The 55,653-nt window shown below is 71.5% G+C and carries 52 protein-coding genes and 1 pseudogene (1 of these 53 running past the window's edge); 23 read left to right on the forward strand and 30 right to left on the reverse strand.

Annotated elements, in window-relative coordinates:
- A partial coding sequence (locus tag AQI94_RS20470; protein WP_159050641.1) for a PQQ-binding-like beta-propeller repeat protein occupies positions 1–1,169 on the forward strand: 1,169 nt, incomplete at its 5' end.
- A gap of 52 nt (positions 1,170–1,221) precedes the next feature.
- Here the strand turns inward: AQI94_RS20470 and ilvD are convergent.
- From ilvD to AQI94_RS20490, 4 genes are all read right to left on the reverse strand, one after another.
- Positions 1,222–3,075, reverse strand: a complete 1,854-nt coding sequence (gene ilvD / locus AQI94_RS20475) for a dihydroxy-acid dehydratase (RefSeq protein ID WP_031047556.1) — start codon at positions 3,073–3,075, stop codon at positions 1,222–1,224.
- 136 nt (positions 3,076–3,211) lie between these two features.
- Positions 3,212–3,823, reverse strand: a complete 612-nt coding sequence (locus AQI94_RS20480) for a TetR/AcrR family transcriptional regulator (RefSeq protein ID WP_031047559.1) — start codon at positions 3,821–3,823, stop codon at positions 3,212–3,214.
- A 23-nt stretch (positions 3,824–3,846) separates the two neighbouring features.
- Positions 3,847–4,671 carry a sugar phosphate isomerase/epimerase family protein gene (locus AQI94_RS20485; RefSeq protein ID WP_031047562.1) on the reverse strand — a complete coding sequence of 275 codons (825 nt, stop codon included), beginning with the start codon at positions 4,669–4,671 and terminating at the stop codon, positions 3,847–3,849.
- 117 nt (positions 4,672–4,788) lie between these two features.
- Positions 4,789–5,730, reverse strand: a complete 942-nt coding sequence (locus AQI94_RS20490) for a Ppx/GppA phosphatase family protein (RefSeq protein ID WP_031047563.1) — start codon at positions 5,728–5,730, stop codon at positions 4,789–4,791.
- A 71-nt stretch (positions 5,731–5,801) separates the two neighbouring features.
- On the opposite strand from AQI94_RS20490, the gene AQI94_RS20495 reads away from it, so the two are divergent.
- Entirely contained in the window at positions 5,802–6,659 is an 858-nt protein-coding gene (locus AQI94_RS20495) for a hypothetical protein (RefSeq protein ID WP_031047566.1), read from the forward strand.
- Between the two features lie 117 nt (positions 6,660–6,776).
- Here the strand turns inward: AQI94_RS20495 and AQI94_RS20500 are convergent, their stop codons facing one another.
- The gene (locus AQI94_RS20500) at positions 6,777–8,456 is read right to left on the reverse strand and encodes a BACON domain-containing protein (RefSeq protein ID WP_062229866.1); all 1,680 of its coding nucleotides are present in this window, start codon (positions 8,454–8,456) and stop codon (positions 6,777–6,779) included.
- 230 nt (positions 8,457–8,686) lie between these two features.
- Between AQI94_RS20500 and radA the strand changes: the two genes are divergently transcribed.
- Both radA and disA read left to right on the forward strand, forming a co-directional pair.
- On the forward strand, positions 8,687–10,096 hold the full coding sequence (gene radA / locus AQI94_RS20505; protein ID WP_031044407.1) for a DNA repair protein RadA: 1,410 nt from the start codon (positions 8,687–8,689) through the stop codon (positions 10,094–10,096).
- An 81-nt stretch (positions 10,097–10,177) separates the two neighbouring features.
- Positions 10,178–11,302, forward strand: coding sequence for a DNA integrity scanning diadenylate cyclase DisA (disA, locus tag AQI94_RS20510; protein WP_031044408.1), 1,125 nt, complete (start codon positions 10,178–10,180; stop codon positions 11,300–11,302).
- Positions 11,303–11,389: 87 nt separating this feature from the next.
- On the opposite strand, the gene AQI94_RS20515 is transcribed toward disA, so the two are convergent.
- Positions 11,390–12,241 carry a hypothetical protein gene (locus AQI94_RS20515; protein WP_078902710.1) on the reverse strand — a complete coding sequence of 284 codons (852 nt, stop codon included), beginning with the start codon at positions 12,239–12,241 and terminating at the stop codon, positions 11,390–11,392.
- Between the two features lie 520 nt (positions 12,242–12,761).
- On the opposite strand from AQI94_RS20515, the gene AQI94_RS20520 reads away from it, so the two are divergent.
- The 5 genes from AQI94_RS20520 (at position 12,762) to cseC (ending at position 17,291) form a co-directional block, all read left to right on the forward strand.
- A complete protein-coding gene (locus AQI94_RS20520; RefSeq protein ID WP_031044425.1) occupies positions 12,762–13,727 on the forward strand; it encodes an HhH-GPD family protein in 966 nt (321 codons plus the stop codon).
- 237 nt (positions 13,728–13,964) lie between these two features.
- Positions 13,965–14,507, forward strand: coding sequence for a SigE family RNA polymerase sigma factor (locus tag AQI94_RS20525; protein WP_020122536.1), 543 nt, complete (start codon positions 13,965–13,967; stop codon positions 14,505–14,507).
- The gene (locus AQI94_RS20530; RefSeq protein ID WP_031044441.1) at positions 14,492–15,169 is read left to right on the forward strand and encodes a hypothetical protein; all 678 of its coding nucleotides are present in this window, start codon (positions 14,492–14,494) and stop codon (positions 15,167–15,169) included. Before AQI94_RS20525 ends, AQI94_RS20530 begins: the two co-directional genes overlap by 16 nt.
- Before the next feature lie 65 nt (positions 15,170–15,234).
- Positions 15,235–15,939, forward strand: a complete 705-nt coding sequence (cseB, locus tag AQI94_RS20535) for a two-component system response regulator CseB (RefSeq protein ID WP_031044443.1) — start codon at positions 15,235–15,237, stop codon at positions 15,937–15,939.
- A 17-nt stretch (positions 15,940–15,956) separates the two neighbouring features.
- Positions 15,957–17,291: a two-component system sensor histidine kinase CseC gene (gene cseC, locus AQI94_RS20540; RefSeq protein WP_031044446.1), complete on the forward strand. Its 1,335-nt coding sequence runs from the start codon at positions 15,957–15,959 to the stop codon at positions 17,289–17,291.
- 217 nt (positions 17,292–17,508) lie between these two features.
- On the opposite strand, the pseudogene AQI94_RS45310 reads toward cseC, so the two are convergent.
- Both AQI94_RS45310 and AQI94_RS20550 read right to left on the reverse strand, forming a co-directional pair.
- Positions 17,509–17,647 (reverse strand): annotated as a pseudogene (locus AQI94_RS45310) (AraC family transcriptional regulator); the annotation flags it as partial.
- A 104-nt stretch (positions 17,648–17,751) separates the two neighbouring features.
- On the reverse strand, positions 17,752–19,317 hold the full coding sequence (locus AQI94_RS20550) for an MDR family MFS transporter (protein WP_031044454.1): 1,566 nt from the start codon (positions 19,315–19,317) through the stop codon (positions 17,752–17,754).
- A gap of 143 nt (positions 19,318–19,460) precedes the next feature.
- Between AQI94_RS20550 and AQI94_RS20555 the strand changes: the two genes are divergently transcribed.
- Positions 19,461–20,057 (forward strand): TetR/AcrR family transcriptional regulator, encoded by a 597-nt coding sequence (locus tag AQI94_RS20555; RefSeq protein ID WP_031044459.1) that lies wholly within the window; start codon positions 19,461–19,463, stop codon positions 20,055–20,057.
- A gap of 774 nt (positions 20,058–20,831) precedes the next feature.
- Here AQI94_RS20555 and AQI94_RS20560 read toward each other — a convergent pair.
- The gene (locus AQI94_RS20560; RefSeq protein ID WP_031044462.1) at positions 20,832–21,380 is read right to left on the reverse strand and encodes a M23 family metallopeptidase; all 549 of its coding nucleotides are present in this window, start codon (positions 21,378–21,380) and stop codon (positions 20,832–20,834) included.
- Positions 21,381–21,765: 385 nt separating this feature from the next.
- Between AQI94_RS20560 and AQI94_RS20565 the strand changes: the two genes are divergently transcribed.
- On the forward strand, positions 21,766–22,398 hold the full coding sequence (locus AQI94_RS20565) for an HAD family acid phosphatase (RefSeq protein WP_031044467.1): 633 nt from the start codon (positions 21,766–21,768) through the stop codon (positions 22,396–22,398).
- 93 nt (positions 22,399–22,491) lie between these two features.
- Here the strand turns inward: AQI94_RS20565 and AQI94_RS20570 are convergent, their stop codons facing one another.
- Complete coding sequence (locus AQI94_RS20570) at positions 22,492–25,020, reverse strand: ATP-dependent Clp protease ATP-binding subunit (RefSeq protein WP_031044469.1); 2,529 nt, start codon at positions 25,018–25,020, stop codon at positions 22,492–22,494.
- A 430-nt stretch (positions 25,021–25,450) separates the two neighbouring features.
- Here AQI94_RS20570 and AQI94_RS20575 point away from each other — a divergent pair, with 430 nt between their 5' ends.
- The gene (locus AQI94_RS20575) at positions 25,451–26,236 is read left to right on the forward strand and encodes an SCO3374 family protein (protein WP_031044471.1); all 786 of its coding nucleotides are present in this window, start codon (positions 25,451–25,453) and stop codon (positions 26,234–26,236) included.
- A gap of 34 nt (positions 26,237–26,270) precedes the next feature.
- Here the strand turns inward: AQI94_RS20575 and AQI94_RS20580 are convergent, their stop codons facing one another.
- The 10 genes from AQI94_RS20580 to AQI94_RS20620 all read right to left on the reverse strand — a co-directional run bounded on the left by AQI94_RS20580 (position 26,271) and on the right by AQI94_RS20620 (position 34,393).
- The gene (locus tag AQI94_RS20580) at positions 26,271–26,606 is read right to left on the reverse strand and encodes a histone-like nucleoid-structuring protein Lsr2 (protein WP_031044473.1); all 336 of its coding nucleotides are present in this window, start codon (positions 26,604–26,606) and stop codon (positions 26,271–26,273) included.
- A gap of 222 nt (positions 26,607–26,828) precedes the next feature.
- Positions 26,829–27,377: an amino-acid N-acetyltransferase gene (locus AQI94_RS20585; protein WP_031044475.1), complete on the reverse strand. Its 549-nt coding sequence runs from the start codon at positions 27,375–27,377 to the stop codon at positions 26,829–26,831.
- Positions 27,378–27,386: 9 nt separating this feature from the next.
- Positions 27,387–27,779: a BlaI/MecI/CopY family transcriptional regulator gene (locus tag AQI94_RS20590; protein ID WP_078902712.1), complete on the reverse strand. Its 393-nt coding sequence runs from the start codon at positions 27,777–27,779 to the stop codon at positions 27,387–27,389.
- A gap of 147 nt (positions 27,780–27,926) precedes the next feature.
- A complete protein-coding gene (locus tag AQI94_RS45060; RefSeq protein WP_020122549.1) occupies positions 27,927–28,091 on the reverse strand; it encodes a hypothetical protein in 165 nt (54 codons plus the stop codon).
- 59 nt (positions 28,092–28,150) lie between these two features.
- Positions 28,151–28,831, reverse strand: coding sequence for a hypothetical protein (locus AQI94_RS20595; RefSeq protein ID WP_062229867.1), 681 nt, complete (start codon positions 28,829–28,831; stop codon positions 28,151–28,153).
- Between the two features lie 142 nt (positions 28,832–28,973).
- Positions 28,974–29,771: a type III pantothenate kinase gene (locus tag AQI94_RS20600; RefSeq protein WP_031052509.1), complete on the reverse strand. Its 798-nt coding sequence runs from the start codon at positions 29,769–29,771 to the stop codon at positions 28,974–28,976.
- Positions 29,772–29,776: 5 nt separating this feature from the next.
- Positions 29,777–30,763 (reverse strand): carboxylating nicotinate-nucleotide diphosphorylase, encoded by a 987-nt coding sequence (gene nadC / locus AQI94_RS20605; protein WP_031052506.1) that lies wholly within the window; start codon positions 30,761–30,763, stop codon positions 29,777–29,779.
- Positions 30,764–30,768: 5 nt separating this feature from the next.
- Entirely contained in the window at positions 30,769–32,478 is a 1,710-nt protein-coding gene (locus AQI94_RS20610) for an L-aspartate oxidase (RefSeq protein ID WP_031052503.1), read from the reverse strand.
- The gene (gene panC, locus AQI94_RS20615; RefSeq protein WP_062229868.1) at positions 32,475–33,467 is read right to left on the reverse strand and encodes a pantoate--beta-alanine ligase; all 993 of its coding nucleotides are present in this window, start codon (positions 33,465–33,467) and stop codon (positions 32,475–32,477) included. Before panC ends, AQI94_RS20610 begins: the two co-directional genes overlap by 4 nt.
- A complete protein-coding gene (locus tag AQI94_RS20620; protein ID WP_062229869.1) occupies positions 33,464–34,393 on the reverse strand; it encodes a Rossmann-like and DUF2520 domain-containing protein in 930 nt (309 codons plus the stop codon). The genes panC and AQI94_RS20620 overlap by 4 nt, the downstream gene beginning before the upstream one ends.
- A 171-nt stretch (positions 34,394–34,564) precedes the next feature.
- On the opposite strand from AQI94_RS20620, the gene AQI94_RS20625 reads away from it, so the two are divergent.
- The gene (locus tag AQI94_RS20625; RefSeq protein WP_062229870.1) at positions 34,565–35,872 is read left to right on the forward strand and encodes a threonine aldolase family protein; all 1,308 of its coding nucleotides are present in this window, start codon (positions 34,565–34,567) and stop codon (positions 35,870–35,872) included.
- Here AQI94_RS20625 and AQI94_RS20630 read toward each other — a convergent pair.
- Positions 35,819–36,034: a hypothetical protein gene (locus tag AQI94_RS20630; RefSeq protein ID WP_031061329.1), complete on the reverse strand. Its 216-nt coding sequence runs from the start codon at positions 36,032–36,034 to the stop codon at positions 35,819–35,821. The two genes, AQI94_RS20625 and AQI94_RS20630, sit on opposite strands and share 54 nt — an antisense overlap.
- Positions 36,035–36,133: 99 nt before the next feature.
- Between AQI94_RS20630 and AQI94_RS20635 the strand changes: the two genes are divergently transcribed.
- Positions 36,134–37,240 carry a DUF5937 family protein gene (locus tag AQI94_RS20635; RefSeq protein WP_031061332.1) on the forward strand — a complete coding sequence of 369 codons (1,107 nt, stop codon included), beginning with the start codon at positions 36,134–36,136 and terminating at the stop codon, positions 37,238–37,240.
- 34 nt (positions 37,241–37,274) lie between these two features.
- On the opposite strand, the gene AQI94_RS20640 is transcribed toward AQI94_RS20635, so the two are convergent.
- Positions 37,275–37,946, reverse strand: a complete 672-nt coding sequence (locus AQI94_RS20640; protein ID WP_031061336.1) for a response regulator transcription factor — start codon at positions 37,944–37,946, stop codon at positions 37,275–37,277.
- 81 nt (positions 37,947–38,027) lie between these two features.
- The gene (locus AQI94_RS20645) at positions 38,028–39,230 is read right to left on the reverse strand and encodes a sensor histidine kinase (RefSeq protein WP_031061339.1); all 1,203 of its coding nucleotides are present in this window, start codon (positions 39,228–39,230) and stop codon (positions 38,028–38,030) included.
- Positions 39,231–39,348: 118 nt separating this feature from the next.
- Here AQI94_RS20645 and AQI94_RS20650 point away from each other — a divergent pair, with 118 nt between their 5' ends.
- A complete protein-coding gene (locus AQI94_RS20650) occupies positions 39,349–40,362 on the forward strand; it encodes an SAM-dependent methyltransferase (protein ID WP_031061341.1) in 1,014 nt (337 codons plus the stop codon).
- On the opposite strand, the gene AQI94_RS20655 is transcribed toward AQI94_RS20650, so the two are convergent.
- On the reverse strand, positions 40,327–41,478 hold the full coding sequence (locus AQI94_RS20655; RefSeq protein WP_031061345.1) for an NADH-quinone oxidoreductase subunit D: 1,152 nt from the start codon (positions 41,476–41,478) through the stop codon (positions 40,327–40,329). The genes AQI94_RS20650 and AQI94_RS20655 overlap by 36 nt on opposite strands.
- Positions 41,479–41,509: 31 nt before the next feature.
- Here AQI94_RS20655 and AQI94_RS20660 point away from each other — a divergent pair, with 31 nt between their 5' ends.
- The gene (locus AQI94_RS20660; protein WP_031061349.1) at positions 41,510–42,013 is read left to right on the forward strand and encodes a PH domain-containing protein; all 504 of its coding nucleotides are present in this window, start codon (positions 41,510–41,512) and stop codon (positions 42,011–42,013) included.
- Entirely contained in the window at positions 42,010–43,353 is a 1,344-nt protein-coding gene (locus AQI94_RS20665) for a PH domain-containing protein (RefSeq protein WP_062229871.1), read from the forward strand. Before AQI94_RS20660 ends, AQI94_RS20665 begins: the two co-directional genes overlap by 4 nt.
- A gap of 40 nt (positions 43,354–43,393) precedes the next feature.
- Here AQI94_RS20665 and AQI94_RS20670 read toward each other — a convergent pair whose 3' ends face one another.
- Together AQI94_RS20670 and AQI94_RS20675 are read right to left on the reverse strand one after the other, a co-directional pair.
- Positions 43,394–44,740 (reverse strand): hypothetical protein, encoded by a 1,347-nt coding sequence (locus AQI94_RS20670; protein ID WP_167364514.1) that lies wholly within the window; start codon positions 44,738–44,740, stop codon positions 43,394–43,396.
- 129 nt (positions 44,741–44,869) lie between these two features.
- Positions 44,870–46,012 carry an alpha/beta hydrolase gene (locus AQI94_RS20675; protein ID WP_031052491.1) on the reverse strand — a complete coding sequence of 381 codons (1,143 nt, stop codon included), beginning with the start codon at positions 46,010–46,012 and terminating at the stop codon, positions 44,870–44,872.
- A 174-nt stretch (positions 46,013–46,186) separates the two neighbouring features.
- Between AQI94_RS20675 and AQI94_RS20680 the strand changes: the two genes are divergently transcribed.
- The 6 genes from AQI94_RS20680 to AQI94_RS20705 all read left to right on the forward strand — a co-directional run bounded on the left by AQI94_RS20680 (position 46,187) and on the right by AQI94_RS20705 (position 51,272).
- The gene (locus tag AQI94_RS20680; RefSeq protein WP_031052489.1) at positions 46,187–47,998 is read left to right on the forward strand and encodes a phosphatidylglycerol lysyltransferase domain-containing protein; all 1,812 of its coding nucleotides are present in this window, start codon (positions 46,187–46,189) and stop codon (positions 47,996–47,998) included.
- A 110-nt stretch (positions 47,999–48,108) separates the two neighbouring features.
- Complete coding sequence (gene folP / locus AQI94_RS20685; RefSeq protein WP_062229873.1) at positions 48,109–49,014, forward strand: dihydropteroate synthase; 906 nt, start codon at positions 48,109–48,111, stop codon at positions 49,012–49,014.
- On the forward strand, positions 49,011–49,514 hold the full coding sequence (locus AQI94_RS20690; protein ID WP_031042679.1) for a nuclear transport factor 2 family protein: 504 nt from the start codon (positions 49,011–49,013) through the stop codon (positions 49,512–49,514). Before folP ends, AQI94_RS20690 begins: the two co-directional genes overlap by 4 nt.
- Positions 49,515–49,750: 236 nt before the next feature.
- Positions 49,751–50,110, forward strand: coding sequence for a dihydroneopterin aldolase (folB, locus tag AQI94_RS20695; protein WP_031042682.1), 360 nt, complete (start codon positions 49,751–49,753; stop codon positions 50,108–50,110).
- A complete protein-coding gene (gene folK / locus AQI94_RS20700) occupies positions 50,107–50,718 on the forward strand; it encodes a 2-amino-4-hydroxy-6-hydroxymethyldihydropteridine diphosphokinase (RefSeq protein ID WP_031042685.1) in 612 nt (203 codons plus the stop codon). The genes folB and folK overlap by 4 nt, the downstream gene beginning before the upstream one ends.
- 68 nt (positions 50,719–50,786) lie before the next feature.
- Positions 50,787–51,272, forward strand: coding sequence for a DUF3180 domain-containing protein (locus tag AQI94_RS20705; protein WP_031042687.1), 486 nt, complete (start codon positions 50,787–50,789; stop codon positions 51,270–51,272).
- Between the two features lie 42 nt (positions 51,273–51,314).
- Here the strand turns inward: AQI94_RS20705 and folE are convergent, their stop codons facing one another.
- From folE to tilS, 4 genes are all read right to left on the reverse strand, one after another.
- Complete coding sequence (gene folE, locus AQI94_RS20710) at positions 51,315–51,920, reverse strand: GTP cyclohydrolase I FolE (RefSeq protein WP_031042690.1); 606 nt, start codon at positions 51,918–51,920, stop codon at positions 51,315–51,317.
- Between the two features lie 121 nt (positions 51,921–52,041).
- Entirely contained in the window at positions 52,042–54,075 is a 2,034-nt protein-coding gene (ftsH, locus tag AQI94_RS20715) for an ATP-dependent zinc metalloprotease FtsH (RefSeq protein WP_031042693.1), read from the reverse strand.
- Positions 54,076–54,281: 206 nt separating this feature from the next.
- Entirely contained in the window at positions 54,282–54,842 is a 561-nt protein-coding gene (gene hpt, locus AQI94_RS20720; protein WP_020122574.1) for a hypoxanthine phosphoribosyltransferase, read from the reverse strand.
- A 53-nt stretch (positions 54,843–54,895) separates the two neighbouring features.
- Positions 54,896–55,653: the 3' portion of a tRNA lysidine(34) synthetase TilS gene (gene tilS, locus AQI94_RS20725; protein ID WP_031042697.1), read on the reverse strand. Its footprint extends 286 nt past the window's final position; the window shows 758 of its 1,044 coding nt (coding positions 287–1,044); its start codon lies off the right edge, out of view — the gene reads right to left on this strand; it ends in the stop codon at positions 54,896–54,898.

Here is a 55,653-nt window from a genome sequence, read left to right on the forward strand (position 1 = left end):
GCCTGCGCAAAAGCGTGCTGCTCGCCGCCGGCGCGCTCGTCCTCGTCGCGGGCGGGGTGCTCGCCTCGATCCAGATGCTCGGCGACGGACAGCCCGCGCCGACGGACACGACACCTCGGGCGGGGGCGTCCGCGTCTCGCACGTGGCAGGCGAAGCCGGTGGCCGAGGGCACCGGCACACCCCAGTGCTCGTACGGGTCGGGGAAACTCCTCTGCGTCCGGGCGGGACTGGTCTTCGCGGTCGATCCGACCGACGGCAGCCTGCTGTGGCGGCACAGGGCCGACACGACCCGTTGGAGCGTTCCGCCTGCCCTGTCCGGTGGCGTGGTGCTGCCGCTGCCCGATTTCGGCAACCGTCTGGAGGCGCTCGATCCCGACACGGGCCGGACGCGCTGGCAGCGGAACGTGCCGACGTACGACGGCATGTGGTCGGCCGACGACATGCTGCTGGTCACGCGCGCAGACGGGACGGTGACCGGTGTGGACAGCGCGTCCGGCGACACCAAGTGGAGCAGGAAAGTACCTGGCCACGTCACGCCGGCGTTCTCCACGTTCGCCGGAGACCCGCTGCTGTACGTGACGAGCACGTCCGTCGACGAGTCGACCACCCGGGTCACCGCCATGGACCCCGCCACGGGTGATGTGCGATGGGACAAGCGCCTCGACGGCGCTCTGACTCCGGTCGGCTCCGAGAGCGGATCGCTCTTCTTCCTCTCCGTCGACCGGGTCTTCGACTATGCCAGGGCCGTCGTCCGCTTCACCCCCGCGTCCGGAGCAACCCGGAAGGTGGCCTTGCCCGTGCCCCGGCAGGGCGCTCAAGCCACTGTGCACGACGGTGTCGTCTATGTGCTGGCCACGTTCGGGGCCATGGAGGCCATCGACGTCGACACGGGTCGGCAGCTGTGGCACCTGGAGACATCCATGAGCCGAGGGTCCGCCCCGGTCTCCGACGGCCGCCACGTCTTCGTCACCACTTCGGACGGGCGGCTGCTCGCGGTGGACGCGCGCAAGGGGACGCTAGTCGGGCAGACACCGGCACGGCTCGGTCCCGACGCCGGCGATGTGGTCGCCACGCTGCCCCGTCCCACCCTCGCCGACCGTCACGTCTACGCCACCGCCCCCGACGGCACCGTATTCGCCGTCACCTCCCGCGAGCCCTCCGACTGGTGACCCGGGCAACGCGAAGGGCCGCCCCCGAGGAGGCGGCCCCCGCGTCAGGTGTTCAGCCCAGCTTCGACACGTCCCGCACCGCGCCCTTGTCGGCGCTGGTGGCCATCGCCGCGTAGGCCCGCAGCGCGGCCGAGACCTTGCGCTCGCGGTTCTTCGGGGCGTACGTGCCGTTCAGGGCCGCCTCGCGGCGGGCGAGCTCGGCGTCGTCGACCAGGAGCTCGATCGAGCGGCCGGGGATGTCGATGCGGATGCGGTCGCCGTCCTCGACGAGGGCGATGGTGCCGCCGGCCGCGGCCTCCGGGGAGGCGTGGCCGATGGACAGGCCGGAGGTGCCGCCGGAGAAGCGGCCGTCGGTGATCAGGGCGCAGGCCTTGCCGAGGCCGCGGCCCTTGAGGTACGAGGTCGGGTAGAGCATCTCCTGCATGCCCGGGCCGCCCTTGGGGCCCTCGTAGCGGATGACGACGACGTCGCCCTCCTTGACCTGCTGGGTGAGGATCTTCTGGACGGCCTCCTCCTGCGACTCGCAGACGACCGCAGGGCCCTCGAAGGTCCAGATCGACTCGTCGACGCCGGCCGTCTTCACGACACAGCCGTCGACCGCGAGGTTGCCCTTGAGGACGGCCAGGCCGCCGTCCTTGGAGTACGCGTGCTCGGCGCTGCGGATGCAGCCGCCGGCGGCGTCCTCGTCCAGGGACGCCCAGCGCTCCGACTGGGAGAAGGCCTCGGCGGAGCGGACGCAGCCGGGGGCCGCGTGCCACAGTTCCAGGGCCTTGGGGGACGGCGAGCCGCCGCGCACGTCCCAGGTCTTGAGCCAGTCCGCGAGGGACGGGCTGTGGACCGAGTGCACGTCCTCGTTCAGGAGGCCGGCGCGGTGCAGTTCGCCGAGGAGGGCGGGGATGCCGCCGGCGCGGTGCACGTCCTCCATGTAGTAGGTGCGGTCCTTCGCCACGTTCGGGGCGACCTTCGCGAGGCAGGGGACGCGGCGGGAGACCGCGTCGATCTCGGCGAGACCGAAGGGGACCTCCGCCTCCTGGGCCGCGGCCAGCAGGTGCAGGATCGTGTTGGTCGAGCCGCCCATGGCGATGTCGAGGGCCATGGCGTTCTCGAAGGCCGCGAAGGTGGCGACGTTGCGCGGCAGCACCGTCTCGTCGTCCTGCTCGTAGTAGCGGCGGGTGATGTCCATGACGGTGTCGGCCGCGTCGACGTACAGCTGCTTGCGGGCCGTGTGCGTGGCCAGGACCGAGCCGTTGCCGGGGAGCGAGAGGCCGATGGCCTCCGTCAGGCAGTTCATCGAGTTGGCGGTGAACATGCCGGAACAGGAGCCGCAGGTCGGACAGGCGTTCTCCTCGATACGGAGCATGTCCGCGTCCGAGATCTTCTCGTTCACCGCCTCGGACATCGCGTCGACCAGGTCGAGCGTGCGGACCGTGCCGTCCACGAGGGTCGCGCGGCCGGACTCCATCGGGCCGCCCGAGACGAAGACCGTGGGGATGTTGAGCCGCAGCGCGGCGTTCAGCATGCCCGGGGTGATCTTGTCGCAGTTGGAGATGCAGATCAGGGCGTCGGCGCAGTGCGCCTCGACCATGTACTCGACCGAGTCCGCGATCAGGTCGCGGGAGGGCAGGGAGTACAGCATGCCGCCGTGGCCCATCGCGATGCCGTCGTCGACGGCGATGGTGTTGAACTCGCGCGGGATGCCGCCGGCCGCGACGATCGCCTCGGACACGATCCGGCCGACCGGCTGCAGGTGGGTGTGGCCGGGCACGAACTCCGTGAAGGAGTTGGCGACCGCGATGATCGGCTTGCGGCCGATGTCCGCACCGGGTACACCGGAGGCGCGCATAAGGGCGCGTGCGCCCGCCATGTTGCGGCCGTGGGTGACTGTGCGGGACCTCAGCTCGGGCATCGTCGCTCGCTCCTTCAGAGACGGTCGTCAGAGACTTCGGAGACGGTCGTATCAGACTTCTGACTGCTGACGAGCGTACGCCGGTCATCCAGGGGTCGGGACAGGGTGTCCGGAATGCGGGACGCCCGTCTCGGAGTCAGGGACCGGTCAGATGGCCCTGCACCACCGGGGCCACCCGCGCGATGATCTGTTCGACGTCCGCCGACGCCAGCGGCTCCACCTTGATCACGTACCGCAGCATGGCCGTCCCCACGAGCTGCGCGGCCGCCAGCTCGACCCGCAGCTCGGCGTCCGGCAGGTCCAGCTGGACGGCGATGCGGCGCAGCAGCTGGGTGGCGACGAGCCGGCGGAAGACGGCGGCCGCGGTCTCGTTGTTCACGGCGGAGCGGACGATCGCCAGGAGCGGCATGCGCGTCGCCGGGTTCTCCCAGACGCCGAAGATGAAGCGGGTCAGGCGCTCCCCGATGTCCTCGACGGGCCCCTCGGCGAGGGCGGCGGGCGCGCTCAGCGCGGGCGCGGCGGCGATCTCCACGGCGGCCTCGAAGACCTGTTCCTTGGTGCCGAAGTAGTGGTGGACCAGGGCGGAGTCGACTCCGGCGGCCTTGGCGATCCCGCGCACCGACGTCTTCTCGTACCCCCGCTCGGAGAACTCCTCGCGGGCGGCGACCAGGATCCGGTCCCGGGTGCCGGCCGCGTCCGATTCCGTACGACGGGGCCGGCCGCGCTTGCGGGCGGTGACGTCGCTCACGGCCGGAGCGGGATCGCTGTCGCTCACCGCCGGGGCACCCGCACCGACGAGGCCAGATGGAGGCGGGTGAAGGCCAGGGCCTCGGCGAGGTCGGCCTCGCGTTCGGCGCCGGACATCGCGCGGCGGGTGTTGACCTCGATGACGACATGGCCGTCGAAGCCGGTCAGCGCGAGGCGCTCCAGGAGCTCGGCGCAGGGCTGGCCGCCGCGGCCGGGCACGAGGTGCTCGTCCTTCGCGGACCCCTTGCCGTCGGCGAGGTGGACGTGGCCGAGGCGGTCGCCCATCCGGTCGACCATCTCCATCGCGTCGGTCCGGGACGTCGCCGCGTGGCTGAGGTCGATCGTGAAGTGCCGGTAGTCGTCCTTGGTGACGTCCCAGTCGGGGGCGTAGGCGAGCATCTCGCGGTCGCGGTAGCGCCAGGGGTACATGTTCTCGACGGCGAACCGTACGTCCGTCTCGTTCGCCATCCGCCAGATCCCGCTGACGAAGTCCCGGGCGTACTGGCGCTGCCAGCGGAAGGGCGGGTGCACGACGACGGTGCTCGCGCCCAGCTTCTCGGCCGCCGCCCGGGCGCGCTGGAGCTTGACCCAGGGGTCCGTGGACCACACGCGCTGCGTGATGAGCAGGCAGGGGGCGTGCACGGCGAGTATCGGGATGCCGTGGTAGTCGGAGAGGCGGCGCAGGGCCTCGATGTCCTGGCTGACCGGGTCGGTCCACACCATGACCTCGACGCCGTCGTATCCGAGACGTGCGGCGATCTCGAAGGCCGTCGCCGTCGACTCCGGGTAGACGGAGGCCGTCGAGAGGGCGACCTTCGCATCCGGGATCCGTACGACTGGTTCTGCCACGTCGGTCAGCCTAAAGGGTTCGCCGGGGTGGATGTGGGGCGCCTGTTCGCCGTTGTGGTGTTTGCCACGGGGGCGGGTGCGGGTGCGGTGCGGCTTGTCGCGCGGTTCCCCACGCCCCTAGAGGCCCTGCGCCGAACCCATGTGGTCGAGTCTGCGCAGGATCACACCCTCCCGCAGGGCCCACGGGCAGATGTCGACCGTTTCCACACCGAACAGGTCCAACGCCCCCTCGGCCACCAGCGCGCCCGCCAGGAGCTGGTTCGCCCTGCCCTCCGAGACGCCCGGGAGTTCCGCTCGCTGGTCCGTCGTCATGCCGGCCAGCCTCGGGACCCAGGCCTCCAGGGACTCGCGCTTCAGTTCGCGCTGGACGTAGAGGCCCTCGGTCGAGCGGGCCGCGCCGGCCAGGCGGGCCAGTTGCTTGAAGGTCTTGGAGGTGGCGACCACGTGGTCGGGGGCGCCGAAGCGGGCGAACTCGCCCACCGTGCGGGCGATCTGGGCGCGCACGTGCCGTCGCAGGGCCCTGACGGCGTCCGGGTCCGGGGGGTCGCCGGGGAGCCAGCCCGCCGTGAGACGGCCCGCGCCCAGCGGCAGGGACACCGCGGCGTCCGGTTCCTCGTCGATGCCGTAGGCGATCTCCAGGGAGCCGCCGCCGATGTCGAGGACCAGGAGCTTGCCCGCCGACCAGCCGAACCAGCGGCGGGCGGCGAGGAAGGTGAGACGGGCCTCCTCGGCGCCGGTGAGGACCTGGAGTTCGACGCCGGTCTCGGCCTGCACGCGCGCGAGGACGTCGTCGGCGTTGCTGGCCTCGCGGACGGCGGAGGTGGCGAACGGGAGCAGGTCCTCGACGCCCTTGTCCTCGGCCGCCTGGAGTGCGTCCTTGACGACCGAGACCAGTTTCTCGACGCCTTCGGGACCGATCGCCCCGGCCTCGTCGAGGAGTTGGGCCAGGCGCAGTTCCGCCTTGTGCGAATGCGCGGGCAGCGGGCGGGCGCCGGGGTGCGCGTCCACCACCAGCAGGTGCACCGTGTTCGATCCCACGTCGAGGACACCGAGTCTCATGTAGGGAACGCTACTGCCAGCCGGTCGTTCCACTGTCTCCGGAGTGGCCTCGGGCGACTTACCCTGGACGCGTGCCAAAGACGAAAAAGGTGAAGGACGACAAAACGGCCGTATCTGCCGACGGTCCTTCGCGGGTGAAGTCACCGAAGCAGTCGCGGAAGGCCGTGAAGGCTCTGAAGGCCGACGAGAAGGGGCTCGACTTCGCGCGCGCGTGGGTGGAGTTCCCGGATCCGGCGGACGAGGACCAGGTCTTCCGCTGCGATCTGACATGGCTGACCTCTCGGTGGAACTGCATCTTCGGCAGCGGCTGCCAGGGCATCCAGGCGGGCCGGGCGGACGACGGGTGCTGCACGCTGGGCGCCCACTTCTCCGACGAGGAGGACGAGCAGCGGGTCGCCGAACACGTGGCACGGCTCACTCCGGACATCTGGCAGCACCACGCCGAGGGCACGGAGGGCGGCTGGATCTCGGAGGACGAGGACGGCGACCGGCAGACCCGGCCCTTCCAGGGCTCGTGCATCTTCCAGAACCGGCCGGGCTTCGCGGGCGGCCAGGGCTGCTCGCTGCACATCCTGGCGCTGCGGGAGGGCCGCGAGCCGCTGGAGACCAAGCCGGACGTCTGCTGGCAGCTGCCGGTGCGCCGGACGTACGACTGGATCGACCGGCCCGACGACACCCGCGTGCTCCAGGTGTCGATCGGCGAGTACGACCGGCGGGGCTGGGGTCCGGGCGGCCACGACCTGCACTGGTGGTGCACGTCGGCGACCTCGGCACACGGCGCCGGGGACCCGGTGTACGTCTCCTACCGCCCCGAGCTGATCGAACTGATGGGCAAGGCGGGCTACGACCGCCTGGTCGAACTCTGCGAGGAGCGGCTGGCCTCGCAACTGCCCCTACTGGCACCGCACCCGGCGGACCCGACCGCCTGACCGCCGGGTACCGGGGGGTGCCGGGGCTCGGCGTGCCCGCTCCGACAGCACCCCCGTCACCACGCCGACGGCACCGCCCCGGCTCTGCGTCCGCGTCCACTACGGCCACTACGGCCACTACGACGCGGACGGACTCGGGTCCTCGCTGCCCGTCGGCGAGGGGGTCGGGCTGGCCGAGGCCGTCGGGGTGGGGTCCGGCGGGGTCGGCGACGGGGACGAGGTCGGCGGGTCGCTCGCAGGAGGCTCCGAGGGGGCCGAGGCCGTGGGGCTCGGGCTGGACGGGGGCTTCGTCGGCTCGCCCGGGACGGACGGAGCGGGCGCCGTGCCGTAGCCCTGGATGGTGACCACGGCGCCGGCCGGTGAGACCGCCACGCGCGCGCTCCAGGGGCCGGACGGCTCGCGCAGATGGTCGACGTACACCTTGATCGTCAAGGACTCGCCGGGCTTCAGGGCTCCCGCGGACTGGCTCAGGTAGAGCCAGGAGGCACCGGTGGTGGCCGACCAGCGGACCGGGGTGTCGCCGGTCGCGGTGAGCGTGATCAGCGTGGTGTCGCCGTCGTTGCCTGCGCCGACCTCCAGGTGCCCGGCGCCCTTCTTGCCGGCGCCGGCGACACTGACGACCTCCACGGAGACGTCGGGGCGGCCGTCCTTGGCGAAACGGTTGCCGGGTTTCGTGCTCGCGTTGCCCGCGTTCTGGTAGCCGCCGCTCGCCGCCACGCCGTCCAGGCTGTCGGGGCCGTGCGCCTCGCTCGCGCTGGCGGAGTGGCCGTCGGCCCCCTCGCCGGGACCGCCGCGGTAGGCGGCCCACAGGGCGAGCACGGGGGCGGCGACGACGGTGGCGACGACGGTCGTGGTGACGGCACGCGCGCGAAGGCGGTCCCGGCGGGCGGCCCGGTCCTTGGGGTCCATCGGGAAGCCGCGCCGGTCGAAGCGGGGCACGGCGGCGCCACGCGCGCGGGGCGGGTGCGCCGGTGCCGTGCACAGGACCGCGCGCGGCGCTTCGAGCACGGGCAGCTCGGCGGGCGTGGTCATGGCACCGGGCCAGCGGCCGGGGATCGCGCGCTCGGCGCTGCGGCGGCAGCGCGGGCAGTCGTCGACATGGCGCACGAGTTCGCGGCGCAGGGCGGAGCTGAGGACGAACTGGTTGTCGCCGGTGAGCCGCGCCACACTCGGGCAGTCACCGATCTCGACGACGGCGAGGGCCGCGCGCGTGCGCTCGACCTCGCAGGCGGCGGAGGCGAGCAGTTCGCGGGCGCCGGCGAGGTCCATGCCGAGGACGGCGGCTACCTCGTGGGCGGCGAGGTGGTGGCGCACGGCGAGTTCGAGCGCCTCGCGCTGCTCGGGGGTGGTACCGGCCGCCTCCGGCCAGGCCAGCAGCGAGAGTTCGCGGCGCCGCGCCTCCAGGACGTCCTCGGCGACCGGGGGCCCGGCGGGCTCCCGGGAGGTGCCGTGACGCCCTGCCGCGTGCGTGGCCTGACGTTTCTGCTTGGCCTCGGCCAGCTTGCGCAGACAGGCCCAGCGGGCCAGCGCGTACAGCCAGGCCCTGCGGTCGCCGGCCGCGTCCGGGCCGCCGCGCCTCTCGGCGAGCGCGAGGACGTCACCGAGGGCGGCGGTCGCGGCGTCGTGGTCGCACAGCACGGACATGCAGTAGGTGAACAGGCCGTCCAGGTACGGCTCGTAGCGCGCGGGCGGACGCTGGGCCGCCAGCGTGCGCGCCGCAGCGCGGTCGCGCTCCTGCCGTTGCGCCCGGTGCGCGCCGGTGGTGCGGGTCGAGGTCTCCGGACTGCTGCTCATCATCCGTGGACCGTAGGGGGCGAAAGATGGCCTCTTCCTGCGCCTTGAGCACTTTTACTCCGTACGGGTGAAACGATCCCTCAATAGGGGACAGGAACCCCCGATTCCATGGCTCGTTCCCGTCAGAACGTGGCCGATTCACGTGTGGGCGCACGGGTCGGCCCGGGTGCCGGGACGCCTGCCGTGCGACGGGCAGCGGCCGGCTTGTCAGTGGCGGCGGTTACGGTTCGTGCATGGCTGCCCGTACGAAGTCCGCCAAGGAGCGCCCGTCCTACCGCTGCACCGAGTGCGGCTGGCAGACGGCCAAGTGGCTCGGCCGCTGCCCCGAGTGCCAGGCCTGGGGGACGATCGAGGAGTACGGCGCGCCCGCGGTGCGTACGACCACCCCCGGCCGCGTCACCACCTCCGCCGTGCCCATCGGCCAGGTCGACGGCCGTCAGGCCACCGCCCGCTCCACCGGCGTGCCCGAGCTGGACCGGGTGCTCGGCGGCGGCCTGGTGCCCGGCGCGGTGGTGCTCCTGGCGGGCGAGCCCGGCGTGGGCAAGTCCACCCTGCTGCTGGACGTGGCCGCCAAGTCCGCGAGCGACGAGCACCGCACGCTCTATGTGACCGGCGAGGAGTCCGCGAGCCAGGTCCGGATGCGCGCCGACCGCATCCGCGCGATCGACGACCACCTGTATCTCGCCGCCGAGACCGACCTGTCCGCCGTCCTCGGACACCTGGACGCGGTGAAGCCGTCCCTGCTGATCCTCGACTCGGTGCAGACGGTCGCCTCCCCCGAGATCGACGGCGCCCCCGGCGGCATGGCCCAGGTGCGCGAGGTCGCCGGGGCGCTGATCCGGGCCTCCAAGGAGCGCGGGATGTCCACCCTCCTGGTGGGCCATGTCACCAAGGACGGCGCGATCGCCGGACCGCGCCTGCTGGAGCACCTCGTGGACGTGGTCCTGAGCTTCGAGGGCGACCGCCACGCCCGCCTCCGGCTCGTACGGGGCGTCAAGAACCGCTACGGCGCCACCGACGAGGTCGGCTGCTTCGAGCTGCACGACGAGGGCATCACGGGCCTGGCCGACCCGAGCGGACTTTTCCTGACACGTCGTGACGAACCGGTCCCCGGCACCTGCCTCACCGTCACTCTGGAGGGCCGCCGCCCCCTGGTGGCCGAGGTCCAGGCGCTCACCGTCGACTCGCAGATCCCCTCGCCCCGGCGCACCACCTCGGGTCTGGAGACCTCCCGTGTCTCGATGATGCTCGCCGTCCTGGAGCAGCGCGGCCGGATCAGCGCGCTCGGCAAGCGGGACATCTACTCCGCGACGGTCGGCGGGGTAAAGCTTTCGGAACCCGCCGCGGACCTGGCGATCGCCCTCGCCCTGGCGTCCGCGGCCAGCGACACCCCGCTGCCCAAGAACCTCGTCGCGATCGGCGAAGTGGGCCTCGCGGGCGAGGTCAGACGGGTCACGGGCGTCCAGCGCAGGCTCTCCGAGGCACACCGTCTGGGCTTCACGCACGCGCTCGTACCGGGCGATCCGGGCAAGATCCCGGCCGGCATGAAGGTCCTGGAAGTCGCGGACATAGGGGACGCTCTGAGGGTCCTTCCGCGCTCCCGTAGGCGAGAGGCCCCACGGGACGCGGAGGACCGCCGGTAGACTTTGCCCTGGTCTCGCCCGTCCGTACGAACCGAATGTGCGACACGGGAGCGCCCAAGACCCCGCGACCGGAGGAGAGCAGTGGCAGCCAACGACCGGGCAGCAGCTCCCGGAAAGTCCGGTGGGAGTGCCGGTTCCGATGGCCTGATGCGCGCCTCCCTGAGCGCCGTGGCCCCCGGGACGCCCCTGCGCGACGGCCTGGAGCGGGTGCTGCGCGGCAACACCGGCGGACTCATCGTGCTCGGCTTCGACAAGACGGTGGAGACGATGTGCACGGGCGGTTTCGTCCTGGACGTCGAGTTCGCGGCCACCCGCCTGCGTGAGCTGTGCAAGCTGGACGGCGGCATCGTGCTCTCGTCCGACCTGTCGAAGATCCTGCGGGCGGGCGTGCAGTTCGTGCCCGACGCGACGATCCCGACGGAGGAGACGGGCACCCGGCACCGCACCGCGGACCGGGTGAGCAAGCAGGTCGGCTTCCCGGTCGTCTCGGTCTCCCAGTCGATGCGCCTCATCGCGCTGTACGTGGACGGCCAGCGCCGTGTCCTGGAGGACTCGGCGGCGATCCTGTCCCGCGCGAACCAGGCCCTCGCCACCCTGGAGCGCTACAAGCTGCGTCTGGACGAGGTCGCGGGCACGCTCTCCGCGCTGGAGATCGAGGACCTGGTGACGGTCCGGGACGTCTCCGCCGTGGCCCAGCGCCTGGAGATGGTCCGCCGCATCGCGACCGAGATCGCCGAGTACGTGGTCGAGCTCGGCACCGACGGACGCCTTCTCGCCCTCCAGCTGGACGAGTTGATCGCGGGCGTGGAGCCGGAGCGCGAACTGGTGGTCCGGGACTACGTCCCCGAACCCACCGCGAAGCGCTCCCGCACGGTCGACGAGGCGCTGTACGAACTGGACGCCCTGACCCACGCCGAGCTCCTCGAACTGCCCACCGTGGCCCGCGCCCTCGGCTACACCGGCTCCCCCGAGGCGATCGACTCGGGCGTCTCCCCCCGGGGCTTCCGCCTGCTGGCCAAGGTCCCCCGCCTGCCCGGCGCGATCATCGACCGCCTGGTGGAGCACTTCGGCGGCCTCCAGAAGCTCCTGGCGGCCAGCGTCGACGACCTGCAGACGGTCGACGGAGTGGGCGAGGCCAGGGCAAGGAGCGTCAGGGAGGGCCTGTCCCGCCTGGCGGAGAGCTCCATCCTGGAGCGGTACGTGTAAGGGCTTTTTGCTTTCAGGGGCGCGAGGAACTGCGCGACAAGCCCCCCACGAAGCCGCGGACGACGAACAACCGTCCGCGGCACCCCCTCAGTCGTTCTCCAGCACGAACGAGGTCTGAGCCGTGGCGTACCCGGGCGCCTTGACCTCCACCAGGTACGTCCCCGCCCCCGCGGACCCCGCGGGCGGCGTCGCGCACTGCGGAGCGCTCGGCTTGCGGTCCCACTTCACGGTGTAGGTGATGCTGCTCTTGGCCGGAGCCCGGTAGACCAGGTTCCCCGCGGTCCTGGGGCAGTCGGCGGACGACCAGTACGGGTCGTCCGCGTCGGCCTGAGTGATCGTCAACACCGCGTTCTTCGGCCCGAGATCGACCTTGCAGTCGCCGGCGGAGGTGTTCGTCGCGGTCAGCAGCAGCGTGGGCGTCTGGCCGGGGTCGTAGGCGTTGTGCAGACTGCGCACGCTCAACCGCACGGCACCGGCGGTGCAGTTGGGGATCCCGGAGCCGGCCGGCAGGGTGTCGCCCTGCCCGACCCCGATGCCCGTACCGCCGCTCGCGGCGCCGCCGACACCGCCGGCCCCGGCGGAACCACCCGTACCGGTCTCGCCACCGGCGCCCGAGCCGCCTCCGGTGCCGGCACCGGCACTGGTGCCTGAGCCCGATCCCGCACTCCCGCCGGTGCCCCCACCGGTCGTCGACTCGTCGCGGCCGCCCGGGGCTTGACTGATCGCGGGCCCGGAGCCGGACGGTCCGGGGGTGATCGTCGAGGGGGAGGGATTCTTGTCGTTGGGCCCGTCCGCGCCGTTGTTGCCGCCTCCGCCGCCGGAGCTGACGATCCACGCGATCAGCAGCGCCAGCACGGCGAGTACGGACAGCATGACGGCCCTCCGTCGCCAGTAGATGGAGGAGGGAAGCGGCCCGACCGGATTGCGCAGAGATCCCACGGCGCAAACTGTACGAGAGATCGGCGAGTTCGCCGTCCTCACCCGCCGCCCGGCGACACAACTTTTCAGGATCATCATTCCGGAAACTGACACGTGCCGATCGCGGGGCGTGACCGTAGCGGCCTGTCGCCTACGGTCCGTGACCACGGGCTTCGCCTCCGGCCGGACCCGCAGGGACATCACCGTCCGCACGGATGACACCCCCACGTGGGTATGACGCGGGGGCGGGACATGGACGGGCGCCGGACTCCCGCGCCTCGGCGCGCTGTTCGCCCACGCCCCCCACGCGTTCGCGATCGCGGACCTTGCACCTCTGGCCACGGCTGCCTCCCGACTCCGCCTCCCGCGCCACGAGTTGCCCGCCGCTCCCCGCACCGCGTCTTCCGGTGCGGGTCCGGCTCCAGGCCGTGGCGGGGTTCGCGGGGGCGGTCCGTCCCCCGTCGCTCGTCGGAGGTCCGGCGTCCCCCGGGGGTGGCGGTACGCCCGCACCGGCCCCCGGTCATGGCAGGATCGGAAGGCCATGACTGCGCCCACGAAGCCCCAGCCCCAGTCCCCGCCCCCGTCCCCGTCCCCGCACAGCAGCCCCGCCGACGGCAGCGCCGACGCCCCTCACGGAGCGGACCTGCACTCCCCTGTCATCGACTGGTTCGACGAGCACGCCCGGGATCTGCCGTGGCGGCGGCCCGAGGCCGGGCCGTGGGGGGTGATGGTCAGTGAGTTCATGCTCCAGCAGACGCCCGTGAGCCGGGTGCTGCCGGTCTACGAGCAGTGGCTCGCACGGTGGCCGCGGCCCGCCGATCTGGCCGCGGAGGCGCCCGGCGAGGCGGTGCGCGCCTGGGGCCGGCTCGGCTATCCGCGCCGGGCGTTGCGGCTGCACGGCGCCGCGGTCGCCATAACCGAACGGCACGGCGGTGACGTACCGACGGACCACGCCCAGCTGCTCGCGCTGCCCGGGATCGGCGAGTACACGGCGGCCGCCGTCGCCTCCTTCGCGTACGGGCAGCGGCACGCCGTGCTGGACACCAATGTGCGGCGGGTGTTCGCGCGGGCGGTGACCGGAGTGCGGTACCCGCCGAACGCCACCACCGCCGCCGAGCGCAAGCTCGCCCGCGCGCTGCTGCCGCAGGACGAGAGCACCGCCGCGCGCTGGGCCGCCGCCTCCATGGAGCTCGGCGCGCTCGTCTGCACTGCCAAGAACGAGTCCTGTCAGCGCTGCCCCATCGCCGCCCAGTGCGCCTGGCGGCTCGCGGGCAAGCCCGAGCACGACGGACCGCCGCGGCGCGGGCAGACGTACGCCGGCACCGACCGCCAGGTCCGCGGCAAGCTGCTCGCCGTGCTGCGCGAGGCGCACGCGCCCGTCCCGCAGTCGGTGCTCGACCGGGTGTGGCACGAGCCGGTACAGCGGGCGCGCGCACTGGACGGTCTGGTCGCGGACGGGCTTGTCGAGCCCCTCCCGGGTGGTTTGTATCGGCTGCCGTTGACGTAGTCCGCGACCGAGCAAACGGGCAAATCTCCCTGAACCGGCGCGAACAGCCGCGTCGGTTTACCCGTTTTCGGCTTCCGTTACACAACCGACGGACAGCCGATTGCCAGCCGCGCGCTGCTTCGCACAGCCCCGTGACAACCGCTCCGTAGCTTCATTGCCATGCCGCACACCAGGCGGCAGCACACGTGATGAGAACCGGCAGGGACTGCCGGAAACGGGGATCAGGAGGCGGTCGACATGGCGCAGGGAGAGGTGCTCGAGTTCGAGGAGTACGTCCGCACCCGGCAGGACGCGCTGCTGCGCAGCGCACGCCGGCTGGTCCCGGACCCGGTCGACGCGCAGGACCTGCTCCAGACGGCGCTCGTACGGACGTACGGCCGCTGGGAGACCATCGAGGACAAGCGGCTCGCGGACGCCTATCTGCGCCGGGTGATGATCAACACCCGCACGGAGTGGTGGCGGGCGCGGAAGCTGGAGGAGGTGCCGACCGAGCAGCTGCCGGACGCCTCGGTCGACGACTCCACCGAGCAGCACGCGGACCGCGCCCTGCTGATGGACGTCATGAAGGTGCTCGCCCCCAAGCAGCGCAGCGTGGTGGTGCTGCGACACTGGGAGCAGATGTCCACGGAGGAGACGGCCGCCGCCCTCGGCATGTCGGCCGGTACGGTCAAGAGCACGCTGCACCGGGCGCTCGCCCGGCTCCGCGAGGAGCTGGAGGCCCGCGACCTGGACGCACGCGCGCTGGAGCGTGAGGAGCGGGAGCGTTGCGCGGCGGCCTGACCGAACCCGGGCCCACCCGGCCGGACCACGCTCCGGTCCGGGGGATCTTCCAGGCGGCAAGCACGGCAGTGGTCGTGCTCGCCGCCCTCGCCCTGTTCGTCTCCGCCTGCGCCACCGGCGGCACCGGCACCCGTGACGAGGGTCCGGCGCACGCGGTCGCGGAGGCCGGCGCCTCACCCTCGGTCCTGCCCTCCGCCGTCGCCTCCCCGCGCCTGGACCGCAAGGGCGCGGTCGCTCTCCTGAGGTCGGACCCGAAGGTCTCCGCGGCGGTCAAGCGCGATCTGGAGCCCTGCGGCACCGACCAGTACCCGGTCGACCTCTTCTACGGCGACCTGACCGGCGGCTCGGCCGACGACGTCGTCGTCAACGTCGTGACCTGTGCGGATCTGGTGGGCGTCGGTTCGTACGTGTATCGCGAGGAAGACGGTTCGTACCAGAATGTCTTCCACACCGAGGAGCCTCCGGTCTACGCCGAGATCGACCGCGGCGACCTGGTGGTGACCAAGCAGGTGTACGAGAAGGGCGACCCGGTGTCGGACCCGTCCGGCGAGAACGTGATCACGTACCGCTGGGTCTCGGGGCGGTTCGCCGCGGTGTACCGGACGCACAGCGACTACAGCGACGTCGTCGGCAAGGATCCGACTCCGGTGCCCGAGGGCTGAACCGATCGGGCCGCCCGGAACGATCCCCCAGTGACCGCAACGACCCCGAAGAGTGAGAGCACCGGATGGCAGACCAGACCCATGTGCTGTTCGTCGAGGACGACGACGTCATTCGCGAGGCCACCCAACTCGCCCTGGAGCGGGACGGTTTCGCGGTCACCGCCATGCCCGACGGACTGTCGGGCCTGGAGGCGTTCCGGGCGGACCGTCCCGACATCGCCCTGCTGGACGTCATGGTCCCGGGTCTGGACGGGGTCAGCCTGTGCCGCCGTATCCGCGACGAGTCCACCGTCCCGGTGATCATGCTGTCGGCGCGCGCCGACTCGATCGACGTGGTGCTCGGCCTGGAGGCCGGCGCCGACGACTACGTGACCAAGCCCTTCGACGGGGCCGTCCTGGTCGCCCGGATCCGAGCGGTGCTGCGCCGCTTCGGGCACGCGGGCGGGACCGACCGGGGCGAGGAGAGCGCGGGCGCGGACGCCGGGGGCGTGCTGACTTTCGGGGAACTGGAGGTCGACACCGAGGGCATGGAGGTGCGCAAGGGCGGACAGCCGGTGGCGCTCACCCCGACCGAGATGCGGCTGCTGCTGGAGTTCTCCTCCGCGCCCGGCACGGTCCTGTCCCGGGACAAGCTCCTGGAGCGGGTCTGGGACTACGGCTGGGGCGGTGACACCCGGGTCGTCGACGTCCATGTGCAGCGGCTGCGGACCAAGATCGGCCAGGACCGGATCGAGACGGTCCGCGGGTTCGGCTACAAGTTGAAGGCCTGAGCAGGGGGACCTGGAGCATGCGGGGGATCCTGCGGGGCCCGGTGACGGAGCGCGTGGTGGTGCGGACGGGGCTGAGATGGAAGCTCAGCGCGGCCATCGCGCTGGTCGGCGCGCTCGTGGCGGTCGCGCTGAGCCTGGTCGTGCACAACGCGGCCCGTGTCTCGATGCTGGACAACGCGCGTGATCTCGCGGACGAGCGGATCCGGATCGCCCAGCGCAACTACGAGCTCACGGGCAAGCCGAACTTCCCCAGCATCGCGGTCGACGACCGTCATCTGCCGCCCCCGCTGCGCGAGAAGGTCCAGGAGGGACGCCGGGCGACCTACGTCTCCGACCGGCCCGACCGGGGGCCCGACATCTGGGCCGCGGTCCCGGTCAAGGGCGGGCATGTGCTGTCGCTGCACACCGGGTTCACCGACCGCAGCACCGACATCCTCAACGACCTCGACCAGGCCCTGGTGATCGGTTCCATCGCGGTGGTCCTCGGCGGCAGCGCGCTCGGTGTGCTCATCGGGGGGCAGTTGTCGCGGCGGCTGCGCAAGGCGGCGACCGCGGCCAACCAGATGGCCAAGGGGGAGACGGACGTCCGGGTGCGGGACGCGATCGGCGGGGTCGTACGGGACGAGACCGACGACCTCGCGAGCGCCGTGGACGCCATGGCGGACGCGCTCCAGCAGCGGCTGGAGGCGGAGCGGCGGGTCACCGCGGACATCGCGCACGAGCTGCGGACACCGGTGACGGGGCTGCTGACGGCGGCGGAACTGCTGCCTCCCGGACGGCCCACGGAACTGGTCCTGGACCGCGCGAAGGCCATGCGCACCCTCGTCGAGGACGTCCTGGAGGTGGCCCGGCTCGACGGCGCCAACGAGCGCGCGGAGCTCCAGGACATCCTGCTCGGCGAGTTCGTCGCCCGGCGGGTCGCGGCCAAGGACCCGGAGATCGAGGTCCGGGTGGTGCACGAGTCGGAGGTCACGACCGATCCGCGCCGCCTGGAACGGGTCCTGTTCAACCTTCTCGCCAACGCCGCCCGGCACGGCAAGCCGCCCGTCCAGGTCACCGTCGAGGGCCGGGTGATCCGTGTCCGCGACCACGGCCCCGGCTTCCCGGAGGACCTCCTCGCCGACGGCCCGAGCCGCTTCCGTACGGGCAGCGCGGACCGCGCGGGCCACGGCCACGGACTCGGTCTGACCATCGCGGCCGGGCAGGCGCGGGTGCTCGGGGCACGGCTGACCTTCCGCAACGTGCGGCCCGCGGGGGCTCCCGAGGGGGTGCCCGCGGAGGGCGCGGTGGCGGTGCTGTGGCTGCCGGAGCACGCGCCCACGGCCACCGGGAGCCATCCGATGCTGCCGTGACCCTGTCGGCGGCAGGGCCCCGGCGAGTGTTCGGCGGCAGGCCCCCTGCGCGTGGCTCCTCTCAGGTACTCGCCAGCATCAACTCCTCTCCCCTGGACGGTCGCACGCCGTCCGTTCGCCCCCTGAAGTAGCGCCGGTCCAGCTCCTCCACCGGCACGTGCCGGGCCTCCCGGAAGCCGGACGCCCGGGCCAGGGCCAGGATCTCGGCGGGCCCGAAGAACGCCTCCTTGAAGGCGCGGAGGAAGTGATACCGAGTACCCGGCATGCGCGGCGACGGCGCCCAGGTCCAGCTCCGGGTCGGCCCAGTCCCGGTCCATGGCGTCCTTGGCGAGCCGGATCTGCCGCACTTTGTCCATGGGGCCGATGGTGGCACGCGGCACTGACATCGCCCCCTCGGCGGACATGAAGAAGGCCCCCGGGGCGGACACCGTCCGGGGGCCTTCGGTTCAGGAGAGGCGGCTCAGACCTCGACGAGCGGAGCCGGCGCCGCGTCGTCCGCCGCCTTCTGGGGCCCCGCTCCCTTGAGCGGCACCTCCTTGACGAACACCGCCGCCACCAGCGCGACCACGGCGACGATCGAGCCGAGCAGGAACGCCGAGTGCGTGCCCGCCGACACCGCGAACTGGTACGCCTCGCGCACCGCGTCCGGCAGCTTCTCCAGGCTCTTCGCGTCCAGCTGCGCGGACTGCTCGGTCACCTTGGAGCCCAGCGACCCGCCACGCTCGGCCATGGTGTCCTGGACCCGGTGGTTGAACAGGGCGCCCATGATGGCCACACCGAAGGAGGAGCCGAGGGTACGGAACAGGGTCGTGGAGGAGGACGCGACGCCCATGTCCTTCATCTCGACGCTGTTCTGCGCGACCAGCATGGTGATCTGCATCAGGCAGCCCATGCCGAGACCGACCACGGCCATGAAGACACCGGAGGTGAGCCTTGAGGTCCCGGTGTCCATCGTCGACAGCAGGTAGAGCCCGACGATCATCAGTGCACTGCCGAGGACCGGGAAGACGTAGTACCGCCCGCTGTTGGTGGTGATCCGGCCCGCGACCATCGAGGTCACCAGCATCGCGCCGAGCATCGGCAGGAGCAGCAGTCCCGAGTTGGTGGCGGAGGCGCCCTGCACGGACTGCTGGTAGAGCGGCAGGAAGAGGGTGGCGCCGAACATCACGAAGCCGGTGATGAAGCCGATGATCGACATCAGCGTGAAGTTGCGGTTGCGGAAGATGTGCAGCGGGACCACCGGCTCGGCCGCCTTGGTCTGCCAGAACACGAACCCGACGAGCGCGGCCACACCGATGCCGATCAGCTCCATGATCCGCGCGGAGCTCCAGGCGTACTCCGTGCCGCCCCAGGTGGTCACCAGCACGATGGAGGTGATGCCGACGGTCAGCAGGGCGGCGCCCAGGTAGTCGATGCGGGCCTGTGCGCGCTTCTTCGGCAGGTGCAGCACGGCGCTGATCAGACCGAGCGACACGACGCCGAGCGGCAGGTTGATGTAGAAGGACCAGCGCCAGCCCCAGTTGTCGGTGATGGTGCCGCCGACCAGCGGGCCGCCGATCATCGCGAGCGCCATGACGCCGGCCATCATGCCCTGGTACTTGCCGCGCTCCCGCGGGGGGATCAGGTCGCCGATGATCGCCATGACGCCGACCATCAGACCGCCGGCGCCGAGGCCCTGCACGGCCCGGAAGCCGATGAGCTGCCCCATGTCCTGGGCCATGCCGCTGAGCGCGGAGCCGATCAGGAAGAGCACGATCGAGCTCATGAAGACGCCCTTGCGGCCGTACATGTCGCCGAGCTTGCCCCAGAGCGGGGTGGCGGCCGCGGTGGCCAGTGTGTAGGCCGTCACGACCCACGAAAGGTGTTCGAGTCCGCCGAGCTCGCCCACGATCGTCGGCATCGCGGTGCCCACGATCATGTTGTCGAGCATCGCGAGCATCATGGTGATCATCAGCGCGAGCAGGACGACCCGCACGCTGCGCTGTTTCTTGTCCGGCTCCGTCTCGACCGTCTGTGTGTCCGCCATCGTTTCCACTCCCCTGAGGTCCTGCGGTACTTCCCCCGCCGGGGCACTTACTTGCCGCCCGGCTAGTTGTCTACACTGGGGAAGGTAGACGCGTAACTAGCCGGGCGTCAAGTAAGTTTTATGGAAAGCCGAGGAGCACGAGGATGGGCGGCACCATGGACGTCACGAAGCAGCAGCGCCGCGGCAACACGCGCCAGCGCATCCAGGACGTGGCCCTCGATCTCTTCGCGGAGCAGGGGTACGAGAAGACGTCCCTGCGGGAGATCGCCGAGCACCTGGACGTCACCAAGGCGGCGCTCTACTACCACTTCAAGACCAAGGAAGAGATCCTCGTCAGCATCTTCGACGACCTGACGCAGCCGATCCTCGACCTGATCGAGTGGGGCAGGCAGCAGCCGCACACGCTGGAGACGAAGCAGGAGATCGTACGGCGTTACAGCGCGACCCTGGCCGGCGCGACACCGCTGTTCCGCTTCATGCAGGAGAACCAGGCCACGGTCCGCGAACTGCGCGTCGGCGAGACCTTCAAGGAGCGCATGCAGGGCCTGCGCGAGATCATCGTCGACCCCGAGGCCGACCTCACCGACCAGGTCCGCTGCGTCAGCGCGATCTTCACCCTGCACGCCGGGATGTTCTTCCTCCAGGACATCGCCGGAGACCCGGAGGCCAAGCGCAAGGCGGTCCTGGAGGTCGCGACGGACCTGGTCACGCAGGCGCATCGGGGGGGCGCGGAGGGGTAGGGCCGGGGGCGGGCCAGGGGAACGGCCTCCGTTCGACCGGAGGTGGGAGCGAGGGGTCGGCACCTTCGGTTCGACCCGGGCGCGGGAAGGAGCTGACGCCTGCGGTCCGGCCGGGGGCGGCGGGGCGGCGGGGGCGGCTAGCAGCGACTTGCCGAGGGGGGCGAGCCCGAGGGATTCCGCTTCCCTGCGACCGCTGATGGGGCGAGGGGTCGGCGCCTACGGTTCACCCCGGGGGGCGGGATGCGGAACGGGCCCTGCACCTCCGCCCGGGACGACCGGGACGACCGGGGCGGCACCCACACGGCCGGCACGAGCACGGAGCGAGGGGGCGGCGCCCACGGTTCACCCCGGGGGCGGGATGAGGAGCTGACCCTGCGACTCGGCCCGGGACGGCGGAGGCCGTCGACACGCGGCTCGCACGGAAGGGCCGAGGGGATGTCGCTTGCCTTCGGCGGGCGGGCGGGCGAGGCAAGGCGCTGGCGCCCGCGCTCGGCCCTGCACAGCCGGGGCGGCAACGAGGATGGAGCAACGGGTCGACGCCTACGGTTCGACCCGGGGCCTCGTGGGAGGGGCTGATACCCACGGTTCGATCCGGCGGCGGTCCGAGCGACTGGCGCCCCGCTCCCGGTCTGCCCCCGGTCTTCCCCAGGGGCACCAGGACGTGCCGGCGCCCGGGGTTCCGTCGGGGGCAACAAGGGCCTGACCGGCGCCTACGGTCCGGCTACAGGCAGCCCGAACATCTGACGCCGCCCAGCCGGCCACCCCCTCCGAGGCTCAGACCTTGACGCCCTTGGCGCGCAGGAAGGCGACCGGGTCGATGGCCGAGCCGTAGTTCGGGGTCGTGCGGATCTCGAAGTGCAGGTGCGGGCCGCTGGAGTTGCCGGTGTTGCCGGACAGGGCGATGCGCTGACCGGTCTTGACTATCTGGCCGACCTTGACCTTGATCCGGGAGAGGTGGGCGTACTGCGAGTACCGCTTGTTGCCGTGCTTGATCACGATGGCGTTGCCGTAGGCGGAACCGTCACCGGCTCCCCCAGGACCCGCCTTGACGACGGTCCCGCCGTGCGCGGCGACGACGGTCGTACCGCTCGGCACCGCGAAGTCCTGCCCACTGTGGGTGGACTGCCACATGCCACCGGCCTGCGCATAGCTCGCGCTGAGCGTGTACTTCTTCACCGGGTCGACCCAGGAGGGCGAGGAGGACGCGGCCGAGGCGACTCCGGCCCCCAGCACAGCCGACGCCCCGACGGACGCGGCCACGACGGCCACCCGGGTACGGAGCAGGGACGTACGGGACGAACGGGAAGAAACGCGCTGGAACATTCGGAACCTCATGAAGCCGGGGACAGGAAACCACCCGGCGCACGAAGGCCGCCGGATGGCGCATCCCTTGGTAACCCCGAAGACCGAATTCGCCCAAACAGCCCATCTACGACGGAATGTAGTAATAGGTCCCGACAGTTCGTCCGAGAAGTCCCTTTTCCCTTCCCCTCCCCGCCCCCACCCCTTCACTATTCCGCCTAGTAATGGACAAATCACCTGTAAGGCAAGTCACCCGGGGGCCCCGAGGTAAAAGAGACGCCATGTGACGCACGTCTCTGGCCTCCTACCAACCGGTAACCCTACGGTTCCTCTCGCGCCACCCTCACCAACAAACATGCACGAGACAACTGCAGCGTTTCCGGACGTGAGAGGACCCCCCACCCCCATGACAAGACGACGCCCCTGGGCGCGCCACATAGCCGTAAGCACCGTCTCCGCCGCCGCCCTCGTCGCCCTGGCCGTACCCGCCGAGGCCGCGACGACCACCGCAAGCGCCACCACGACCGCTACGGCCGCCGCCGAGGACGTCGACTACGCCACCTGGCAGACCGACTGCCAGGCCGTGATGGACCAGGCCCTCCCCTACCTGAAGACGCGTATCGCCGCCCCCAGGCCCGGCGAGAAGCAGGCGATCGTCCTCGACATCGACAACACCACCCTGGAGACGGACTTCGGCTTCAGCTATCCCTCACCGGCCAACAAGCCCGTCCTGGCGGTCGCGCAGTACGCCCAGGAGCACGGTGTCTCCCTGTTCTTCGTGACCGCCCGCCCCGGCATCATCGCCTCGGTGACCGACTACAACCTCAAGCACGTCGGCTACCAGGTGAACGGCCTCTACGTCCGCAACTTCATCGACCTCTTCAAGGACGTCGCCGCCTACAAGACGGCCAAGCGCGTCGACATCGAGAACAAGGGCTACACGATCATCGCGAACATCGGCAACAGCGCCACCGACCTGTCGGGCGGCCACGCCGAGAAGACCTTCAAACTCCCGGACTACGACGGCCAGTTGTCCTGACTCCGGGCCGCGCCTTCCCCGTACGTCACCGCAAAAAGGGCCGCTCCAGAACCGAAGTTCCGAAGCGGCCCTTTCAAGGCGTCGCCGTGAGGCTTACGCCTCCTTGCTCAGGTTGGGTCCGGCACCGCCGCCGGCCGCCTGCTCGATCGGCGGGACGTCGGGCAGCGCCGCCTTCTCCTCGCCGCGGAAGGTGAAGGTCTGGGTCTCACCCTCGCCCTCGGTGTCCACGACCACGATGTGACCGGGACGCAGCTCGCCGAAGAGGATCTTCTCCGACAGCGTGTCCTCGATCTCGCGCTGGATCGTGCGTCGCAGCGGACGCGCGCCCAGCACCTGGTCGTAGCCCTTGGTCGACAGCAGCTCCTTGGCGGACTGGGAGAGCTCGATGCCCATGTCCCGGTCCCTGAGGCGCTCGTCCACCTTGGCGATCATCAGGTCGACGATCGCGAGGATGTCCTCCTGCGTCAGCTGCGGGAAGACGACCACGTCGTCGACGCGGTTGAGGAACTCGGGCCGGAAGTGCTGCTTGAGCTCGTCCGAGACCTTGTTCTTCATGCGCTCGTAGTTGGTCTTCTTGTCACCCGAGGCCGCGAAGCCCAGGTTGAAGCCCTTGGAGATGTCCCGGGTGCCGAGGTTGGTCGTCATGATGATGACCGTGTTCTTGAAGTCCACGACCCGGCCCTGGGAGTCGGTCAGGCGACCGTCCTCCAGGATCTGCAGCAGCGAGTTGAAGATGTCCGGGTGGGCCTTCTCGACCTCGTCGAACAGGACGACGGAGAACGGCTTGCGGCGGACCTTCTCGGTCAGCTGGCCGCCCTCTTCGTAGCCCACGTAGCCGGGGGGCGAACCGAAGAGCCGCGAGACCGTGTGCTTCTCGCTGAACTCCGACATGTCGAGGGAGATCAGCGCGTCCTCGTCACCGAAGAGGAACTCGGCGAGCGCCTTGGACAGCTCGGTCTTACCGACACCGGACGGACCGGCGAAGATGAACGAACCACCGGGACGCTTCGGGTCCTTGAGACCGGCACGCGTACGACGGATCGCCTTCGACAGCGCCTTGACGGCGTCGACCTGGCCGATGACCCGCTTGTGGAGCTCGTCCTCCATGCGCAGCAGACGCGAGGACTCCTCCTCGGTCAGCTTGAAGACCGGGATGCCGGTGGCGGTCGCGAGGACCTCGGCGATCAGCTCGCCGTCGACCTCGGCGACGACGTCCATGTCGCCGGCCTTCCACTCCTTCTCCCGCTTGGCCTTGGCGGCCAGGAGCTGCTTCTCCTTGTCGCGGAGGGAGGCGGCCTTCTCGAAGTCCTGCGAGTCGATCGCGGACTCCTTGTCCCGGCGGACACCGGCGATCTTCTCGTCGAACTCGCGCAGGTCCGGCGGCGCGGTCATCCGGCGGATGCGCATCCGGGAGCCGGCCTCGTCGATCAGGTCGATCGCCTTGTCCGGCAGGAAGCGGTCCGAGATGTACCGGTCGGCCAGGGTGGCGGCCTGCACGAGGGCCTCGTCCGTGATCGAGACACGGTGGTGGGCCTCGTAGCGGTCGCGCAGACCCTTGAGGATCTCGATGGTGTGCGGGAGCGAGGGCTCGGCGACCTGGATGGGCTGGAAGCGGCGCTCGAGGGCCGCGTCCTTCTCCAGGTGCTTGCGGTACTCGTCCAGCGTGGTGGCGCCGATGGTCTGGAGCTCACCGCGGGCCAGCATCGGCTTCAGGATCGAAGCGGCGTCGATGGCGCCCTCGGCGGCACCCGCACCGACCAGCGTGTGCAGCTCGTCGATGAACAGGATGATGTCGCCGCGGGTGCGGATCTCCTTGAGGACCTTCTTCAGGCGCTCCTCGAAGTCACCGCGGTAGCGGGAGCCGGCGACCAGGGCGCCGAGGTCCAGGGTGTAGAGGTGCTTGTCCTTGAGGGTCTCGGGCACCTCGCCCTTGACGATGGCCTGGGCGAGGCCCTCGACGACGGCGGTCTTGCCGACGCCGGGCTCACCGATCAGCACCGGGTTGTTCTTGGTACGGCGGGACAGCACCTGCATGACCCGCTCGATCTCCTTCTCGCGCCCGATGACCGGGTCGAGCTTGGACTCACGAGCGGCCTGGGTGAGGTTCCGGCCGAACTGGTCGAGGACCAGGGACGTCGAGGGGGTGCCCTCGGCAGGCCCGCCGGCGGTGGCGGTCTCCTTGCCCTGGTAACCGGAGAGCAGCTGGATGACCTGCTGCCGCACCCGGTTGAGATCTGCGCCCAGCTTGACCAGGACCTGGGCGGCGACGCCCTCGCCCTCACGGATCAGGCCGAGCAGGATGTGCTCCGTGCCGATGTAGTTGTGGCCCAGCTGAAGGGCCTCGCGGAGCGACAGCTCCAGGACCTTCTTGGCACGGGGGGTGAAGGGGATGTGCCCGGACGGGGCCTGCTGCCCCTGCCCGATGATCTCCTCCACCTGCTGGCGGACCGCCTCGAGCGAAATCCCGAGGCTCTCAAGGGCCTTGGCGGCGACACCCTCACCCTCGTGGATCAGGCCCAGGAGGATGTGCTCGGTGCCGATGTAGTTGTGGTTGAGCATCCGGGCTTCTTCCTGAGCCAGGACGACAACCCGCCGCGCGCGGTCGGTGAACCTCTCGAACATCGTTAATCGCTCCTCAGAGCGGTCAGGCAGTGGGGGGAACTTCCCCTCCCTGTCCTTCCGCAGCTTAGTCCCGCAAGCGGGGACCGCTCATTCCAACTGCCGACACCGTCGATGGCCTCCTGACCCCGAACGCCGACATCTGCTCCAACCCGATGGTGCGAGACGATGTTCCCGCAGGCCAGGCAGTTACCCCAGTCGCCAGTACGCCGATGGCGAACGTGAGACGGCCTTTCCTGCGTGTCGCCCCCTCCCACTAGGGATGTCTTACCCGCTCGGGCTGGCACTCCATGCCGTAGGCCCCCCGTCCCTCCGCTACGGGCGAACAACCTTGTGCCACCCCGCACCTCCGCACGCCCCCTCTTCGGACACTCTTCGCACACGTAGGTACACCCAGCGTAACTCTCGCGCCTTTCCGGCGGTTGCACTTGGCATGGTCGCCAGCCGCCCCCCTCTCACCACGGATCTCACCGCGGTCCCGCTCCCCCGCCGGCCGCTCGAACAGGCCGCCGCCGGCGACGATCCGGTCCGCCGCTGGTACGAGAACGAACTGGGCTGGCCCACGGTGCCCGCGAGCACCCCCGAATCTCCCGTACGGCTGCGCCTGGGGCTTCGTTTCGACGTCCTGGACGTCCCGGCCGGGGCAGGAGGCGCGGCCCTGCGCCATCTCGCCGGGGCCTCTCCGGTGGCGGTGCGGGGCGACCGGATGCTGCTCCTGGTGGCGGCGGGCAGCACGGAGGAGTTGCCGGGCCTGCTGGACTGGCTGGAGTGGGGCGCGCTGGCGCTCGACCTGCGGGCGATCGGGACGGGCGGCGTGATGCGGGCTCCGCACCCGCCGGAGCCCGGTGCGGGTCGCATCGCGGAGGTCCCGTCGGGGCGGTCCGCGCGTCCGGGGCCCGGCGCGGACGCGTCGCGCGATCCGGCGTCACTCCCGGAACCGGGCGTGCCCGTGCCCCGACCGCCGGGGAACGTGCCGTCAGAGGTGAAGGATGCCGGCCGGACCGCCGGAAGCCGGCGACCTCTCGCCCCGGGCCGCCCGGGCTCCCTGCAGGGGGCCGCCGTATGGCTGCGGCCCCCCGAGCCTGGGTGCGAGGTCGAGGCCTCGCTGCCGACGATGTCGGCGCTGGGGGGCGTTGGGGGCGCCCCCGATCTCGTACGCGTCGTGAACACGGTGGCCACACAGTGCCACCGGCTGCGACTGTGGCGCACACGGCCATAAGCCTTCACGGCCCCGGCCGTCGTGAACCTCTGGATCAGGCGTTGGCCTTCTCGTAAGCCTCGCGAATGCTCGCCGGAACGCGGCCGCGGTCATTGACCTCGTAACCGTTCTCCTTCGCCCACGCGCGGATCTGAGCGGTGTCCTGGCTACCGCCGGAAGCGGCCCGCGTCTTTCCGCGCCCGCCCGAAGCACGGCCTCCGGTGCGGCGACCGCCCTTCACGTAGGGCTCGAGAAGGCCACGGAGCTTGTCCGCATTGGCAGTCGTGAGATCGATCTCGTACGTCTTGCCGTCCAACGCGAACGTGACGGTCTCGTCCGCCTCGCCGCCGTCGATGTCGTCGACAAGAAGGACCTGAACCTTCTGTGCCACCGGATTTCCTTTCATCCAATACTTGAGGGCCGGGGGCCTGCGGCGTCCGCCGTTTCGCCGTCCCCTGTTATATGCAGTACTGCAGTACGTCGGAAAGCAAACCGCTTTTGCTGGGAAAACACAAACCCTCGGGAGAGACCGACAGGGGCCGCCCCGTCCGGAAACATGCGCGTTTCGGACATAGGGAACCTGGGCAGGACCGAGCGGCAGAATCCTTGGCGATCACAGATGCAGAAGCATCCGGCTGTTGCCCAAGGTGTTCGGTTTCACTCGTTCGAGACCGAGGAACTCTGCCACGCCTTCGTCATAGGAACGCAGTAGCTCGGCGTAGACATCGGTGTCAACGGGCGTCTCACCGATCTCGACGAAGCCGTGCTTGCCGAAGAAGTCCACTTCGAAGGTGAGGCAGAAAACGCGACGAACACCGAGCCAGCGGGCCGTGTGCAACAACTTCTCCAGCAACTGATGCCCGACACCGGCACCCTTCAGCCCGGGCTTCACGGCGAGAGTGCGCACTTCCGCGAGGTCTTCCCACATGACATGCAGGGCACCGAAGCCGACCAGCTCGGCGTTGTCGTCGCGCTCGGCGACCCAGAACTCCTGGATGTCCTCGTAAAGGGTCACGGTCGCTTTGTCGAGCAGGATGCGGTCACGGACGTAGGAGTCAAGGAGCCGACGGATGCCGGCGACATCGCTGGTGCGTGCCCGCCGGACGGTGATGGCTTTTGCGGTGACTTCGGGGTTCTCGGCGGAGGGGCTCTTCGCGGACATGAGCGGACGCTATCGCCCGCCGTCCCGCGATGCCGAGTCGGGGTTCTCCGCGGTCGGTCCGCCGACGATCCGTACGGCGTCCTGGAGTGCCTGTCGCTGTTCCTCGCTCATCATGCCGAAGAAGGCGACGAGAGCGGCGGCGGGGTTGTCACTCTGGGACCAGGCGTCGTTCATCAGTGCGGCGGCGTAGGCGGCCCGTGTGGAGACCGCCTCATATCGATAGGCCCGGCCTTCCGCCTCACGACGCACCCAGCCCTTCTGATGGAGATTGTCCAAAACGGTCATCACCGTGGTGTAGGCGATGGACCGTTCCTGCCGAAGGTCTTCCAGGACTTCTCGAACGGTGACCGGGCGGTTCCACTTCCACACCCGCGTCATGACCGCGTCTTCGAGTTCTCCCAATGGGCGAGGCACAGCTCAGCACAATAGTGGGAGATCCGGCTATCGGCGTGACGGACGGGCCTTTCAACGCCAAACAGCAACAAAAAGGGCGTACGACTCCGAAAGCGCGAGGGCTCGGGGGTCGTACGCCGACGGGGGTGCGGCCGGTCAGTCGGCCTGCTTGGTGGCCTCCGCGCGCGCGAGGGCGGCGTCGACGGCCGCGTCCTCCTTGGCCTTGTTGGCCCCGCCCTGGGTCTTCACGATGACGCGGATCAGACCGATGAAGAACACGGCCATGACGACCGGGGGCACGAGCGCGGAGACATAGTCCATGCGTCCAGGGTAGCCAGCGGCACCGGGACAACTCGGGCGGGGTGCGGACTGCCCCGCGCTCAGCCCGCGGCCAGCTGCTGCGGCGGGTTCGCCGGGGGCGGGGCAGGCTTGCGGCGGGGGAAGACCTCGCCCGGGGTGGGGATGGGCCGGGAGGGCTTCGGGGCGGCGGGCGCGGGCTTGTCGGCGGGCTTGACCGGGGTCTTCTCCGGCCGCTTCGCGGGCTCCTTGGCGTCCAGCGCCGCCGGGCCGCCCCGGGCGACCGGGGAGGGCCTCTCGTGAAGGCCGCCGGAAAGACCTCCGGGCAGCGCCAGGAGGCGCGTCCGGGAGGCCGGGACCACGGGGGCCGTCGGGGTGCGCCGAGCGCCGGTGGCGCCCGCGAGGCGGGCCCGCACGTCGCGTTCGGCCAGCATCTGGCAGCGGATCAGCAGCGCCGCCGCGACCGGGTTGCCGCGCAGCGCCCGCAGCGCGGCGAGGTCGTCCGGCTCGGGCCGGTACCCGGCGCCCAGCGCCTCCTCCAGGAGGGTGAGGTAGCCGGCGGCGGTGCCGGGCAGCGCGGCGCGGTACCGGGCGAGGTCGGCCACCAGGAAGGCGCGCAGCCGGGCACCCTCGCGCACCGCCTCGTCGAGGGACTCGGCGAGGCGGTGGCAGTCCTTGATGTCCTCGGCCGAGGCAGGGGCGGGGTGAAGGGCGAGGGCGAGAGCGCGGCGGAGCACACGCAGCTCCTCCGCACCGAACGCCATGCCGCCGCGGGATCCGTATGGCGTGGGCATGCGGCGACAGTACGCGCTAATCAGACAAACCCGTCATAGGGGATGGGTGTGGCGCGACCGGGCCACCCCAATGCCGGGCCCCGCGATTCGGCCCGGCGGCCGGGCCCGGCGGTCACATCCGCGACACGTTCCGCTCGTACACCAGCCGCAGCCCCACCAGCGTCAGCCAGGGCTCGTGCTCGTCGATCACCGACGACTCCCCGAGCACCATCGGCGCCAGCCCGCCGGTGGCGATCACCGTCACGTCGTCCGGGTCCTCCGCGAGCTCCCGGGCCATCCGGCCCACCACGCCGTCGACCTGCCCGGCGAAGCCGTACACGATCCCGGACTGCATCGCCTCGACCGTGTTCTTCCCGATCACGCTCCGCGGCCGGGCCACCTCGATCTTGCGCAACTGGGCCCCCTTGACCCCGAGCGCCTCCACGGAGATCTCGATACCGGGCGCGATGACCCCGCCGACGTACTCCCCGCGCGCGGACACCGCGTCGAAGGTCGTCGCCGTACCGAAGTCCACGACGATCGCGGGGCCGCCGAACAGCTCGACGGCCGCCACCGCGTTGATGATCCGGTCCGCGCCGACCTCCTTGGGGTTGTCGGTGAGGATCGGCACCCCCGTCTTCACCCCGGGCTCGACCAGCACGGCCGGCACGTCGCCGTAGTAGCGCCGCGTCACCTCGCGCAGCTCGTGCAGCACGGACGGCACGGTCGCGCAGATGGCGATCCCGTCGATGCCGTCGCCCAGTTCGTCCCCGAGGAGCGGATGCATGCCCATCAGGCCCTGGAGCAGTACGGCCAGCTCGTCCGCCGTGCGGCGGGCGTCCGTGGAGATCCGCCAGTGCTCGACGATGTCCTCGCCGTCGAACAGCCCGAGGACGGTGTGCGTGTTGCCCACGTCGATGGTGAGGAGCATCGCGACTACTCCGCCTCGCGCAGATCGAGGCCGATGTCGAGGATCGGCGAGGAGTGGGTGAGCGCCCCGACGGCGAGGTAGTCGACCCCGGTGTCGGCGTACGCGCGCGCGGTGGCCAGCGTCAGCCGCCCGGAGGCCTCCAGCGCGGCCCGCCCGTGCACGAGCGCGACCGCCTCCTCGCACTCGCCGGGCGTGAAGTTGTCCAGCAGGATCAGGTCGGCGCCCGCGTCCACGACCTCCCGCAGCTGGTGCAGGGTGTCGACCTCGACCTCGATCGGCACGTCCGGGAAGGCCTCCCGTACGGCCTTGAAGGCCTGGGCGACACCGCCGGCTGCGACCACGTGGTTGTCCTTGACCAGCGCCGCGTCGGACAGCGACATCCGGTGGTTGACCCCGCCCCCGCAGCGCACCGCGAACTTCTCCAGCGACCTGAGCCCAGGAGTCGTCTTGCGGGTGTCCCGCACACGTGCCCTGGTGCCCTCCAGTGCGTCCGTCCACGCGCGCGTGGCGGTCGCGATGCCGGAGAGCCGGCACAGCAGGTTGAGCGCGCTGCGTTCGGCGGTGAGCAGGTCACGCGTGCGCGTGGTGACCGACAGGAGCTTCTGTCCCGCCTCCACCCGGTCGCCGTCCTCCACGTGCCGCTCGACCTCGAACTCGTCCTCGCAGACCACCGAGACGACCGCCTCGGCGACCCTGAGGCCGGCCACGACGCCCGCCTCGCGCGCGACGAAGTCGGCGGTGGCGACGGCGTCCTCGGGGATGGTCGCGACGGTCGTCACGTCCACGCCGTGGTCGAGGTCCTCCTGGATGGCGACATTGGCGATGTCCTCGACCTCCACGGGGTCGAGCCCGGCGTCGGCCAGGAGCTGCGCGAGCGCGGGGTCGAGCCCGCACTCCAGGTACTCCTCGTCGAGGCCGTCGGAGGCGGCGCCACAGGCACAGCCGTCGCCGCAGCCGCCGGACGAAGCGAGGGGAAGGTCGTCGGTGCTCACTGGTGTCACTGCTCCTGGAGGTGCTGCCGGGTCGGGGGGAAGTCTGCGGTATCGGTGGTGTGTACGGCGAGGGTCCGGTCGGGATTCAGCCGTACGACGATGTGGCGGCGCCACGCCGTGTCGTCCCGGTCCGGCTCGTCCTCGCGCCAGTGGCAGCCGCGCGTCTCCTCGCGCAGCAGGGCCGCGGCGGCCAGGACACGGGCCACGCACAGGAGGTTGGTGGCCTCCCAGGTGTCGACGCCGGGCTCGGCCGTCTTGCCGTTCTCGGCCAGGGCGTCCCGGGCGTCGGCGTGCAGTTGCTGCAACTGGTCGGCGGCCCTGGACAGGGACCGGGCGGAGCGCAGCACGCCCGCGCCCCGGGTCATGATCCGCTGGATCGCGAACCGGGCCTCGGGGGCGAGCAGCGGGTGCGCGGGCCTCTCGGGCCGGTCGACGGGGGCGGGCACACGCGCGTGGAGGCCGGTGCGGCTCGCCGTGATGTCGGCGGCGATGCGCTCGGCGTAGACCAGTCCCTCCAGGAGGGAGTTGGAGGCGAGCCGGTTCGCGCCGTGCACACCGGTGCAGGCGACCTCGCCGCACGCGTACAGGCCCGGCACGGTCGTCCGACCCTGGGAGTCGGTGCGCACGCCGCCGGAGGCGTAGTGGGCGGCCGGCGCCACCGGGATGGGCTCGGTGACCGGGTCGATGCCGTGGGCTCGGCAGGCGGCCAGGATCGTCGGGAAGCGGTGCTCCCACATCTCGGCGCCGAAGTGCCGGGCGTCGAGGAACATGTGCTCGGCGTCCCGCTCCTGCATGCGGCGCGTGATGCCCTTGGCGACGATGTCCCGGGGCGCCAGCTCGGCCAGTTCGTGCTGCCCGGTCATGAAGCGCACGCCGTCGGCGTCGACCAGGTGGGCGCCCTCGCCGCGCACGGCCTCGGAGACGAGCGGCTGCTGGCCCTCGGCGTCCGGGCCGAGGAACAGCACGGTGGGGTGGAACTGCACGAACTCCAGGTCGCTGACCTCGGCGCCCGCGCGCAGAGCGAGCGCCACGCCGTCGCCCGTCGACACGGACGGGTTGGTGGTCGCGGAGAACACCTGTCCCATGCCGCCGGTCGCGAGGACGACCGCGGGGGCGTGCACGGCGCCCACGCCGTCGTGCTGGCCCTCGCCCATGACGTGCAGGGTGACGCCCGCCGTGCGGCCGTCGGCGTCGGTCAGCAGGTCGAGCACGAGCGCGTTCTCGATCGTGCGCAGGCCCCGCGCGCGTACGGCCTCGACGAGGGCCCGGGAGATCTCCGCGCCGGTGGCGTCACCGCCCGCGTGCGCGATCCGGCGCCGGTGGTGGCCGCCCTCGCGGGTGAGCGCCAGGTCGCCGGCCTCGGACTCGTCGAAGTGCGCGCCGGTCGCGATCAGGCGGCGTACGGCGTCGGGTCCCTCGGTGACGAGGATCCGCACGGCCTCCTCGTCGCACAGGCCCGCGCCCGCCACCAGGGTGTCGTCCAGGTGCTGTTCGGGGGTGTCGCCCTCGCCCAGGGCCGCGGCGATGCCGCCCTGCGCCCAGCGGGTGGAGCCGTCGTCGAGGCGTGCCTTGGTGACGACGACGGTGCTGAGGCCCTCGGCCTGGCAGCGCAGGGCCGCGGTGAGGCCGGCGACGCCGGAGCCGACGACCACGACGTCCGCGTCGATGGACCACCCGGGCGCGGGGGCGTGCAGTCGTATGCCTGTGCTGGTCACGAGGCGGCTCCGAAGGTCAGCGGGATGTTGTCGATCAGCCGGGTCGTCCCCACCCGGGCCGCGACGGCGAGGACGGCCTCGCCGGTGAAGTCGTCCTCGATCTCGGTGAAGTCGGACGGGTCGACGAGCGCGAGGTAGTCCAGGGCGAGCGGCGGGTCCACGCGCGAGGCGTCGTCCAGGATCAGCCGGGCGGCCGCGCGGACCGCCGACGGGGCTCCCGGCAGGGCCTTCGCGACCGCGTGCGCGTCGGCGGCCGCGCGGGACTCCCCGAGGGCGCTCAGGGCCTCGGCACGTGCGTGCGTGGCGGGCACTTCACGGGCCCGTGCGCGCAGCGCCTCCTGGGCCGCGTGCCGGTCGCGGCCCGCGAACAGGGCGCGGGAGAGCGCGAGTGCGGTGCGCCGTTCCCGCGGGGCGAGGTAGCGGTTGCGGCTGGAGAGGGCCAGGCCGTCGTCCTCGCGCACGGTGGGCACGCCGACGATCTCGACGCCGAAGTTCAGGTCGCGCACCATCCGGCGGATCAGCGCGAGCTGCTGGGCGTCCTTCTGGCCGTAGAGGGCGATGTCGGGGCGGGTGAGGTGGAGCAGCTTGGCGACGACGGTGAGCATGCCGTCGAAGTGGCCGGGGCGCGAGGTGCCCTCCAGGCGCTCTCCCATCGGGCCCGCGCTGATGCGCACCTGGGGTTCGCCACCGGGGTAGACCTCGTCGACGGAGGGCGCGAAGACGACGTCCGCGCCGGCGTCCTCGGCGATCTTGAGGTCGGCGTCCAGGGTGCGCGGGTAGCGGTCTAGGTCCTCGCCCGCGCCGAACTGGAGGGGGTTCACGAAGACGGTGACGACGACCTCGCCGTCCGGTCCGGCGATCTCGCGGGCGGTGCGGACCAGGGTGGCGTGGCCCTCGTGCAGGGCGCCCATGGTCATCACGACGGCCCGGCGGCCCACGCGCGCGCGTGCGTGCAGTTCGTCGGCGGTGCGCAGCAGGGTCGTGGTCATCGGCCGTCTCCCTCGGCGCCGTCGGTCCCGGTGGCGAGTACCCCGAGGAGGTCCTCGGCGAGTTCCGGCTTGAGCAGGCCGTGGGCCAGCGCCCGGTCGGCGGTCGCGCGGGCCATCGCCAGATAGCCCGCGACGGTCTGCGGGGCGTGCTCGCGCAGTTCCGTGACGTGCGCGGCGACGGTGCCGGCGTCACCGCGCGCGACGGGGCCGGTGAGGGCCGCGTCGCCCGAGCGCAGGGCGTTGTCCAGGGCGGCGCCGAGCAGCGGGCCGAGCATCCGGTCGGGGGCCTCGACGCCCGCCGAGCGCAGCAGCTCCATGGCCTGGGCGACCAGCGTGACCAGGTGGTTCGCGCCGAGCGCGAGGGCCGCGTGGTACAGCGGGCGCTTGTCCTCGGCGATCCACTCGGGCTCGCCGCCCATCTCGATGACGAGCGCCTCGGCGGCCAGCCGCAGTTCCTCGGGGGCGGTGACGCCGAAGGAGCAGCCCGCGAGGCGCTGGACGTCCACGGGCGTGCCGGTGAAGGTCATCGCCGGGTGCAGGGCCAGCGGCAGGGCGCCCGCGCGCAGGGCGGGGTCGAGGACCTTCGCGCCGTAGCGCCCGGAGGTGTGCACGAGCAGCTGCCCCGGCCGCACCGCGCCGGTGTCGGCGAGGCCCTCTACGAGGCGGGGCAGGGTGTCGTCGGGGACCGTCAGCAGCACCAGGTCGGCGCGCTGCAGGACGTCCGCGGGGGTGACCAGCGGGACGTCCGGGAGCATCAGCGCGGCCCGCCGTCTGGAGGCGTCGGAGACTCCGGAGACGGCCACCGGACGGTGTCCGGCGAGCTGGAGGGACGCGGCGAGCGCCGGCCCCACCCGGCCGGCGCCGACGACACCGACGGTGAGCCGCGCGGGGCGGTCCTTGCTGTCTGGCTGTTGGGCTGTACTCACGCGACGGCGGCCTTCCCGTTCCAGTCCGCATCTGGGTACCGGACGATTTCTCGTCATGTTAACGCGATCGGTTCGGGGGGCGTCCGGTTGTCCACAGGCTGTGGGTTTCTGTGGACCGTGCGTGCGGAAATCGGCGTGCCCGGGCTCGGGGGCGCACGAGATGATCCGCGCATGAGTGACAAACAGGAGCACGCGGCCGGGCGGACGGCGGACCAGGCAGGGCCGGAGCAGGTCACGGAGCAGGTCACGGAGGGGGAGCCGGCGGAGCGGGTCACGGAGGAGGAGCGGCTCCTGCGCCGCCGCGAGCGGCGCATCAGCGCCTACCGGAGGGCGGAGCGCACGCTGGCGCGCCTCGGACTGCTCGCGCCCCTCCGCGAGCGCCTGAAGCTGCTCGACGGGGCGCACACCTTCTACGACCTGGACGAGTCGTCCGACCTCTACGGCAACGGCGTCGTCGCGGCCCTGGAGGAGAAAGTCGCGGGTCTCCTCGGCAAGGAGGCCGCCGCCTTCTTCCCGACCGGCACGATGGCCCAGCAGGTGGCGCTGCGCTGCTGGGCGGGCCGCACCGGCAACCCCACCGTCGCCCTGCACCCCCTGGCCCACCCCGAGGTGCACGAGCGCGACGCCTTCCGGGAGGTCTCCGGTCTGCGCCCGGTCCATGTGACGAGCGAGCCGCGGCAGCCCACGGCCGACGAGATACGCGGCTTCGAGGAGCCCTTCGGGGCGCTGATGCTGGAACTGCCCCTGCGGGACGCCGGGTTCCTGCTGCCCACCTGGGAGGAGCTCACCGAGGTCGTGGAGGCGGCGCGCGAGCGGGACGCGGTGGTGCACTTCGACGGGGCACGCCTGTGGGAGACCACCGTCCACTTCGGCCGCCCCCTGGCCGAGATCGCGGACCTCGCGGACAGCGTCTACGTGTCGTTCTACAAGTCCCTCCAGGGCTTCGGCGGGGCCGCGCTCGCCGGCCCGAAGAGCCTGATCGAGGAGGCGAGGACCTGGCGGCACCGGTACGGAGGCACGGTCTTCCAGCAGTTCCCGACCGCCCTGTCGGCCCTCGCCGGACTGGAGCACGAACTGCCCAGGCTGCCCGAGTACGTGACCTGCGCGCGTGTGGTGGCCGCCGCGCTGCGCGAGGGCTTCGCCCGGGCCGGTGTGCCGTGGGCGCGGGTCCACCCCGAGGTGCCGCACACCTTCGACTTCCAGGTCTGGCTGCCGTACGGCGTCGACGAGCTCTCCGAGGCGGCGATCCGGCAGTCGGAGGAGACGGGGACGGCCCTGTTCACCAACCCCTGGGTCGAGAAGGGCCCCGGCCTGTCCATGACCGAGGTCTACGTCCGTGCCGCCGCCCTGGAGTGGACGGCGGCCGACGTGAAGGCGGCGGCCGCCGACTTCGTCGCCCGGCTGCGGGAGCTCGCCGGCCAGGGGTCAGCGGCTGGGGCGGGCCTGCCGGCGGGACCGGCGGCGCAGCGCGAGCCGTAACCGCGTCCCGGCGGGCCGCCCCGCCAGGACCGCCCGGAACCGCAGGTACTCGCGCAGGCCGCGCACGGCCTGGACGTCGTGGGTGCCGGGTGCGGGCGGGACGGGGGTGCCGAGGTGCCGGGCGCGGTAGGTGTCGAGGAGGTGCTGCTGGGTGATGCTCATGACCCCAGGCTGCGTCGCCGCGGCGGGCCGCGTCGCGTCGATTGACGGCCACCGTCAATCGGGGACGGCGTTGTCAGTGGCGGGGTGCACCATGAGGTCATGAGCGTGCGCATCGACATCGCGGGCCTGCGGCCGGAGAGCGTCGCCGTCGTGCCCTCGCCGCTGGCCGAGCTCGGCATGGCGCTGCACGCGCTGGCCGAACCGGGGCACCATCCGGGCCTCCAGGCCTGGGTGACGGGTGTGACCGCGCGGCTCGACCCGCATCTGGCCGACCGGATGTGCGAGGCGGACTTCCTGTGGCGGACGACCTTCTCGGACCTGTTCATGCCGTTCGCCGGCGTCGCGGGCCGCAGCACGCTTCCCGGGGCCTGCATCGCCGAGGACCTGGACCTGCTGGACAAGCTGACGGACGAGCAGTTCGTGGACGCGGCCCTGGAGTTCACGTGCGCGCTGCCGTACTGCTCGCACGGCCCGAGTGTGCTCTCCGACGGCGCCCTGCACCGGCGCGCCCTGGAGCTGGCCGCGTCGCGCGGACCGCGACAGGTGCGGTTCGCCGAGCGGCTGCTGTCCGACCCGCCCCGGATCCGGGCCTGGTTCCGGCAGTTCGTGGCGGACTGCGACGAGGCGTTCTTCGCGGACACCTGGTCGCGACTGCGCCACCAGCTCGCGGCGGACGCCCGCCACAAGACGGACCTGCTGCGCCGCAAGGGCCTCGCGGAGGCGCTGACCGCGGTGTCTCCGGCCGTCACCCTCGACGAGGCCGCCGGCCACATCACGGTCGACAAGCTGGGCATCGGACACAGCGCCACGGCCGGCGGCGGTCTGCTGCTGGTCCCCACGAGCCTGGGCTGGCCGCACCTGAGCGTCCTGCACCGGTACGGCTGGCAGCCCGCCCTGCACTACCCGGTCGGCTCCCCCGAGCTCGCCTCCCCGCCCTCGGTCGAGCAGCTGACCCTGCGGCTGACCGCGCTCTCCCATCCCGTCCGGATGCGTCTGTGCCGGCATCTGGCCCGCAGCGCCTACACCACCAGCGAGCTCGCCCAGGTGCACGGCATGACCGCCCCGGAGATATCCCGGCACCTGAGCGTCCTCAAGAAGGCGGGCCTGGTCACCACCCGCCGCCGCGGCCGGTACGTCCTGCACCAGCTGGACGTCACGGTGGTGGCCCGGCTCGGCAGCGACTTCCTGGAAGGGATATTGAGGTAGCCCGAGCCCGGGCCGGTTCCCGCCGGGCCGTGGCTCAGCCCTGGCCGCCCGCGCGCACCAGCCCCGTCTCGTAGGCGAGGACCACCACCTGCACCCGGTCCCTGAGTCCCAGCTTGGTCAGGATGCGGCCGACATGGGTCTTCACCGTCGCCTCGGACAGCACCAGCCGGGCCGCGATCTCGCCGTTGGACAGCCCCTGCGCGACCAGCACCATCACCTCGCGCTCACGGCCGGTGAGCCGCTCCAGCTCCTTGTGCTGGGATTCCTTGCCGGTGGTGGGCAGCATGGGGGCGAACCGGTCGAGCAGGCGCCGGGTCGTCGAGGGGGCGACCACCGCGTCACCGCTGTGCACCGAGCGGATCGCGGTGAGCAGCTCGCCGGGGGGGACGTCCTTGAGCATGAAGCCGGAGGCGCCCGCCTTGAGCCCGGAGAAGGCGTACTCGTCGAGGTCGAAGGTGGTCAGGATCAGCACCTTGGGCGGGTCGGGCTCCGAGCAGATGCGGCGGGTGGTCTCCACCCCGTCGAGCTTCGGCATGCGCACGTCCATCAGGACGACGTCCACGGCGGTCGCGCGCAGCACCTGGAGGGCCTCCACACCGTCCCCCGCCTCCGCGACGACCTCCATGTCCGGCTGGGCTGCGAGCACCATCCGGAACCCGGTGCGCAGCAGCACCTGGTCGTCGACGAGCATCACGCGGATCGTCATCGGGCCTCTTCCGTTTCCTCGGGGTCGTACGGGATGTCGCCAGGGGGCGTGACAGGTGTCAACAGGGGGCGCGCGTCGATGTCAATGCGCTGGTTTGAGCGGTAGCAGCGCGCTGATGCGGAATCCTCCGCCGGGACGGGGGCCCGCGTCCAGGGTGCCGCCGACCATGCCGACCCGCTCGCGCATGCCGATCAGGCCGTGGCCCGCGCCGTCGGCGCCGCCCTCCTCGTACAGCTCGTGCGGGGCGCCCTTGCCGTCGTCCTCGACGAGCAGGCCGAGGCCGTCGTCGAAGTAGACCAGGCGCACGCTCGCGCCCGCGTTGGGCCCGCCATGCTTGCGCGTGTTGGTGAGCGCCTCCTGCACGATGCGGTACGCGGTGAGCTCGACGCCGCTGGGCAGCGGGCGCGGGGTGCCCTCGATCTTGAAGTCGACGGGGAGCCCGGAGCCGCGGCACTGCTCGACGAGGTCCTCGATCTGCTCGACGTCGGGCTGCGGGACGTACTCGCCGCCCTCCTGGTGCTCGCCGGTGCGCAGCACACCCAGCAGGCGGCGCATCTCGGCGAGGGCCTGGCGGCCGGTCGAGGAGATGGTCTCCAGGGCCTTCTTGGCCTGGTCGGGCGCGGCGTCGAGCACGTAGGCGGCACCGTCGGCCTGGACGACCATGACGGAGACGTTGTGCGCGACGACGTCGTGCAGCTCGCGGGCGATCCGGGCGCGCTCGGCGGCGACGGCGACCTTGGCCTGCGCCTCGCGCTCCTTCTCCAGGCGGGCGTTGCGCTCCTCCAGCTGGGCGAAGTAGGCGCGGCGGGTGCGGATCGAGTCGCCGAGCACCCAGGCCAGGGCGAACGGCACGGCCTGGAAGATCACGATCGCGACATTGCCGAGCGGACCGGAGTGCTCGTTCGGCCAGCGCAGCTGCGCGAGGGGGGCCGCGCACAGGCCGGCCGTCAGCGCCAGCCGGGAGGCCCAGCGGGCGCCGGTGGCGGCCACCGTGTAGACGATCACCAGGAAGGCGAAGTCGGCGCTGATGATCTCCACGTCCAGCGCGAGCTGGGCCACGCCGAGCCCGACGGCCAGCAGGAGCATCTGCTCCGGCATCCGCCTGCGCAGCGCGACCACCAGGCACAGCAGCAGGACGATCGGAACGATCACCAGGGAGGACCCGGTCCCCTGGGACTCCCCGCGGGAGCTTTCGCTGGCGAGCGAGATCCCGAACAGGAAGACGGCCCAGAAGGCGTCCACCCCTGTCGGGTGCCTGCGGAGGAAGTCATAGAGGCGCTGCACGTAACCCAGCGTAGGGAAGCGTGATGTGTGCAGGGGTCAACCGGAGGACCGATCCGTACCGCCCGCGCGTACTCCCCAAGGTGGAGGCCTCGTTCCCCTGTGCGCCTAGCCTGACGGCGTGACCAATGACACGACCGGCGGCTGGACCGGCTGGCGGGCCGCCACCGAGGCCGCCCTCTACGGCCCGGACGGCTTCTACCGCAGGCCGGAGGGGCCCGCCGGACACTTCCGTACGTCCGTGCACGCCTCTCCCTTGTTCGCGGAGGCCGTGGCCCGGCTGCTGTGCCGCCTGGACGAGGCGCTGGGCCGGCCGGCCCGGCTCGACTTCGTCGACATGGCCGCGGGCCGGGGCGAGCTGGCCGTTGGAGTCCTCGCCGCGCTGCCCGCGGAGGTGAACGCCCGCACACGCGCGTACGCCGTCGAGGTCGCCGGCCGCCCCGCCGCCCTCGACCACCGGATCGAGTGGCTGTCCGAGCCGCCGAAGAACATCACCGGGCTGCTGTTCGCGAACGAATGGCTGGACAACGTCCCCGTGGAGATCGCCGAGACGGACTCCTCGGGCCTGCCGCGACGGGTTCTCGTACGACGCGACGGCCGCGAACGTCTCGGGGAACCGGTCGCCGGCGCGGAGGCCGAGTGGCTGGACCGGTGGTGGCCGCTGCCGGCCGAGGAGGGGCTGCGGGCCGAGATCGGCCTGCCCCGGGACGAGGCCTGGGCGTCGGCGGTGGCGACGGTCGGCCGGGGCCTCGCGGTCGCCGTCGACTACACGCACACCGCGTCCTCGCGCCCCCTGTTCGGGACACTCACCGGCTTCCGGGAGGGGCGCGAGAGCGCACCGGTACCGGACGGGTCGTGCGACCTCACGGCCCATGTGGCGCTGGACGCCTGCGCGCTCCCCGGAGGACGCGTGCTGACCCAGCGCGAGGCCCTGCGCGCCCTGGGCATCGAGGGCGCACGCCCCCCGCTCTCGCTGGCATCGACGCAACCCGCTGAGTACGTACGGGCGCTCGCGCGCGCCGGAGAGGCCGCCGAACTCACCGCGGCGGGCGGCCTCGGCGACTTCGGCTGGCTGATCCAGCCGGTCGGTGTCGACGGCCTACTTGTCGATGTCCCCAACCACGAAGAACAGTGACCCCAGGATCGCCACCATGTCCGCGACCAGGGTGCCCGGCAGCAGTTCGACCAGGGCCTGGATGTTGTTGTACGAGGCCGAGCGCAGCTTCAGCCGGTACGGGGTCTTCTCGCCCTTGCTGACGAGGTAGTAGCCGTTGATGCCGAGCGGGTTCTCGGTCCACGCGTAGGTGTGCCCCTCGGGTGCCTTGAGGACCTTCGGGAGCCGCTGGTTGATCGGCCCGGGCGGCAGCGCGGCGAGCCGGTCCAGGCAGGCGTCGGCGAGGTCGAGGGCGTTGTGGGTCTGCTCCAGGAGGACCTCGAAGCGGGCGAGGCAGTCGCCCTCGTCCCGGGTGACCACCTTCAGCGTGTCCTGGAGCTCGCCGTAGGCGAGGTACGGCTCGTCGCGGCGCAGGTCGAAGTCGACGCCCGAGGCGCGCGCGACGGGCCCGCTGACGCCGTACGCGTGGACGGTCTCCGGGGCGAGGACGCCCACGTCCCGGGTGCGACCGCGGAAGATCTCGTTGCCGAGCACCAGGTCGTCGAAGCGGTCCATGCGTGAGCGGACGGCCGAGACGGCACCACGCGCACGGGTGGCCCAGCCGGCCGGCAGGTCCTCCTTGAGGCCGCCGACGCGGTTGAACATGTAGTGCATCCGGCCGCCGGAGACCTCCTCCATGACGTTCTGGAGCACCTCCCGCTCCCGGAACGCGTAGAAGACCGGGGTGATGCCGCCGAGTTCCAGCGGATACGACCCCAGGAACATCAGGTGGTTGAGGACGCGGTTGAGCTCGGCGAGCAGCGTGCGCGTCCACACCGCGCGCGTGGGGACCTCCATGCCGAGCATCCGCTCCACGGCGAGGACCACGCCCAGCTCGTTGGAGAAGGCCGACAGCCAGTCGTGGCGGTTGGCGAGCATGATGATCTGGCGGTAGTCGCGCGCCTCGAAGAGCTTCTCCGCGCCGCGGTGCATGTAGCCGATCACCGGCTCCGCGCTCATGATGCGCTCGCCGTCCAGGACCAGCCTCAGGCGCAGCACGCCATGGGTGGACGGGTGCTGCGGTCCGATGTTGAGCACCATGTCGGTGCTCTCCGCGGCGCCGCCGATGCCGACCGTGGTCTCCGTCGTAGGAGTCATGGACACAGTCTCTCCTACGTACGCTGGCCCCATGGAGACGGGGAGCGGGCAGGACACTGAGGTCACGGGCGGCGAACCGGTGTGGATCGGGTTGCCGCCGGGCCTGCTGCGGATGCGGCGGATGCTGCTGGTGGTGTGGCTGGGACTGCTCGCCGTCGGGCTCGGGCTGCTGCTCGGTCTGCTCTGCGGGCCCTTCTGGGCGGCGTTCGCGCTGCTGCCGCTCGCCCTCGCCGGCTGGGGCTGGGTGGTACTCGGCCGCAACTGGCGCTCCTGGCGCTACGCCGAGCGCGCCAACGACCTGCTGATCAGCCGGGGTGTGCTGTGGCGCGAGGAGACCGTCGTGCCGTACGGCCGCATGCAACTGGTGGAGGTCACCTCCGGGCCCGTGGAGCGGCACTTCGGGCTGGCGAGCGTCCAGCTGCACACCGCCGCCGCCGCGACCGACGCGACCATCCCCGGCCTCGACCCGGCCGAGGCGGAGCGGCTGCGCGACCGGCTCACCGAACTCGGCGAGGCCCGATCGGCGGGCCTGTGACCACGCCGGGCGTCGACGACGCCGTGGCGGAGAAGCCGGAGAAGGAACCCGTCTCCGAACGGCGGCTGCATCCCATAACGCCGCTCAGGCGGGCGTGGGCGCCGGTCGCCGTCGTCATCGGGTGGGCCGTGCACGACCCCGACCAGGCGCAGCGCCAGCTCACCCGGCTGACGACCACCACTTTGCTGATCGCCCTCGCCGTCGTCGTCCCGGCCGCCGCCCTCTACGGCTTTCTCACCTGGTGGTTCACCCACTTCGCGGTGACCGACACCGAACTGCGCATCCGCACCGGCCTGTTGTTCCGGCGCACCGCGCACATCCGGCTGGAGCGGATCCAGGCGATCGACGTCACCCAGCCGCTCCTCGCGCGCGTGGCCGGGGTCGCGAAGCTCCGGCTGGACGTCGTCGGCACCGACAAGAAGGACGAACTGGCCTTCCTCGGGGAGGACGAGGCCCGGGCCCTGCGCGCGGAACTCCTCGCGCGTGCCGCCGGGTTCGCGCCCGAGACCGCGCACGAGGTCGGCGAGGCCCCGGCGCGCGAGCTGCTGCGCACACCCCCGCGCGATCTGGCGCTCTCCCTGGTGCTGACGGGCGCCACCTGGGGCGCGCTGGTCGCCGCGCTCGTCGTACCGCCGCTGCTGTGGTGGGCCACCCACAGTCTGTGGACGGTCCTCGCGACCGCCGTGCCGCTGCTCGGCGCGGCGGGGGCGAGCAGCGTGGGGCGGTTCGTCTCCGAGTACGACTGGACGGTGGGCGAGTCCCCGGACGGGCTGCGCATCGACCACGGCCTCCTGGACCGCACCCACGAGACGGTGCCGCCGGGCCGGGTGCAGACCGTACGGATCGTGGAGCCGCTGCTGTGGCGGCGGCGCGGCTGGGTGCGCGTCGAGCTGGACGTGGCCGGGTCGTCCAACTCCGTGCTGGTGCCGGTCGCCCCGCGCGAGGCCGCCGAGGCGGTCGTCGCGCGCGTGCTGCCCGGGGTGACCGTGCCGCCGCTGTCGGCGCTGGCGCGGCCCCCGCGCCGGGCCCGGCGGTGTGTACCCCTGTGGTGGCGCGGCCACGGACTCGCCGTCACCGACGCGGTGTTCGCCTCCCGGCAGGGGCTGCTGCGCCGGAGCCTGGCGCTCGTCCCGCACGCGAAGGTCCAGAGCGTACGCGTCACGCAGGGGCCCTGGGAGCGGCTGTGGCGGGTCGCGGACGTTCATGTGGACACGGGAGCGAACAAGACCGTCACGGCTCGTCTGAGGGACGCTCAGGAGGCCGCGGAGCTGCTCGGCGCGCAGGCGGAGAGGTCGCGGACGGGACGGAAAGGGGCACGGCCCGACCGCTGGATGGTCTGACCGTGCCCCGTCGGGGTCTCCGTGCGTATCGGTGCGTCCGTCAGGACACGGCGCTGCGCAGCCCCTGGAGGTCGATCTGTTCCGTCTCGTCGTGGGCCGTCAGGTCGATGACCTGGCCGATGCCGCGCGACTCCTCGTCGGCCGGCTTGAAATCCGCCTCCGACTCGGCCTTGTGCAGGGCGAGGGCCTCCTGGCCGACGACGTCGGCGAGGTCCTCGTTCTGCACGGCCTCCAGGGCGTCCCGCGAGGCCTCGCCCTTGGTGCCGAAAAAGTCGAACCCGCCCTCGACTCGCGGGCGTCGCACGGGAGCCGTGGGCACGACCGCCACCGCGGTCGGCGCGATGAAGTGCCCGGCGGGCTGCTGCTGCGGCTGGGCGGCTCTCGCCGTGGTGGTGGCGGCCGCGCGCTCATGCCCGTCGACCGCCTCGGGCTTCCCCCGCGCCTCGTCCTCCTGCGCGGCCTCCGCCTCGGTGCCGGCGGTGTCCGCCGCGGCCGAACCGGCGTGCGCCGGCTGCTCCTTCGAGTCGGCCTGGGTCTTGGGGGCGGCCTTGGGGGCGGTCTTGGGGTCAGTCTCGGGGTCGGCCTTGAGGTCGGGCTTCGCCTTCGTCCTGACGGGACCGTCGCCGTCCTCGTCGAGCCGCTTCAGCGCCGCGTTCGCCCGCAGGAACAAGCGGGACCCCTCCGGGGAGAAGATCGCGGGCAGCTCCGGCTTCTCCTCCGTGTCCTCGGAAGTCTTGCCGTCCTCAGCGGTCTTGCCGTCCGCGGAAGTCTTGCCGTCCTCCGCAGCCGTGCCGTCCGCGGAAGTCTCCGTGTCCCCGGAAGTCTCCTCGGCCGCGGTCCCCGCCTCGGCCTCGGTCTCCGGCCCGTTCTCGGCGGCCTCCGCCGCGGTCTGTGCGTCGGCCTGCTCGGCCGGCGGCAGTGCCCGCGCCGGGGCGGCCTCTATCTCCAGCAGCCGGCGGCCCTCCAGGGCGCTCGCCCGCTCGGTCTCCGCCGTGGCGTACCGCCGCAGCAGCGCCGCGTGCTCGTTGCGCAGGCCCGCCAGCTCCGCGCGCTTCGCCCGCAGCCGCTGCTCCAGCTTGACGCGCAGCTCCCGCGACTCCTCGAGGTCGGTCTCGAGTTCGGCGACCCGCTCCTCGTGCCGCCACTCGTCGCTCGCCCGCGCGCGCGTGAGGTCGGCGACCTGCTTGCCCGCCTGCGCGTCCCAGCGGCGCATGACGGCCGCCCCGACGACCGCGACCGCCGCGGCGAAGGCGGCTATCACGCGCAGCACGGCCTGCTGCGAGAACACCCAGGGGCCGAAGGCGCAGACGAGCGCGACGCCTGCGATCGCCGACGGCGGCAGCAGCCTGTGCAAAGGCGGGGAATGGCGGTGACGTCCACGTGGCATGGCCAGAAACTTACCGCGAGTAGGCGAACCTTGGTGCCCCGCCCCGTAAAAACACAGCCATCCCTCGGCCTTCACCCGACATCAGGAATCGGAACGGCCGCCGAATTCGGCGTATTGATCACTCGTCGATCACTCACCGATCGCTGATCGGCCGCCCAGTCGCCCGCTGACCCACTCCAGGGTCGCCGGGATCTCCCGCCGCCAGGTGTTGAAGTTGTGCCCGCCGCTTTCGAGGATGATCGACGAGATCCGTGTCGTTTCCGTCGCCTTCACCCGCTCTATGAACTTCAAGGTGTCCTTGTAGTTCTTCTCGCCCACCTTGCTGCTGCTGACGAGCAGTGAGGTGTCCGGCGCAGGCAGGTGCTTGAGGCACCACCACAGGTTCGCGAGGTGGCGCAGCTTCCTGTCGCCCTGGAAGAGGTCGCCCGTGGTGGGGTCGACGGGCGCGTTGTAGTACGGGGACAGGCCCGCCCCGGCGGCGTACACCTGGGGATGGTGCATGGCGAGCTTCAGCGCGCAGTACCCGCCCGTGGAGTCACCGATGATCCCCCAACTCCCCCGTTCCCTGCCCACCCTGTAGTGCGCGGTCACCGCTTCCGGAAGGTCCTTGGCGAAGAACGTCTCGGTCTGCGGGCCGTCCGGAACGTCCGCGCACTCGGTGTCCCGCGGCGGCGCCACCGTCGGCCGCAGCATCACCAGGATCATCGGCTCCATACGGCCGTCCTTGGTGAGTTCCAGAGCCGTGCGCGGATAGTGGAGTTTGTCCACCAGCGCTCTCGCGGTGCCCGGATAACCGGTGAGCACGACCGACGCGGGGAAGGTGCGCGCGCGATAACGCTCCTGGAAATACTCCGGCGGCAGATAGACGTACGCGGGACTCGCGATGTGGGACGTGGGGCCGACGATGTCGACCTTCTGGACCTGCCCGACCGACGACGGCCGAAAGCCGCTCCTTCCGGGCACGCCCCCGATCTCGGTCACCCTCAGGGGCCCGCTCGACCGGTTGCCCGGGGTGTGGTCGACCACCACGCCCTGGTCGGTCTCCCGGCCGAACAGGTCGGCCCAGGAGGCGTAGAAGCCGAAGGCCTGGTTGGCGGCGAGTCCCACCGACACGAAGATCAGGAGCTGCGTCGCGAGCAGCAGCCCGATGCGGCCGCTGACGGACCGCCAGCCACGGCGCGCCAGCCGTGGCCAGAGCCACACCGTGCCGGCGAAGAGCGCCACGGCGGCCAGGACCGCCGGCACCAGCGTGTTGTTGCTCGTGAGACCCATTGCTTGCTTTCGCTTTCCTCGGCCTTTGAAACGGCTTTGAGGAGGTGAGTGAACCTCTCCTCACGAGACACCGTCCTAGAGGGCGCAATGTCGCCGGATGCCCGAATCAGGGCTCCGGATCCAAAGTCACTCGCAGAACCACGGGATGCGATGTCTGTCAGGACAGATGAGGAAATGTCGGGCGGGGTTCCGATCCGATCAACACGGCTGCGGCGTGCACTGCACGGTCCGCGCCCCGAGGCCGTCCCCGTCCTCGTCGCCAGAGCCGCCGCGCTCGTAGGGCTTCTGGACATCGCCGCCGGCGTCTTCCCACGCTTCCGGCACAGTCGTATGCACACCATGGCCGAGGTGCTGCCCGGCGCGCTCGGTCCGTTCGCGGCCGCGCTCTCGCTCAGCACCGGCGTGCTGTTGCTGCTGCTCGCGCACGGTCTCCGGCGCCGCAAGCGCCGGGCCTGGCGGGCGGCCGTGGCCCTGCTGCCGGCGGGCGCGCTGGCGCAGTTCACGTACCGCCACTCACTCGTCGGGGCGGCCATCTCGCTCGCCCTGCTCGTACCGCTCGTGCGCCACCGCGACCAGTTCAGGGCACTGCCCGACCCGCGCAGCCGCTGGCGCGCGCTCGCCAACTTCGTCCTCATGGGCGCCGGTTCCCTCGTCCTCGGGCTGATCATCGTCAGCGTCCACCCGAACCGCCTGGTCGGCGACCCGAGCCTGGCCGACCGCATCACCCACGTCCTGTACGGCCTCTTCGGCTTCGAGGGCCCGGTCGACTACCAGGGCGACACCTCGTGGACCGTCGGCGTCTCGCTCGGCGCCCTCGGCCTGCTCACCGCGATCACCACGATCTACCTCGCCTTCCGTCCCGAACACCCCGCCGCACAGCTCACCGAGGAGGACGAGTCCCGCCTCAGGGCGCTGCTGGCCAAGCACGGCGGCCGCGACTCGCTCGGCCACTTCGCGCTGCGCCGCGACAAGGCCGTCGTCTTCTCCCCCAGCGGCAAGGCGGCGGTGACCTACCGCGTCGTCTCCGGTGTGATGCTCGCCAGCGGCGACCCGATCGGCGACGTGGAAGCCTGGCCGGGCGCCATCGAACGCTTCATGGACGAGGCCAAGGCGCACTCCTGGACGCCCGCCGTCATGGGCTGCTCGGAGACCGGCGGTGAGGTCTGGACCCGCGAGACCGGTCTGGACGCCCTCGAACTGGGCGACGAGGCGGTGGTGGACGTCGCGGATTTCTCGCTCGCCGGCCGCGCGATGCGCAATGTCCGCCAGATGGTCAAGCGCATCGAGCGGGCCGGTTACGAGACCCGCGTGCGGCGCGTACGTGACCTCGGGGAGACCGAGCTGGAGCGGGTGCGGCAGGCCGCCGAGGACTGGCGCGGCACGGACACCGAGCGCGGTTTCTCGATGGCCCTGGGCCGCATCGGCGACCTCGCCGACGGCGACTGCCTGATCGCCACCGCCCACAAGGCGGACGACCAGCCCGGCCCGTACGGCGACCTCAAGGCGATCCTGCACTTCGTGCCGTGGGGCACCGACGGCGCCTCCCTGGACCTCATGCGCCGGGACCGCTCCGCCGACCCCGGTATGAACGAACTGCTGATCGTCGCCGCCCTGCAGGCGGCCCCGAAGTTCGACATCACGCGCGTGTCGCTGAACTTCGCGATGTTCCGCTCGGCCCTCGCGCGCGGCGAGAAGATCGGCGCGGGCCCGGTGCTGCGCGCCTGGCGGGGCCTGCTGGTCTTCCTGTCCCGCTGGTTCCAGATCGAGTCCCTGTACAAGTTCAACGCGAAGTTCCAGCCCCGCTGGGAGCCCCGCTTCGTCGTGTACCGGGCCTCCGGCGACCTCCCGCGCATCGGCTTCGCCGCCATGCAGGCGGAGGGCTTCGTCAACCTGGCCCTCCCGCTGCCGCGCTTCCTGCGCCGCCGCTCGCACACCGCACGCACGTGTGCCCACGCGGTCGCGGAGCGCGACGTGAGAGCGGCCTGACCGCTCGCTCCCGGACCGGCCCGGACGGAAGCCCCGCCCCTCCTCCAGCCCCGGGGCCTCCGTCCGGGCCACCCGCTCCGGCGGCTCCACGCTGGGCCTAGGCTGAACGCATGAGCAAGCAGAGCGGACGCGGGCGCGTCGCCGGCCTTCCCGAATGGGACCGCTGCGCGGTCATGGGGGTCGTGAACGTCACCCCCGACTCCTTCTCCGACGGCGGCCGCTGGTTCGACACGGCGGCCGCCGTCAAGCACGGCCTGGCCCTCGTCGAGGAGGGCGCCGACCTCGTCGACGTCGGCGGCGAGTCCACCCGCCCCGGCGCCACCCGCGTCGACGAGGCCGAGGAACTCCGGCGCGTGATCCCCGTCGTCCGCGGCCTCGCCTCCGAGGGCGTCACCGTCTCCGTCGACACCATGCGCGCCTGCGTCGCCGAACAGGCCCTCGCCGCCGGGGCACGTCTCGTCAACGACGTCAGCGGCGGCCTCGCCGACCCCGCGATGATCCCGGTCGTCGCCGACGCGGGCGCCCCCTTCGTCGTCATGCACTGGCGGGGCTTCCTGGAGGGCGGCAACGTCAGGGGTGTCTACGCCGACGTCGTCGCCGAGGTGATCGACGAGCTCCACGCGCGTGTGGACGCCGTCCTCGCGGGCGGCATCTCCCCCGACCGGGTGGTCGTCGACCCGGGCCTCGGCTTCTCCAAGGACGCCGAGCACGACCTGGTCCTCCTCTCCCACCTCGACCGCCTCCTCGGTCTCGGCCACCCCCTGCTCGTCGCCGCCTCCCGCAAGCGGTTCCTCGGCCGTGTCCTCGCCGGGCCCGAGGGCGCCCCGCCGCCCGCCCGCGAGCGCGACGCCGCCACGGCCGCCGTCTCCGCGCTCGCGGCGCACGCCGGCGCGTGGGCGGTGCGCGTGCACGAGGTGCGCGCCACGGCCGACGCGGTACGGGTCGCCCGCGCCGTGGAAGGAGCGCGCACCGACAGCGCGCGCGCCGCGGACAACGGCGCGGAAGGAGCCCGGTGAGCGCCCCCCACACCGACGTGGAGCAGGTGGAGGCCGCCAACACCGCCTTCTACGAGGCGCTGGAGCGCGGCGACTTCGAGACGGTGTCCGAACTCTGGCTCACCCCGGCCGACCTGGGCGTCGACGAGACCTACCACGACCCGGCGGACGTCGGCGTGGTCTCCTGCGTGCATCCCGGCTGGCCCGTGCTGACCGGGCGCGGCGAGGTCCTGAGGTCGTACGCGCTGATCATGGCGAACACGGACTACATCCAGTTCTTCCTCACGGACGTGCATGTCTCCGTCACCGGTGACACCGCCCTGGTGACCTGCACCGAGAACATCCTCAGCGGCGGCCCAGCCCCCGAGGGCGGCGAGGAGCTCGGCCCGCTCGTCGGCCAGCTGGTGGTCGCCACGAACGTGTTCCGCCGCACCTCCGAGGGCTGGAAGCTGTGGTCCCACCACGCCTCCCCGGTGCTGGCCGAGAACGGCGAGGACGAGGACGAGGAAACGCCTTCCTGAACCCGTCGGGACCAAGAAGTGGTTGGAATCACGAACCCCGGGGTAGGGGCGGCTACCAACCCGTGAGCCGCCGGGTTCCCCGGGGGAAACACACGGTGAAACCTCCGGACCCCGGCACCGGCCGCGGCCCCGTGGCCCGGTCCTGTCGGTGCTCGCAGGTAGATTCGTTCGAGGCCGGGGTACCGCCCGCACACGGTACGGACCGGCCGTCACCGACGATTGCAGGAGTGATTCGCGTGGATCGTGTCGCGCTGCGCGGCCTGAAGGCCCGCGGGCACCACGGGGTGTTCCCCGAGGAGCGCGAGAAGGGCCAGACCTTCGTCGTGGACCTCGTCCTCGGGCTGGACACCCGGCCGGCCGCCGCCGACGACGACCTGACGAAGACCGTGCACTACGGCATCGTCGCCGAGGAGGTCGTGGCCGTCGTCCAGGGCGAGCCCGTCGATCTCATCGAGACGCTCGCCGAACGCATCGCCCAGGCCTGTCTGAAACACGAGCGGGTAGAGGAGGTCGAGGTCAGGGTCCACAAACCCGACGCGCCGATCACCGTGCCCTTCGACGACGTGACCGTCACCATCACCCGGAGCCGAGTATGACCGCGTCCTTCGCCGCGGGTCACAGCGACCCGACCGTTCAGCCGGTGCCCGCCTCCGTCGTGCAGCAGGTGGACGCCGCCGACGCCACCCTCCACAACCCGAAGCGCGCCGTGCTCTCCCTCGGCTCCAACCTCGGCAACCGTCTGGAGACGCTCCAGGGGGCCATCGACGCGCTGGAGGACACGCCCGGCGTCCGCGTCAAGGCCGTCTCCCCCGTCTACGAGACGGAGCCGTGGGGCGTCGCCGCCGACAGCCAGCCCTCGTACTTCAACGCGGTCGTCGTGCTGAAGACCACGCTCCCCCCGTCCTCCCTGCTGGAGCGGGCCCACGCGGTCGAGGAGGCCTTCAACCGGGTGCGGGACGAGCGCTGGGGCCCGCGCACCCTCGACGTCGACATCGTGTCGTACGCCGAGGTGGTCTCCGACGATCCGATCCTCACCCTGCCCCACCCCCGTGCCCACGAGCGCGCGTTCGTGCTCGTCCCCTGGCACGACGTGGAGCCGGAGGCCCAGTTGCCCGGCCGCGGCCCGGTCGCCGCTCTCCTCGACACGGTCACGCGAAACGGCGTGGAAGCACGCAAGGACCTGGAACTCCGGCTGCCCGAATAGCCGTTAAGGTCAAGACGACCACCATCCGTGGGACCGCCCAAGGACCTCGGGGGAGCTGAAGGGGCACCGTGAGAGAGCTGCGCATCAGGCTGCTGGCAGGCGTCTTCGCCGTGGCCGGGATCCTGTCCTGGGCGGGCGCCCGTCTGTGGAACTCGATCGGGACCCTGCCCAGTGTCCCGCTGGCCGCCCCCATCGTCCTCGCCCTGATCGCCGTGGTCCTCATGGCCACGGCGCTCTCCCTGCGGGCCCGTCTCAAGGCCCAGCGCGAGCGGGTCCCCGAGGCGAAGGGCGTCGATCCCCTGATGGCGGCCCGCGCGGTCGTCTTCGGCCAGGCCAGCGCGCTGGTCGCGGCCCTCGTCTCCGGCATGTACGGCGGCACCGGCGTCCTTCTCCTGGAGTCCCTCGACATCCCGGCCCGCCGCGACCAGGCCATCTACGCCGGCTTCTCGGTCGTCGCGGGCATCGCGGTGATAGCGGCGGCGATCTTCCTGGAGCGGGTGTGCAAGCTGCCGGAGGACGACGACCGGAACACCGGCGCTACGTCAACGGCTTGAAGGGCGACGGCGTCGGGGACACCGGCGTGAAGCAGCGCCGCGTCACCGCGCCATGATCAGGCTCATCGCCTCGTTCCGCGTCGCCGCGTCCCGCAGCTGACCGCGCACGGCCGAGGTGAGCGTCTTGGCGCCGGGCTTGCGGATGCCCCGCATCGACATGCACATGTGCTCGCACTCCACGACGACGATCACGCCCCGCGGCTCCAGGATCTCCATCAGGGAGTCCGCGATCTGCGTGGTGAGTCGTTCCTGCACCTGCGGGCGACGGGCGTAGACGTCCACGAGCCGGGCCAGCTTGGACAGTCCCGTGATCTTGCCGGTGGTGGCCGGAATGTATCCGACATGGGCAACACCCCGGAACGGCACGAGATGGTGCTCACAGGTCGAGTACACCTCGATGTCCTTCACGAGCACCATCTCGTCATGGCCCAGGTCGAACGTCGTGGTCAGCACGTCCTCGGGCTTCTGCCACAGCCCCGCGAATATCTCCTTGTACGCCCGGGCCACCCGCCCCGGCGTCTCCCGGAGCCCCTCGCGGTCCGGGTCCTCCCCGACCGCGATCAGCAGCTCGCGCACGGCGTTCTCGGCACGCTTCTCGTCGAACTCGCCGATGGTGCCCTCGACGTCCAACGTCACGGGGTCGGTCATTCTGGTGCCTCGTTCCTAGAGTCCTCACGGCCGAAAAACGCCGCGGCCCCCCAGGCTAAAACCTGGGGGGCGCGGCATCCATTCCGGACCCGGTGAGGTCACCGGGCGGGCCGGGTGAGCGTCAGCTCTCGGGTCGCTCCTCGGGAACGGCCTCCGTGGCCTGCTCCGACGCGGTGGCCTTGGCGGTGCTGATCGCCGGGGTCGCGCCGTTGGCGCCGTTCGTCAGTGCGAGCTCCTTGGGGGAGAGCACCGGCGGACGGGTGGAGGGGGTGCGGCGGGAGGAGCCGGTCCAGGCCGGCCGCGGAGGACGCTTCACGATCGGAGCGAAGATCTCGGCGATCTGCTCCTTGTTCAGCGTCTCCTTCTCCAGCAGCTGGAGCACCAGCTGGTCGAGGACGTCGCGGTTCTCGACCAGGATCTCCCAGGCCTCGTTGTGCGCCGTCTCGATGAGCTTCTTGACCTCCTCGTCGACCAGCGCGGCAACCTCTTCCGAGTAGTCGCGCGGGTGCGACATCTCCCGGCCCAGGAAGGGCTCGGTGTTGTCGCCGCCGAACTTGATGGCGCCCAGACGCTCGGTCATGCCGTACTGCGTGACCATCGCGCGGGCCGTTGCGGTGGCCTTCTCGATGTCGTTCGCAGCGCCGGTGGTCGGGTCGTGGAAGACCAGTTCCTCGGCAGCGCGGCCGCCCAGCATGTAGGCCAGCTGGTCCAGCATCTCGTTGCGCGTGGTCGAGTACTTGTCCTCGTCCGGCAGGACCATCGTGTAGCCCAGAGCACGGCCTCTGGAGAGGATCGTGATCTTGTGGACCGGATCGGAGTTCGGGGAAGCCGCCGCGACCAGGGCGTGTCCGCCCTCGTGGTACGCGGTGATCTTCTTCTCCTTGTCCGACATGATCCGGGTCCGCTTCTGCGGGCCGGCCACCACACGGTCGATCGCCTCGTCGAGCATGTGGTTGTCGATGAGCTTCTGGTTGCTGCGCGCCGTGAGGAGCGCCGCTTCGTTCAGCACGTTCGACAGGTCCGCGCCGGTGAAGCCCGGCGTACGACGGGCGACCGCCGACAGGTCGACGTCGGGCGCGACCGGCTTGCCCTTCTGGTGGACCTTGAGGATCTCCAGACGGCCCTGCATGTCCGGGCGGTCGACCGCGATCTGGCGGTCGAAGCGGCCGGGTCGCAGAAGAGCCGGGTCGAGGATGTCGGGCCGGTTCGTCGCGGCGATGAGGATCACGCCGCCCTTGACGTCGAAGCCGTCCATCTCTACGAGCAGCTGGTTCAGCGTCTGCTCGCGCTCGTCGTGACCACCGCCGAGGCCGGCGCCGCGATGGCGGCCGACCGCGTCGATCTCGTCGACGAAGACGATCGCCGGGGCGTTCGCCTTGGCCTGCTCGAACAGGTCACGCACTCGGGAGGCACCGACACCGACGAACATCTCGACGAAGTCGGAACCGGAGATCGAGTAGAAGGGGACACCGGCCTCGCCCGCGACGGCGCGCGCGAGCAGGGTCTTGCCGGTGCCGGGAGGGCCGTACAGGAGTACGCCCTTGGGGATCTTGGCCCCGACTGCCTGGAACTTCGCCGGTTCCTGGAGGAACTCCTTGATCTCCTGGAGCTCCTCGACGGCCTCGTCCGAGCCCGCGACGTCCGAGAACGTCGTCTTCGGGGTGTCCTTGGTGATGAGTTTCGCCTTGGACTTCCCGAAGTTCATGACCCGGGAGCCGCCGCCCTGCATCTGATTCATCAGGAACAGGAAGACGACCACGATGAGGACGAAGGGGAGCAGGGAGAGCAGGATCCCGACGAAGGCGTTCTGCTTCGTCGGCGAGACGGTGTACCCGTCGGGGATCTGCTTGTCCTGGAACTTGGTCTGCAGCGTGTTGGCGATGGTCACGCCCTGGTCGCCGATGTAGCTCGCCTGGATCTTCGAGCTGCCCTCGACCTTTTCGCCGTCCTTGAGCTGGACCTTGATGGTCTGCTCGTCGCCGGTGGTCAGCTTGGCTTGTTCGACCTTGTTGTCATTGATCGCCTGGACGACCTGGCCGGTGTCCACCGTCTTGTAGCCGCCGGACGAGCCGACGACCTGCATCAACACGACCACGGCAAGGACGGCCAGCACGATCCACATGACCGGCCCACGGAAGTATCGCTTCACGTCCATCCATACGGAGCGGTGCCGCCCCGTCCCTCCTGCCATAGTGAGTTTGATAAGACAGTTCTTCTGACGGTACCCCAGCATTGTCGCCCGAAGCCGCACGGGAGGGCTGGCAGGCCCGTCTGCATGCTCCAACGGCGCGAAACCCGCCGGGGTTCCCGATCGTCCTACAAAGACGGCTCTCTTGGCTCAGCGGTCGCTGCAGCCACGTTTCAGCCGCCGTAGACGTGGGGCGCGAGCGTACCGACGAACGGGAGGTTGCGGTACTTCTCGGCGTAGTCGAGACCGTAACCGACGACGAACTCGTTGGGGATGTCGAAGCCCACCCACTCGACGTCGATGGCGACCTTGGCGGCGTCCGGCTTGCGCAGCAGGGTGCACACCTTGAGCGACTCCGGCTCGCGCGAGCCCAGGTTGGACAGCAGCCAGGACAGGGTGAGGCCGGAGTCGATGATGTCCTCGACGATCAGGACGTGCCGGCCCTTGATGTCGGTGTCGAGGTCCTTGAGGATCCGCACCACGCCGGAGGACTGGGTGCCCGCGCCGTAGGACGACACGGCCATCCAGTCCATGGTGACGGGGGTGGACAGCGCCCGGGCGAGGTCGGCCATGACCATCACCGCGCCCTTGAGGACACCGACGATCAGCAGGTCCTTGCCCGCGTACTCCGCGTCGATCTTCGCGGCGAGCTCCACGAGCTTCGCGTCGATCTCTTCCTTGGTGATGAGTACCTCTTTGAGGTCGGCACCCATGTCTTTCGCGTCCACCCGCATCACTTTCGGTCGTCCCAGCGGCCGCCCAACACCCCCCAATGGGGAGCAAGGGTTCAGCCTTGCCGAATCACCAGTCTGCCACCCTGCCGCTGGGCCACGACCTTGCCCGGGAGATTGATGGCCCCCTGCCCGCGCCAGCCGGTGATCAGCCGGTCGACTTCCTCGATGTGGCGGGCGAACAGCGACCCGGCCGGGGCGCCGGCCTCGATGGCCGCCTGGCGCAGGATGCGGCGGCGCACGGCGGGCGGCAGCGCGTAGAGCTTGGCGCACTCCAGGAGACCGGCCGCGTCGCGTACGGAGGCCTCGGCCTGGCGGGCCCAGGTGTCGAGGGCGTCGGCGTCGTCGCGGGAGAGCTGGGCCGTGCGCGCGAGGGCCTCGACGACTCCTTTGCCGAGGGCCTTCTCCAGGGCGGGCAGGCCTTCGTGGCGCAGCCGGGAGCGCGTGTAGGCGGGGTCGGTGTTGTGCGGGTCGTCCCACACGGGCAGGGACTGGACCATGCAGGCCTTGCGGGCGGTCTGCCGGTCGAGCGCCAGGAAGGGGCGGCGATAACGGCCGTCGGCCCCCGAGACCGCGGCCATCCCGGACAGTGAGCGGATGCCGGAGCCGCGGGCGAGACCGAGCAGGACGGTTTCGGCCTGGTCGTCGCGGGTGTGGCCGAGCAGAACGGCGACCGCGCCATGGCGTTGGGCCGCGGCGTCGAGGGCGGCGTAGCGGGCGTCGCGCGCGGCGGCCTCGGGTCCGCCTTCGCGGCCGACGGTCACGGCGGTGGACTCGACGGGGTCCAGGCCGAGTTCGCGCAGCCTGAGGACGA

It is taken from the genome of Streptomyces pseudovenezuelae (assembly GCF_001513955.1).
GTDB classification, from domain to species: Bacteria; Actinomycetota; Actinomycetes; order Streptomycetales; family Streptomycetaceae; genus Streptomyces; species Streptomyces pseudovenezuelae.

What these genes read in the sequence shown, in the direction of transcription:
- AQI94_RS20600 (WP_031052509.1), bottom strand. Translation starts at nt 29,771, where the DNA reads ATGCTCCTCACCATCGACGTGGGCAACACGCACACCGTCCTCGGGCTG.
- AQI94_RS20565 (WP_031044467.1), top strand. Translation starts at nt 21,766, where the DNA reads ATGACAAGACGACGCCCCTGGGCGCGCCACATAGCCGTAAGCACCGTC.
- AQI94_RS20570 (WP_031044469.1), bottom strand. Translation starts at nt 25,020, where the DNA reads ATGTTCGAGAGGTTCACCGACCGCGCGCGGCGGGTTGTCGTCCTGGCT.
- cseB (WP_031044443.1), top strand. Translation starts at nt 15,235, where the DNA reads ATGGCAGACCAGACCCATGTGCTGTTCGTCGAGGACGACGACGTCATT.
- AQI94_RS20490 (WP_031047563.1), bottom strand. Translation starts at nt 5,730, where the DNA reads ATGAGACTCGGTGTCCTCGACGTGGGATCGAACACGGTGCACCTGCTG.
- AQI94_RS20500 (WP_062229866.1), bottom strand. Translation starts at nt 8,456, where the DNA reads ATGATGAGCAGCAGTCCGGAGACCTCGACCCGCACCACCGGCGCGCAC.
- AQI94_RS20520 (WP_031044425.1), top strand. Translation starts at nt 12,762, where the DNA reads ATGACTGCGCCCACGAAGCCCCAGCCCCAGTCCCCGCCCCCGTCCCCG.
- AQI94_RS20680 (WP_031052489.1), top strand. Translation starts at nt 46,187, where the DNA reads ATGTCGGGCGGGGTTCCGATCCGATCAACACGGCTGCGGCGTGCACTG.
- AQI94_RS20575 (WP_031044471.1), top strand. Translation starts at nt 25,451, where the DNA reads ATGGTCGCCAGCCGCCCCCCTCTCACCACGGATCTCACCGCGGTCCCG.
- AQI94_RS20635 (WP_031061332.1), top strand. Translation starts at nt 36,134, where the DNA reads ATGAGCGTGCGCATCGACATCGCGGGCCTGCGGCCGGAGAGCGTCGCC.
- AQI94_RS20655 (WP_031061345.1), bottom strand. Translation starts at nt 41,478, where the DNA reads ATGACTCCTACGACGGAGACCACGGTCGGCATCGGCGGCGCCGCGGAG.
- folK (WP_031042685.1), top strand. Translation starts at nt 50,107, where the DNA reads ATGACCGCGTCCTTCGCCGCGGGTCACAGCGACCCGACCGTTCAGCCG.
- AQI94_RS20625 (WP_062229870.1), top strand. Translation starts at nt 34,565, where the DNA reads ATGAGTGACAAACAGGAGCACGCGGCCGGGCGGACGGCGGACCAGGCA.
- ftsH (WP_031042693.1), bottom strand. Translation starts at nt 54,075, where the DNA reads ATGGACGTGAAGCGATACTTCCGTGGGCCGGTCATGTGGATCGTGCTG.
- AQI94_RS20585 (WP_031044475.1), bottom strand. Translation starts at nt 27,377, where the DNA reads ATGTCCGCGAAGAGCCCCTCCGCCGAGAACCCCGAAGTCACCGCAAAA.
- radA (WP_031044407.1), top strand. Translation starts at nt 8,687, where the DNA reads ATGGCTGCCCGTACGAAGTCCGCCAAGGAGCGCCCGTCCTACCGCTGC.
- AQI94_RS45060 (WP_020122549.1), bottom strand. Translation starts at nt 28,091, where the DNA reads ATGGACTATGTCTCCGCGCTCGTGCCCCCGGTCGTCATGGCCGTGTTC.
- AQI94_RS20670 (WP_167364514.1), bottom strand. Translation starts at nt 44,740, where the DNA reads ATGCCACGTGGACGTCACCGCCATTCCCCGCCTTTGCACAGGCTGCTG.
- AQI94_RS20660 (WP_031061349.1), top strand. Translation starts at nt 41,510, where the DNA reads ATGGAGACGGGGAGCGGGCAGGACACTGAGGTCACGGGCGGCGAACCG.
- cseC (WP_031044446.1), top strand. Translation starts at nt 15,957, where the DNA reads ATGCGGGGGATCCTGCGGGGCCCGGTGACGGAGCGCGTGGTGGTGCGG.
- hpt (WP_020122574.1), bottom strand. Translation starts at nt 54,842, where the DNA reads ATGCGGGTGGACGCGAAAGACATGGGTGCCGACCTCAAAGAGGTACTC.
- folP (WP_062229873.1), top strand. Translation starts at nt 48,109, where the DNA reads ATGAGCAAGCAGAGCGGACGCGGGCGCGTCGCCGGCCTTCCCGAATGG.
- panC (WP_062229868.1), bottom strand. Translation starts at nt 33,467, where the DNA reads ATGACCACGACCCTGCTGCGCACCGCCGACGAACTGCACGCACGCGCG.
- ilvD (WP_031047556.1), bottom strand. Translation starts at nt 3,075, where the DNA reads ATGCCCGAGCTGAGGTCCCGCACAGTCACCCACGGCCGCAACATGGCG.
- AQI94_RS20560 (WP_031044462.1), bottom strand. Translation starts at nt 21,380, where the DNA reads ATGTTCCAGCGCGTTTCTTCCCGTTCGTCCCGTACGTCCCTGCTCCGT.
- AQI94_RS20640 (WP_031061336.1), bottom strand. Translation starts at nt 37,946, where the DNA reads ATGACGATCCGCGTGATGCTCGTCGACGACCAGGTGCTGCTGCGCACC.
- AQI94_RS20550 (WP_031044454.1), bottom strand. Translation starts at nt 19,317, where the DNA reads ATGGCGGACACACAGACGGTCGAGACGGAGCCGGACAAGAAACAGCGC.
- AQI94_RS20595 (WP_062229867.1), bottom strand. Translation starts at nt 28,831, where the DNA reads ATGGCGTTCGGTGCGGAGGAGCTGCGTGTGCTCCGCCGCGCTCTCGCC.
- AQI94_RS20555 (WP_031044459.1), top strand. Translation starts at nt 19,461, where the DNA reads ATGGGCGGCACCATGGACGTCACGAAGCAGCAGCGCCGCGGCAACACG.
- AQI94_RS20630 (WP_031061329.1), bottom strand. Translation starts at nt 36,034, where the DNA reads ATGAGCATCACCCAGCAGCACCTCCTCGACACCTACCGCGCCCGGCAC.
- folE (WP_031042690.1), bottom strand. Translation starts at nt 51,920, where the DNA reads ATGACCGACCCCGTGACGTTGGACGTCGAGGGCACCATCGGCGAGTTC.
- AQI94_RS20525 (WP_020122536.1), top strand. Translation starts at nt 13,965, where the DNA reads ATGGCGCAGGGAGAGGTGCTCGAGTTCGAGGAGTACGTCCGCACCCGG.
- AQI94_RS20675 (WP_031052491.1), bottom strand. Translation starts at nt 46,012, where the DNA reads ATGGGTCTCACGAGCAACAACACGCTGGTGCCGGCGGTCCTGGCCGCC.